Raw genomic sequence first — 57,671 nt, forward strand, 5'->3', positions numbered from 1 at the left:
CGAATCCTGCACGACCCACCAATGTGGAAAGGCGCCCTAAAGGCGCCTTTTTGCTGTTTCCGATTCGTGCCGGATGAGACAAAATTGTCTGGAACAATTTTGAACAACGTAACGCGTTGTCCCGAAGGGTGAGTCTCAGGATGAGACGAATAGCCTGCTGCAGGTTCGAGTCGAACGACGTGAGACAACGGAGCCGCTTGTGGCGACGGCCCGAAGGGCGAGCGAAGCGAGTAATCCTGCACGACCCACCAAATTCAGAAAAAAGCGCCTTTTGGCGCTTTTTGTTTTTCTGCGCTTCCCCAAAATTATCTCACGACTTTCTGATTGAATTTCGCTATCTTGTTTAGCATATAAAACACCACCAGCGGAAATGGCCCGATTGTTCACGTTTCTGCGATGGTTTGGTTAAGCCAGTAAAACGAGAAGCCATGATGAGCGTAATGTTTGATCCTGAAAGCGCAATTTATCCGTTCCCGCCAAAACCATCACCGCTTAGCGCTGATGAAAAGCAATTTTACCGTGAAAAGATAAAGCGGCTGCTGAAAGAAAAAGAGGCGGTAATGGTGGCGCACTACTACACCGATCCGGAAATCCAGCAGTTAGCGGAAGAGACAGGTGGCTGTATTTCCGACTCTCTGGAAATGGCACGTTTCGGGGCTCGTCATCCGGCGAAAACATTGCTGGTTGCGGGCGTGCGTTTTATGGGCGAAACCGCAAAAATACTCAGCCCGGAAAAAACCATTCTGATGCCGACGCTGAATGCGGAATGCTCGCTCGATTTAGGCTGTCCGATTGATGCTTTTAATGCCTTCTGTGACGCTCACCCGGATCGTACCGTCGTGGTGTACGCTAATACCTCTGCTGCCGTCAAAGCTCGCGCTGACTGGGTTGTCACTTCCAGTATCGCTGTCGAACTGATCGAGCATCTCGACAGCCTTGGCGAAAAAATTATCTGGGCTCCGGATCGTCATCTGGGGCGCTACGTGCAGAAGCAAACGGGCGCAGATGTGCTGTGCTGGCAGGGCGCCTGCATCGTACATGATGAGTTCAGGACGCAGGCGCTGGCACGCATGAAAGCGCTGTACCCGCAGGCGGCGATTCTGGTACATCCGGAATCACCGCAGTCGATTGTTGATATGGCGGATGCCGTAGGCTCAACCAGCCAGCTTATTGCCGCAGCGAAGACGCTCCCGAACCAGCAGCTTATCGTAGCCACCGATCGCGGTATTTTCTACAAGATGCAGCAGGCCGTGCCGGAGAAAGAGTTACTGGAGGCCCCAACGGCTGGAGAAGGGGCGACCTGTCGCAGCTGTGCCCATTGCCCGTGGATGGCGATGAACGGCCTGAAAGCCATTGCCGAAGGGCTGGAGCAGGGCGGGGCGGCGCATGAGATCCACGTTGATGCCGCATTGCGGGAAGGCGCGCTCTCGCCACTCAACCGCATGCTGGATTTTGCGGCTACACTACGTTCTTAACGCTGTCGTTACTTTGCTCAACGGAAGGAGAACAAATGGATTTTTTCAGCACACAAAATATTCTGGTGCATATCCCGATTGGCGCGGGCGGCTATGATCTGTCCTGGATTGAAGCCGTGGGGACGGTTGCAGGGTTGCTCTGTATCTGGCTGGCGAGCCTTGAGAAAATCAGCAACTACGCTTTCGGTCTGCTGAACGTCACGCTGTTTGCCATCATCTTCTTCCAGATCCAGCTGTACGCCAGCCTGCTGCTGCAGCTATTTTTCTTCGCGGCGAATATTTACGGCTGGTACGCCTGGTCGCGGCAAACCAGCCAGCATCAGGCCGAACTGCAAATTCGCTGGCTGCCGCTGCCTAAAGCGCTGGCCTGGCTTGCGGCATGCGTGGTGGCGGTTGGTCTGATGACGGTCTTTATCAATCCGGTATTCGCTTTCCTGACCCGCGTGGCGGTCAGCATCATGCAGTCCGTCGGGCTCAGCGTGACCGTGCCGGAGCTTCAGCCGGATGCCTTCCCCTTCTGGGATTCCTGCATGATGGTGTTGTCGATCGCGGCGATGATCCTGATGACGCGTAAATACGTTGAAAACTGGCTGCTATGGATCATCATCAACGTGATAAGCGTAGTGATTTTCGCGCTTCAGGGCGTGTATGCGATGTCGCTGGAGTATCTGCTGCTGACGTTTATTGCTTTGAACGGCAGCCGGATGTGGATGAACAGCGCCCGTGAGAGAGGTTCACGCGCGCTGTCGTCTTAGTGGTGATGATGGTGGGCGTGTCCGGACTGCGCCTCATTCAGGTGGCATTCCGGCCCGCTGCAGGGCTGGTATTCCATCTGGATGGTGGCATGTGCTATCCGATAGTGGTGTTCAAGATAGTGCTGAATGCGTTCCAGCAGGGCGTCATGATCGTGGGGGGGAATAACGTGAACATGCAGCGTCATCACCGGTTTTTCCCCTACCAGCCAGATATGAACATGGTGCACATCCCGGACTTCCGGGATTTCGCGGCGTAAACCTCGCTTCAGTGCGGCGACATCCAGCGAGCCGGGCGCACCTTCCAGCAGCTCATTCACGCTTTCTTTCAACAACTGCCAGGCGCTGCGTAACACCAGGCACGATACCAGCACGGACAATATTGGATCAATTGGCGTCCAGCCTGTCGTCAGAATCACAATTGCTGCAACAATTGCACCTACTGAGCCTAACAAATCCCCAAGCACGTGTAGCGCCGCGGCGCGCACGTTCAGGTTTTTCTCTTCACTGCCCCGATGCAGGATCCAGAAGGAGAGAATATTGGCGAGCAGTCCAGCGATGGCAATCACCATCATTGTCGCGCCGGCAATCGGCTGCGGGTGACGGAAACGAACAAACGCCTCCCAGACGATTAGCACCGTAATCAGCACCAGCGCAATGGCGTTCACGAAAGCCGCAAGCGTTGTCAGACGCAGCCAGCCAAACGTGTGCCGGGCACTGGGAGGGCGGCGTGCGAAATGAACGGCCAGCAGTGCGAAAAGTAACGCGGCGGCGTCGGTAAGCATATGTCCGGCATCGGCAAGGAGCGCCAGCGATCCGGAAATAAGACCACCCACCACCTCCAGCAGCATAAAGCCTGCCGTGATGATAAACGCCAGCAGCAGGCGATGACCATTGCCGTCATCCTTCGTCTGGCCTGAAGAGTCTAAGTGCGAATGTGCCATATGCAGGTCCCGCTTTTTAGTTAATGCATGACATCATTGCAGATCTTTATCCATCGCGCATAAAAATAAAGGAGAGCTATGCTCTCCTTTATTATGAAGACTAAACAGGTTTACTGGGTTGTACCATCGGTTTTGGTATCGACATCGCTGTTCGTGCCGCTACCGGTCTGAACTTTCTTGTTCATGTCCGGGCATTTACCGTCTTTGCACATCGTGTTTTTGTGAATGTCATCCTTGCTCATGTGTTGGGCATCGCTTGCCGACCCGTTTGGATGCAGCATCGTGCCGTTTGAATCAGTATTCACATTGCTGTTGTCGACTCCGTTAGGAGCCATGTTCTGATGGGCATCGGGCGCTACCTGTCCTGCATCGGCGGAAGAATTCGCCTGTCCATTATTGTCTGAGGCATTGTCGGCGGCCAGCGCCGCGCCGCTCATCATCGAAAGCGTGGCAGTCAGTACGAGTGTAGCCAGTGTCTTGTTTTTCATGAGGATGCTCCTGTTCTGGTCGTTACGTCGGATAACTTCTTCCAACAGTGCATGGCCGTATGCGCGTGGCGCATGATGGTGAAAGATTCCATTATGCTGATTTATGTCAGCCGGGAATCTTGTTAAATATCTTTTTTTTGGTATTTACATTTAAAAAGTGTAGCGACATTCTCACTTCTCGCTACATTCTGGCGTTTTTTTGGGGAATTCCAGGAATTGTCCGGCGCAAGTGTAAAACCCTGTTTACACTTCCTGGCTGACGAGATAGATTGGAAGGATTGCACTCAATCATATAAGTATGGCAACGCTGGAAAGATCATGAATTATCAGAACGACGATTTACGCATCAAAGAGATCAACGAGTTATTACCTCCTGTCGCGCTCCTTGAAAAATTCCCCGCCACTGAAAATGCCGCAAATACGGTTTCTCATGCCCGCAAAGCGATCCATCAGATCCTCAAAGGTCATGACGATCGCCTGCTGGTGGTGATTGGTCCTTGCTCAATTCACGATCCGGTCGCGGCGAAAGAGTATGCGAGCCGTCTGTTGATGCTTCGTGAAGCGCTGCAGGGTGAGCTGGAAATCGTTATGCGCGTCTATTTTGAAAAACCGCGGACCACGGTGGGCTGGAAAGGGCTGATCAACGATCCACACATGGATAACAGCTTCCAGATTAACGACGGCCTGCGTATCGCACGTAAGCTGCTGCTGGAAATCAACGACAGCGGCTTGCCGGCGGCGGGCGAATTCCTCGACATGATCACCCCGCAGTACATGGCGGATCTGATGAGCTGGGGCGCGATTGGTGCACGTACCACTGAATCTCAGGTTCACCGTGAGCTGGCCTCGGGCCTTTCCTGCCCGGTAGGTTTCAAAAATGGGACCGACGGCACCATCAAAGTGGCTATTGACGCCATCAACGCCGCAGGCGCGCCTCACTGCTTCCTGTCCGTCACCAAATGGGGTCATTCCGCTATCGTTAACACCAGCGGCAATGGTGACTGCCATATCATCCTGCGCGGCGGCAAAGAGCCGAATTACAGTGCGCATCACGTGGCGATGGTGAAAGAAGGGCTGCATAAAGCGGGCCTGCCATCTCAGGTGATGATCGACTTCAGCCATGCCAACTCCAGCAAGCAGTTCAAAAAGCAGATGGACGTTGCAACCGATGTTTGTGGCCAGATTGCCAACGGCGAAAAAGCGATTGTCGGCGTGATGATTGAGAGCCACCTGGTGGAAGGTAACCAGAATCTGGAAAGCGGTGAACCGCTGACCTACGGCAAGAGCATTACCGATGCCTGCATCGGCTGGGACGACACCGAAGCCGTTCTGCGCCAGCTGGCGAATGCGGTTAAGGCGCGTCGCGGGTAATTTTTCATAATTTACTGAAACCGGCCCCGTGCCGGTTTTTTTGTATCTGTGGGCGGGGTGCGTTTATTCATTAAGGATATAGGCGTAGAATCAATAAGTTAATTTAACCCTCATGCTGAACGTGATGCCCATGCTTAAACCTAATTTATATAAAGGCCAGCCGCTCCCTCTGTCCCAATTGACTCCTGACGAGTTCGAGGATTTTGTTTACGTCGCCATGGGAGAGTTGGGCAGTAAAAAAGGTTTTACTCTTGAGGCGGGAAGACAAAAATCGACTGACGGTGGTTTTGATTGCACGGCAAGAAATACTAAAACGCAGGGGGTTATTTGCATTCAGTGCAAACGCTATGCGACGGCGCTCGGCACGGACACGCTGGCCGATGAAGTGGTCAAAATTGCGCTAAACGGTGTTTTACAAGGGGATACTCCTGAGCAGCATCTTATCGTCACGACGGGCGATGTCGCAAAAACGACCAGAGTGCTGCTGCGACAGACCGATTTTATCGACCTGAAGAAAAAATGTCAGGAGGTGCTCGGCAAAGCGTATGCGACGCAGCGAAAAGGTCTGGAAGCACTGAATTTAGATCCGGTAAATGTGGTTCATCACTATATCGACACGGCAAAAATCATCGTCTGGTCCGCGCTTGATTTTGACAATGAGTTGACGCTGGTCTGGCCATCAATTACCCCAGTGCTGGATAAGTATTTTTCTGTTGATGTGGTGGTACGTGAATACCCACGTGCCAATTTTGATATCCACCGCTATCGTGCCGGTATTAGAAATACGCCATGTCGTTATACCGAGTTATTGTTAAGTCAAAGCCAGGCACCGGAGAATATTCTGGTGGAGAACCCCGCTTATCGCGATGACGCAAGCCTGAAGTTTTCTTACTCAGACTTTATTAACCCGTCCTCAAATGCCTTTGCCGCACCGGGTAAGACGCTGATAGTTTGCCCCGGCGGAGGCGGTAAAACGGCGTTACAGCATTATATTCGCTTCCATTTGATCGAAGAGGGAAGTGACGTTGTGCCGGTACTTATCCCACTGAATACCTACAGTCGTGGTGGGTTGAATAAGATGATCGAGTCCAGCCTGGGCATTAGCTGGGGAAGCTGGCAGTCGCTGCCTTCGCGTTTCATCTTTTTATTTGATGGACTGGATGAATTACAGGAGTCGGAAGTTAACGCCTTCATCAATGAATTACAGGCTATTTCTGTGGATTACCCTTGCCTGATAACGGTAAGAGATACCGGGCTGCGGATACCCGTCTATATTGACGGCATCAGCGCTATCTTGCGTATTGAACCCTTAACCTATCGACAGATAGTCAATATTGCTCGCTTGAACCTCCCGGTAAAGATGCAAAGCACATTTAATGATGAACTCAGAACCCTCATCCAGCTGCCTCAGGCCGCTTTCTTACGTTCCCCTTTTGGGTTAACCAAAGCGCTCGAATTCTTTCAAAAACATTCCGCTTTGCCCAAGGCATTCGCGGGGATGTTAAGCACCATTGTCGGGGATAAAATTACCCGGAGCCGGAGCAGAGTGACATCTGCCGATACTCTCCTGAATAAGTTGGATGATTTCACCATTGTGCGGGCGATGTCAGCGATCGTCTACGAGATACGGGTTGGGTTTGGCGCTTACGCGCTTGCGCAGGATAAACTGAATGAACTTGCGCAAAGGGTTAATCAGGCGCTAAGTGGTGAGAAGCTTCTCTTTTCATTTCAATCCATTGGTGTATTTAGCGACTTTATCACTAAGTTTGAACTGCTTAAAAAAGAAAAAGAGAGCTTTATCTTCACTGAGCACAACATTTTGCTGGATTATCTCCTGGCGATGGGGCTAACGAAAAGCTGGCGTGAAGTGGACAGCCATACCTTCAAAAGTATAGGTCGGGATGCGTGTTTTTTTGTGGGTGAGCAACTTTCCCCCGCTGACGTTCCGGAATTTCTGAACACCATACTGAAACAGGACGCAATCTGTGGTGCGGAGATTGCGAAAGCCCGTGGCGGGGACGGGATTGCAACGGCGGAAGACTGGTTGCTCGAACAAGAGCAAAGCGTGGAGATTCTGACGCGGAGCGCGGCAATTGTGGCTCTGGGCGTGTTGGGCACAGGCAGGGCTTACGCGCGCCTGCGGTCGAGTGAAGGGTTGTGCGATCACCATCATGGCGGACAGCGGCTGGCGGCACTGGCGTGCTCCGGTGATGTCGCTTTGCTTCAGCATTCGTACAACGACTCTTCCGCCATGTTGCAGGCGGTGACAAAAATATCTGGAGGCGAATATCAGAATTGGTGGCGTGGACCAGCTGCCGTTATTACTGATATTGCCAGGGAGAGGCTGGCAACGTGGAAAAAGGACGCACAAGTATTTACCTGCCTTGCATCGGACACCTTAGGGATTTATGGCGATGAATCCGACATACCTATACTCGAAGAGGTTGTCGCCGCAACGGAGTCTCTGAAAGATATGAGCTCCGCGCTGTATGCAATCCAAAAAATCGACCCCGTCAGGTTGAAGGGGGCGTTATATCAGGCGCTGAAACAGCAGAAAAAATATCAGTTCTATATCAAAAAGGCCCTGTTTGAAATGGGGGAAGAGGTTGATTTTGAAGATGAGCTAAATGACCTCATTGGCTTAGTGAATGATGACAGAGTCTTTGACCGTTTAAATTATAGCTATCTCGAAAGCACGGTAAACCTTTTGAAACTGTGGCCGGGCATGCTCGTTCATGAGCAGCGTCTGCTCGATGCATGGGAACAGGGCAAGCAGCCTGCTGATTTTATAATCTATAGCTATCTGTGGAGTATTGCCAGCGCCCATCAATTTGCCTTATTCGCTGAAGCAGCCCTTGATATTGTTAAACATGACGACATGGATGCGATGATGTATGCCCTTTCTTTTTTCCGGTCATCACCGCTCGACACGCTTAATCTCTATTTTGCTGAATTCGCGGCCTGCTATGAACGAAATATTGTTCCGGGACATAATTTATCTGGCGTTGAGGCCGAACTAATTCGTCTGATTGAGAAATGTGACGATCGCGAATTGATGCTCGAGTGGCTCAACCGTTTCCTTGCGACGTCTTTTCCAACTGAAAATCAAACTAAGTTCAGTGAAGACATTTTTAGCTATGCTATGTCATTAGGCATGATGATTGAGATGATTTCTCGTTATGCGAGCTCTCTGGATGAAGGGATTATCAATAAAATAATCTTGCTGAATTGCCAAACATTTACCGAAATCGACACTCATCAACGCAAGATGGTGGATGCGCTTTCAGATGACCGGGCAACGGCACTGCTGGAGCGGGCTATTGCCAGTCAGTCAGAGCAAATCATCAATAATTTTCTGGCGAAATTGCTGGACGCAAAAGCGCATTTGTTGACCAAAGATTTAACCATAGGTCTTATCCCCTCGCTGATCAGCCATCAAACATGGCATGACACCCTGTTATCGCTGCTGGCGTTGAAATGGGATGACGACGTGGCCGAGGCATTTCTTCATAACATTGTCACTGCACACTGGCATCCAACAGTGGCGCAACTCTTTGAAAGCAGAGCCGGAGAATACGCTCAACTGCTGCGTCCTGACCAACTGAATAATTATCTTGATGCAGGGGATAAGATTGCCAATCCGTGTATACAGCGGGTTTTCAGGCTGTGGATTGAACTCGCCAGAAATGAAAGGCCCTCTCCGTAGAGAGGGCGGTTTTCTTACTTCGCTTTACCCTGGTTCGCGACCGCAGCGGCTTTCGCGGCGATCTCATCCGCGTTGCCCAGATAGTAGTGCTTGATTGGCTTGAAGTTTTCGTCGAACTCATACACCAGCGGCACGCCGGTCGGGATGTTCAGCTCAAGAATCTCATCTTCACCCATGTTGTCCAGGAATTTGACCAGGGCACGCAGGGAGTTACCGTGCGCGGCGATAATCACGCGCTCGCCGCTTTTAATGCGCGGCAGAATGGTTTCGTTCCAGTATGGCACTACGCGATCGATGGTCAGCGCCAGGCTTTCGGTGACCGGCAGCTCTTTATCGGTCAGCTTCGCGTAGCGCGGATCGTGGCCCGGGTAACGTTCATCGTCTTTAGTCAGCTCAGGTGGCGTCACGGCAAAACCACGACGCCACTGCTTAACCTGCTCGTCGCCGTACTTTTCAGCAGTTTCTGCTTTGTTGAGACCCTGCAGCGCACCGTAGTGGCGCTCGTTCAGCTTCCAGGACTTCTCAACCGGCAGCCAGGCCTGATCCAGTTCATCCAGCACGTTCCACAAGGTGTGAATGGCGCGTTTCAGCACAGAGGTATAAGCAAAATCAAAGCTGAAGCCTTCATCCTTCAGCAGTTTCCCTGCCGCTTTCGCTTCGCCAACGCCTTTTTCAGACAGATCAACATCATACCAACCGGTGAAGCGGTTTTCATTATTCCACTGGCTCTCGCCGTGGCGAACAAGCACAAGCTTAGTAACAGCCATACTGTGACTCCTGAACTAGATTGAATGATAACAATTCTCATTATATTGCCGCCTCGTTACGGTCGGCAACGCTTATCCTTAACCATAGCGAAAATAGCGGCGCAGTGTAAGCAGCATGTGAACCGGCCGTTATGTTTTTGCAGGTAAGTGGCGCGACTTTCAGCAATCTGGCGAAAAAAAGCCCTCAGTGAAGAGGGCTGGAGATTACAACGAGGTGAACTGGTATTCGGTGACGCTGATGTACTCTTCACCGGGCCGCAGTACGCAGTCCGGCTGAGGCCACTCCGGATGGTTCGGGCTGTCGGGCAGATATTCGCTTTCCAGCGCCAGGCCTTGCCAGTCGGCATAAGGTTCGGTTTCTCGCGATGGCGTGCCGCCCAGATAGTTGCCGGAATAGAACTGTAGAGCCGGAGCCGTGGTGTACACCTGCAACTGAAGCTTCTCGTCGGATGACCACACCGCCGCAGCTACCCGGGAAGGATCTCCCTGAGCCGAAAGCAGGAAGCCGTGATCGTAACCCTTCACTTTGCGCTGATCGTCATCGCTCAGAAACTCGCGGGCGATCGTCTTCGGCTGACGGAAATCAAAACTGGTATTGTCAACGGCTTTCAGGCCTGAACGCGGGATACCCATCTCATCCACGGGCAGATACGCTTCTGCTGCAATCTGCAGCTTGTGTTGACGAACATCGCTCTGCCCGCCGTCGAGATTGAAATAGACGTGGTTAGTCATATTTACCGGGCAGGCTTTATCGACGGTCGCCCGATATTCAATGGCGATGCGGTTATCATCCGTCAGACGGTAGTGAGCGGTGGCGCTGAGATTTCCCGGGAAGCCCTGATCGCCATCGGCAGATTCCAGCCCGAAGAGCACCGAATTGTCATTCTGATTCACGACCTGCCAGCGACGTTTATCAAAGCCCTCTGGCCCGCCGTGGAGCTGATTAGGGCCCTGGCTCGGCTTGAGCGTATATGTCACACCCTCAAGCGTAAAGCGGCTGTCGGCGATCCGGTTTGCGTAACGCCCTACGGATGCGCCGAGAAATGCCGCCTGTTGCGGATAGTATTCCGGGCTGGCGCAGCCGAGGAGTGCCTCGCGCACACTGCCGTCTTTCATTGGAATACGGGCAGACAGCAGCGTTGCGCCCCAGTCCATCAGCGTCACTACCATCCCTGCGCCGTTGCGCAGGGTCAGCAGACGGAACGGCAGGCCGTCGGGGGCAAGAGTTGGCGTTTCAGTCAGCACTGGCCCGCTCCTTGAGATGCTTTACAGACGTAGAAGGTTTCTTTAATGCCGGTTTTCGCCTGATACTGCGCGGCAACGGCTTCTTTCACCGTTGGCACCAGCTCTTCCGGTACCAGAGCCACGATACAGCCGCCGAAGCCGCCGCCGGTCATGCGCACACCGCCTTTGTCACCGATAGTCGCTTTCACAATCTCAACCAGCGTATCGATTTGCGGTACGGTGATTTCGAAATCATCACGCATGGAAGCGTGAGATTCTGCCATCAGCTCACCCATGCGTTTCAGGTCGCCTTTTTCCAGCGCGGAAGCGGCCTCTACGGTACGGGCATTTTCAGTCAGCACATGGCGCACGCGTTTGGCTACAACCGGGTCAAGTTCATGGGCTACAGCATTGAATTTTTCCAGTGATACGTCGCGCAGGGCTGGCTGCTGGAAGAAACGCGCGCCTGTTTCACACTGTTCGCGGCGAGTGTTGTACTCGCTGCCGACCAGCGTGCGCTTAAAGTTGCTGTTAATGATGATCACCGCCGCGCCTTTCGGCATGGAAACGGCTTTGGTGCCGAGCGAGCGGCAGTCCAGCAGCAGCGCATGATCTTTCTTGCCCAGCGCGGAAATCAGCTGATCCATAATGCCGCAGTTACAGCCGACAAACTGGTTCTCCGCCTCCTGACCGTTCAGCGCAATCTGCGCGCCATCGAGCGGCAGATGATACAGCTGCTGGAACACGGTTCCGACAGCAACCTCCAGCGAGGCCGAGGAGCTCAGCCCTGCGCCCTGCGGCACATCGCCGCTGATCACCATATCCACGCCGCCAAAATTGCGGTCGCGTTTTTGCAGATGTTTTACCACGCCGCGCACATAGTTAGACCACTGCTGGGTATCGTGGCTGACGATAGGGGCATCCAGTGAGAATTCATCCGTCTGGTTTTCATAATCGGCGGCAATGACGCGTACCGTGCGATCGTTACGCGGTGAACAGCTGATGACCGTCTGGTAATCAATGGCGCAGGGCAGCACAAAACCGTCGTTATAGTCGGTGTGCTCGCCAATCAGGTTGACGCGGCCTGGTGCCTGAATAACGTGGGTGGCAGGGTAGCCAAATTTTTCAGCAAACAGGGACAGGGTTTTCTCTTTCAGACTCATTATTTTTAGACTCCTGATTCGCGATAGTGGACATCACTGACGGCGCGCAGGCGTTCGGCGGCCTGTTCGGCCGTCAAATCGCGCTGGGTTTCAGCCAGCATTTCGTAACCGACCATAAATTTGCGCACGGTGGCCGAGCGTAGCAGCGGCGGATAGAAATGGGCGTGCAGCTGCCAGTGCGTATTATCTTCGCCATTAAACGGCGCGCCGTGCCAGCCCATGGAGTAGGGGAAGGAGCACTGGAACAGGTTGTCGTAGCGGCTGGTCAGTTTTTTCAGCGCCAGCGCCAGATCGGAACGCTGGGCGTCGGTTAAATCGGTGAGGCGAAGAACGTGGACTTTCGGCAGCAGCAGCGTTTCGAAAGGCCATGCGGCCCAGTAAGGCACGACGGCCAGCCAGTGCTCGGTTTCCACCACGGTCCGGCTGCCGTCAGCCAGCTCGCGCTGCGCGTAATCCACCAGCATCGGTGAGCCCTGCTCAGCGTAATAGGCTTTTTGCAGGCGATCTTCCCGCTCAACTTCGTTTGGCAGGAAGCTGTTCGCCCAGACCTGGCCGTGCGGGTGCGGGTTGGAGCAGCCCATTGCCGCACCTTTATTCTCAAATACCTGCACCCATGGGTATAGTTTGCCCAACTCTGCGGTCTGCTGTTGCCAGGTTTGCACAACGTCTTCCAGAGCCTGAAGGTTCAGTTCCGGCAGCGTTTTGCTGTGATCCGGCGAGAAGCAGATAACCCGGCTGGTACCGCGCGCGCTTTCGCAACGCAGCAGAGGATCGTCACTCTGCGGTGCGTCCGGCGTGTCGGTCATCAGCGCAGCAAAGTCGTTGGTGAAGACAAACGTGCCGGTGTACTGCGGATTTTTATCTCCGGTGACGCGGGTATTACCCGGACACAGGAAGCAGTCCGGATCGTGTACCGGCAGCGTCTGCTGGGCGGGCGTTTCCTGCGCCCCCTGCCAGGGGCGCTTGGCGCGATGCGGTGACACCAGAATCCACTGCCCGGTAAGCGGATTAAAGCGGCGGTGTGGGTGATCGACAGGGTTAAAATGTGTCATGACAAATCCTTAGTCGGGATAGCCCTGCGGATGGCGTGACTGCCAGTGCCAGGTATCCTGCGCCATTTCGTCGAGCGTTCGGGTTACGCGCCAGCCGAGTTCACGGTCTGCTTTGCTGGCATCCGCCCAGTATGCTGGGAGGTCGCCGTCGCGACGTGGGGCAAAGTGATGATTCACCGGTTTGCCACAGGCTTTGCTGAAGGCATTGACTACGTCCAGCACGCTGCTGCCGACGCCCGCGCCGAGGTTGTAAATGTGCACGCCTGGCTTATCCGCCAGTTTTTCCATCGCGGTAACGTGGCCATCGGCCAGATCCATCACGTGGATATAATCGCGCACGCCGGTGCCGTCTTCGGTCGGATAGTCGTTGCCGAAGATTGCCAGCGATTCACGACGGCCTACTGCTACCTGCGCGATGTACGGCATCAGGTTGTTCGGAATGCCCTGCGGATCTTCGCCCATGTCACCTGACGGATGCGCGCCGACCGGGTTGAAGTAGCGCAGCAGCGCGATGCTCCACTCAGGCTGTGCTTTTTGCAGGTCAGCCAGAATCTGTTCAACCATTAGCTTGCTTTTGCCATATGGGCTTTGTGGCGTGCCGGTCGGGAAGCTTTCGACGTAAGGGATTTTTGGCTGGTCGCCGTAGACGGTGGCGGAGGAGCTAAAGATAAAGTTTTTTACGTTAGCGGCTCGCATGGCGGCAATCAGGCGCAGCGTGCCGTTAACGTTGTTGTCATAGTATTCGAGGGGTTTGACGACGGATTCGCCCACGGCCTTCAAGCCGGCAAAATGGATCACGGTGTCAATCGCGTGATCGTGCAGGATTTCAGTCATGAGCGCTTCGTTGCGAATATCGCCTTCAACGAAAACCGGCTGCTTGCCGCCGAGACGTTCAATCACCGGTAACACGCTGCGCTTACTGTTACAGAGATTGTCGAGGATGATGACGTCATGGCCTTGCTTCAGTAACTGCACGCAGGTGTGGCTGCCTATGTAACCGCTACCACCTGTAACCAGTACTCTCATTTTTCGCTCCGTTAAGCCTATAGTATGGAATAAGCCTAGCATAACAGAGATGTGAAAAGTGTGACACGGCCGAAATTAGTGGAATCGTTTACACGGCGTGATTTTAGCCAGTTATCTGCGCATTTTGCATTATAAATCAATGAGCATCAGAAGGGAGAATGCTCTTTATCCGAAAAGCAGGAGCACCGGGCTCCTGCAGTGAAATCAGCATTTCCCTGTTGCGTAACGATAGCCCTCTTCGCTGGCGATGAACTCCATGCGATGCGTGATGCACTCTGGCGCATCTTCGGCATGGTGTGAAACAAACAGCAATTGCGTTTTTCCTTCGCCAATCAGGACATCGACAAAACGGCGAACCAGCTGGCGATTCAGCGGATCCAGTCCCTGCAAGGGTTCATCCAGAATCAGCAGCGTCGGGTGCTTCACCAGCGCACGTACGATCAGCGCCAGGCGCTGCTGGCCCCAGGACAAACTGTGGAAGGGGGCATCGGCGGTGCGGTTGTCCATGCCCAGGATATCCAGCCAGCCCTGCACCAGCTTGTGCTGCTTGTCGGATACCGCCTGATAAATCCCTATCGAGTCAAAATAGCCGGAAAGGATCACATTGCGCACGTTGGTGCTGACGCGATAATCGAGATGCAGGCTGCTGCTGACGTAGCCGATGTGTTTTTTGATATCCCAGATGGTTTCCCCGCTGCCGCGACGGCGGCCAAACAAGGTGAGATCGTTGCTGTAGCCCTGAGGATGGTCGCCGGTCACCAGGCTGAGCAGCGTGGATTTGCCCGCGCCGTTTGGCCCGACGATCTGCCAGTGTTCCCCCGGGTTCACCGTCCAGCTAAGATCGTTGATGACCGGCTTGTCGTTATATGAGACGACACCGTGCTTCAGCACAATGCGCGGCTGATCTTCCGGAAGCGAAAGCCTGGCCGAAGGGGCATCCGGTTCCGGCAGCGCAATGCCGGAAAGCTTTTCGCTGTGCGCCAGCTGGGCGATCAGCGCCTGATCGAGCAGCGCTTGTTTGGCACCCGTTTTCAATAGCGTGCAATCCGCCAGCACGCCTGCAAATTCAATAAAGTCGGGGATTTCGTCAAAGCGGTTAAGCACCAGCACCAGCGTGATGCCGTCCTGATGCAGCGTGGCGAGCAGTTCTGCCAGCGCCTGACGTGATGCAACGTCCAGCCCGTCGAAGGGTTCATCAAGGATCAGCAAATCCGGATTGCCCATCAGCGCCTGACACAGCAGCGTTTTGCGCGTTTCCCCGGTCGAGAGATATTTGAAGCGCCTCTCCAGCAGGTGAGCAATACCGAAGCGGCGGGCTAACGCCTCGCAGCGGCCTGCGTCTTTGACCTCATCCTGAATGATTTCGGCGGCCGTGCGTCCGGTATCGTCCTCATCCGGGCTGAGCATATCGGTGTTATTGCGCTGCCACTCGTCGCTGACCAGCTTTTGCAACTGCTCAAAGGAGAGGCGAGTGGTGCGTAAAAATTGACTGTCGCGGCTGCCGGAAAGCAGCTTCAGCTCACCGGAAAGGGCGCGGGCCAGTGCGGATTTCCCGCTACCGTTGCTGCCCACGAAGGCCCATGACTCACCAGAACGCAGTGTCAGACTGTCAATGGAGAGCGTTTTGGTATCGCTAAGACGAAACGTGCCTTGCGAAATTTGCAATAATGACATGATGTATCCCGTTTTTTGCAGCGAATTACTTCAGGGATACGTCTTCTGTGGGGCAATGTCAAGCCATCAGCACAGCGTGGCGAGGATCACCCGATCGGCGTTAAAGCAGGCAATTGCGCTGTCGCCTTCCTGCAGCGCTTTGGTTTCATCAACCGGCATGGTCGCGCAAAGCACCTGGCCGTCTGGCAGGGTCATCAGCACTTCGCTCTGCTGCGTACCTCGCTCAATATGGCTGATGGTGCCGGAAAGCTGGTTATCTGCGACGGCGGCAACGGCTTTATCGCGCGTAATACTGACCCACGGCGCTTTCAGCAGCACCAGCACCTCTTTACCTTCTTCCAGCCCAAGTCGCTCGCCGCTCTGGGCGGTGATGGCTACCTTCAGCCGGGTTTCTCCGTCGGCAAGCAGTACGTCAACATGCTCCTGCACTTGCTGATGATCGCGGCGGGTGAGGGTGCCGAACCACTGGTTGCGGGCGCTGGTCTGCAGGGAAAAACGGGAGATTGCCGCCAGCAGGCTGTTCAGCGGCAGGGCGTCGTCGTCGCTCAGAACATCGAACGCTTTTTGCTGAATTTGCGCCAGCAGATCGTAAAGCTGAATCAGGCGCTGGCCGTAGCGGGTCAGTACCGCGCCGCCGCCGCCTTTTCCGCCCGTTGCGCGATCGACCAGCGGCTGCTCGCTCAGCTGGTTCATTTCATTGATGGCGTCCCAGGCGCTTTTATAGCTGATCCCGGCATTCTTCGCCCCCTGGCTGATGGAGCCGGTGACGTCGATTTGCTTCAGTAGCGCAATACGGCGCGGATCGGCAAAAAGACGCTGCTGAAGCTTGAGGGTAAGAAGAATTTCGGCCTGCATATCAATGTCCTGCTAAAAAGAGAAGAAGACTTACCTCACTATTATTGCACAGGGCACCGCACAAAAGGGGAGTGAATTTCCGCATTTACGGGTTACAATGATGAAATCACAATGTCAGGAGCTGACCATGTTAGAGTTGTTGAAAAGTCTGGTATTTGCCGTAGTCATGGTTCCCGTGGTGATGGCTATCATCCTTGGGCTGATCTACGGTCTGGGTGAAGTGTTTAACGTTCTGTCGAACGTCGGGCACAACGATAAAGCCCGCCAGCAAAATCACTGATTTCGAGACGCCCGGTACCACCGGGCGTTTTTTTATCCCGTCATAGTATTTAAGTTCCTCTTCTTCCTGCCGATATTAGCTTCTGTATACCCCTATTTAATTCTGGGAAAAGCCTGGGGTTGCCGCTATATTGTTGCGTACATAACGACACTCACAGGAGTTACAGATGGAACGTACATGGTTACGCCTTTTTGCGGGCGCTACATTATCCCTTGCTGTTGTTGGACACGCCGCTGCGGCAGACGCAGGCAAAATCACCGTTTTCGCCGCCGCTTCGCTGACTAACGCGATGCAGGACATCGCGAAAGAGTACAAGAAAGAGAAAAACGTCGACGTCGTCTCTTCCTTCGCTTCCTCTTCTACGCTGGCCCGTCAGATTGAAGCCGGCGCCCCGGCCGATCTTTTCATTTCCGCCGATCAGAAATGGATGGACTACGCGGTAGAGAAAAAAGCCATTGATACCGCCACTCGCGAAACGCTGCTCGGCAACAGCCTGGTGGTTGTTGCCCCTAAAGCAAGCGAACAGGGTAACGTGACCATTGACGCCAAAACCAACTGGACCAGCCTGCTGAAAGGCGGTCGTCTGGCCGTGGGCGACCCGGACCATGTTCCGGCGGGCATTTATGCCAAAGAAGCGCTGCAAAAACTGGGCGCATGGGACACCCTGTCACCAAAACTGGCTCCGGCGGAAGACGTCCGCGGTGCGCTGGCGCTGGTGGAACGTAACGAGGCGCCGCTCGGCATCGTTTACGGCTCTGATGCCGTTGCCAGCAAAGGCGTAAAAGTGGTGGGCACCTTCCCGGAAGACTCCCACCAAAAAGTGGAATACCCGATTGCCATCACCGACGGGCATAAAAATGCCACCGTGACGGCGTTCTACGATTACCTGAAAGGCCCGCAGGCCTCAGCCATCTTTAAACAGTACGGATTTACAACGCACTAATGATATTGACGGATCCCGAATGGCAGGCGGTACTGCTGAGCCTGAAAGTTTCATCCCTGGCGGTGGTGTTCAGTTTGCCCTTTGGGATCTTCTTTGCCTGGCTGCTGGTGCGGCGTAATTTCCCGGGCAAAGCGCTTCTCGATAGCCTTATTCATCTTCCTCTCGTGCTGCCTCCGGTGGTGGTCGGCTATTTGCTGCTGATTGCCATGGGGCGGCGCGGGTTTATCGGCTCCTGGCTGTACGACTGGTTCGGGCTGACCTTTGCCTTCAGCTGGCGCGGTGCGGTGCTGGCCGCGGCGGTCATGTCCTTCCCGTTGATGGTACGTGCCATCCGTCTGGCGCTCGAAGGCGTCGACATTAAACTTGAACAGGCGGCACGCACGCTCGGCGCCGGGCGCTGGCGAGTATTTTTGACCATCACCCTGCCGTTGATGCTGCCGGGCATTATTGTCGGTACCGTGCTGGCATTTGCCCGATCGCTTGGCGAATTTGGCGCGACTATCACTTTCGTCTCCAACATTCCCGGCGAAACGCGCACCATTCCCTCGGCGATGTACACCCTGATCCAGACGCCCGGTGGTGAAGGGGCTGCCGCGCGGCTGTGCCTGATTTCCATCGTGCTGGCGCTGGTTTCGCTGCTGGTTTCCGAATGGCTGGCGCGTCTCAGCCGCGAAAGGACGGGGAAATAATCATGCTGGAGCTCAATTTCACCCAGACGCTCGGTACCCATCGCCTGAGCATCAATGAATCCCTTCCGGCCTCCGGTATTACGGCGGTGTTTGGCGTGTCCGGCGCCGGGAAAACGTCGTTAATAAACGCCATCAGCGGGCTGACAAAACCGCAGCAGGGGCGGATCGTGCTGAACGATCGCGTGCTGAACGATACCGATAAGAACATTTGCCTGTCGCCAGAGAAACGGCGCGTGGGCTATGTATTCCAGGATGCACGCCTGTTCCCTCACTACAAAGTGCGCGGCAATCTGCGTTACGGCATGGCCAAAAGCATGGCCGGGCAGTTCGACAAACTGGTTTCGCTTCTCGGCATTGAAGCGCTGCTCGACAGGCTGCCGGGCAGTCTCTCCGGCGGCGAAAAACAGCGCGTGGCGATTGGCCGCGCCCTGCTGACGGCGCCAGAGCTGCTGCTGCTGGACGAGCCGCTGGCGTCGCTGGATATCCCGCGTAAGCGCGAACTCCTGCCGTACCTGCAACGGCTTGCCCGCGAAATCAATATTCCCATGCTCTACGTCAGCCACTCGCTGGACGAAATTCTGCACCTGGCCGATAAGGTGCTGGTGCTGGAAGAGGGGCGCGTGAAGGCGTTTGGCCCGCTGGAAGAGGTCTGGGGAAGTTCGGTGATGCACCCGTGGCTGCCGCAGGATCAGCAGAGCAGCATTCTGAAGGTGACGGTGCTCGAGCATCATCCGCATTACGCGATGACCGCCCTGGCGCTTGGCGATCAGCATCTCTGGGTCAGCAAACTTGAACGTCCGGTGCAGTCGGCGGTGCGTATCCGCATTCAGGCATCGGATGTGTCGCTGGTGCTCCAACCGCCGGTACAAACCAGTATCCGTAATATTCTGCGTACCAAAGTGATTCAGTGCTATGACAACGACGGCCAGGTGGAAGTCCAGCTTGAAATTGGCGGAAGAACGCTGTGGGCACGCATCAGCCCGTGGGCGCGGGATGACCTGGCGGTGAAGCCAGGCCAGTGGCTGTATGCACAGATTAAAAGCGTGTCGATTACCGCCTGATTACAGCAGCTGTTTATAGATAAAATCGGCGATGCTCTTATCCGTGTTGTCGCCGATGACCATGTTAGCGCGGGCTTTCACCGCATCATCGGCATTCCCCATCGCCACGCCGGTTCCGGCGGCTTCCAGCATGCTGATGTCGTTAAAGTTATCGCCAAACGCCACCACGTCTTTCATCGACAGACCCTGAGACTCAATCCAGCGGGCCAGGCGATTGCCTTTGCTGTTGCCCTTGCGGGCGACGTCTACCTGGTAAATCCAGGAGCGCTCGCAGGCTAAATCCAGCGTCTCCTCAACCTGCTGCACAAACGCATTCAGGCGGTCGCTGTTTTCATCGGTGAGCGCAAATTTCCAGATAGCGCCCGTCTGCTGGGCGGCGTGGGCGAAGGAATCCACCTGGCTGAAGACAGGGCGCTGGGCCGCAGGGAGCGTCATTGCCCATTCGATGCCGCGCGTGATGTGGCCCGCAGGCTTTTCATACAGCATGGCATCTTCAACGTACATCAGGCCGTGAACGTTATACTCGTTAAGCATGTCGATCATCTGCATGGCCTGGGAAAGGGTGAGCGGATCGGACTCCAGCACCTTTTTTGCCTGATAATCATACAAATAGGTGCCGTTGCAGCAAATTGCAGGTGTATCGAGCGCCAGTGCCTGATAAAAAGGATGGATGGCAACGTGATGTCGGCCAGTGACGATCAGAATCTGGTAGCCTGCCTCTTTGGCACGCGCCAGCGCCTCAAGGGATTGCGGAAGAATGGTTTTCGCCGGGGTCAGCAGGGTGCCGTCTAAGTCGAGGGCTATCACGCGTGATGTCATGTCGCAGTCCAGGTTAATGTTGAAAAATGTGCAGCTCACGATGGTACACCGCAGCGCGCGCAGGGCAAATTTTTCAGCACTCACTATTCTGTTAATTTGCTTCCACGTGCAGTAAGGAAAGGAGTTTTCATGAAACAAACCGTATATACCGCCAGCCCGGAAAGTCAGCAGATCCACGTCTGGAGCCTGAACCACGACGGCAAACTGACGCTGGTGCAGGTGGTGGATGTGCCAGGTCAGGTACAGCCGATGGTCATCAGCCCGGACAAGCGCTATCTGTACGTTGGCGTGCGCCCTGAATTTCGCGTGCTGGCCTACCGCATCGCGCCGGACGACGGTGCGCTGACGTTCGCCGCCGAATCCCCGCTGCCGGGCAGCCCAACCCACATCTCCACCGACCATCAGGGCCAGTTCCTCTTCAGCGGTTCCTATAACCAGGCCTGCGTGAGCGTGACGCGTCTGGAAGATGGCCTGCCTGTTGGCGTGGTGGACGTGGTTGAAGGGCTCGAAGGCTGCCACTCAGCCAATATTTCGCCGGACAACCGCACCCTTTGGGTGCCGGCGCTGAAGCAGGATCGTATCTGCCTGTTTACCCTGAGCGATGACGGCAAGCTGGTGGCGCAAACCCCGGCGGAAGTGACCACCGTGGAAGGCGCAGGCCCGCGCCATATGGTGTTCCACCCGAATCAGCAGTACGCCTACTGCGTGAATGAGCTGAATAGCTCCGTGGATGTCTGGGAGCTGAAAGATCCGCATGGCGAAATTGAGTGTGTACAGACGCTGGACATGATGCCGCCGCATTTCGACGGCACCCGCTGGGCGGCAGATATTCACATCACCCCGGACGGACGTCACCTCTACACCTGCGATCGCACCTCCAGCACGCTGACGGTCTTTACGGTATCGGAAGACGGTAGCGTGCTTGAAGTGCAGGGCTTCCAGCCGACGGAAACCCAGCCGCGCGGCTTCAACGTCGATCACAGCGGGAAATTCCTGCTGGCGGTCGGGCAGAAATCGCATCATCTGGCGGTTTACGAGATTCAGGGTGAGCAGGGCCTGCTGCATGAGAAAGGGCGTTATGCCGTTGGCCAGGGCCCAATGTGGGTGGTGGTCAACGCACACTAAGCCTGGCGCTGAAAAGAAAAAACCTCGCAGTGCGAGGTTTTTTTTATGTCAGAAGTCAGATTACTTCTTCGGCTCTGCCACAACATAGCTTCCCACGCCGCGGTTGTTGTATTCCCACATGCGGTTGAAGTTGCTGTCGTTCAGGTTACGCTCGATTTCGCCTTTGTCATTTTCAGCACCGGTGTTACCGCTGAACGGACGTTTGGAGATAGCGGCATCAGCCCATGGTTTGGCGGTGTTGAAACCTTCGTTGATCGCGCTGTCGCGGATCACAACCTGACCGTTGGTGTTGCCGTCTACGTCCAGCGAGCGACCAAGCTGTGCCACGCCGTCACCGGCAGCGTTAAAGCGGCTGTTGGTAGCGAGGAAACCGTAGAACAGGTTGGACTGCGTTGCCGGGGCAAACACGTAGCCTTCCTGCTGGGTGCGGGAGTTCACCACGCGGAAGTCGGTATTATCAAACACAACTGCGCCGCGGCCGGAGACGATATCCACATCTCCTTCGAGATAACTGTTGGTGACCAGCGTACGGGTAATGCGGTCGTTTTGCAGTTTATTCTGCACGCCGCTGTTGGTCACAAAGAAGGTGTTCTGACGGCCAAGAATGTTGACCTTATTCAGCTGCACCTGGTCACCGTCGTTGCGGAAGGCTACAGCCTGGTGGTTACCGGCATCAACGCTGTCACCGAGGTTGTTTTCGATGGTCAGGTTCTGCAGTTGCAGGCCGTTATTCTGTGACCAGAAGACCGCCGAGCACATCACGCCAACGGTGGCGGCACGCTTGCTCTGGCAGGTGTCAAACATGTACCACGCCGGTTTGCCTGGCATATATTTGCCCGCCGGATTCACCAGGCGACGCCAGTCGTTCGGGGCGATTTCAGAGTCGATGGCCAGGCCGATTTTCACATCAGCGGCTTTATCGCCCAGACCGTAAATCGTCACGCTGCCCGGTGCGGCAGGCACATAAACAGTGCCCTGGTATTCACCTGGCATTACCGCAATGTAAACGCGTGAAGTGCTGCGACGGTTGATCGCGGCGTCCACGGCGGCCTGGATTGTCGTATGGGTCACGCCCGCGGTGCCTGCCGGGCCAACCACGAAGTCAGCTTTTGCCGGAGTAGCAATGGCGGAAGGCGACCACGGTGCCGCATTCGGATCCATCGTGGTGAAATAACGCGCCTGCACGAAGTTTTTCGCCTCACCAGCCGTCAGAACTGGACGGGAAGCGGTGCCCGGGGCGGTCTGAGTAGACGGCTGCTGGTCGGGTGGCGTAGAGCTACAGGCGGTCAGCGTCGCGCCAAAGGCGAGCGCCAGCGCCAGACGGGAAACCGATAATGTGTTCATGGTGCTCCAGACTGATGAAAGTGGAAAGGTCACTAAAACCTGACTTTTTATACTAAGTTGAGCGAAACGGGAAGCGATGCGGTAAAAAAAGTCTGCTGCGGCGAGGCGGCAGCGCGCGTGGAATATCACAAAAAAGCAACATATTCGTTCGGACGGTTGACATCGTTCGCCTTGCCCTTAATAAATGTCTATACAACCCATGACAAGTGACCCGCTCATGTCTGAATACGCTGATACCGATATAATCTGGCACAACGCTCGTTTGGCCACCTTCGATCCTCAACTTTCACAGCCCTACGGTTTACTGGAGCATCATGCGCTTGTTGTCCGGGACGGGCGCATCGCAGAGATTGTGCCAGAGTCTTCGCTCGCCACCCGCCAGGGTAAGCGAATCGATCTGCAAGGTCGGCTGGTCACGCCGGGCCTTATTGATTGTCACACCCATCTGGTGTTTGGCGGCAGTCGGGCAACGGAGTGGGAGCAACGCCTGAACGGTGTCTCCTATCAGACCATCAGTGCCAACGGCGGCGGCATCAATTCAACCGTCCAGGCGACCCGTTTGGCTACGGAAGAAGCACTTACCCGCCTGGCCCAGGAGCGCCTGGAAAGGCTGATGCGCGAAGGCGTGACGACGGTTGAAATCAAATCCGGCTACGGACTCGACCTGAATAATGAAGGCAAAATGCTGCGTGTGGCCCAGCTGCTCGCCGCCAGCAATGCTGTTGAGATAAGCCCGACGCTGCTGGCCGCTCATGCCATCCCGGCAGAATATAAAGGGCGCGGTGATGACTACATCACGCTCGTCTGCGAGGAGATCCTGCCGACGCTCTGGCAGGAGGCGCTGTTTGAAACCGTCGACGCGTTCTGTGAAAACGTCGGCTTTTCGCCTGAGCAAACCGAGCGCGTGTTCTGCGCCGCGCAGGTGCTGAACATTCCGGTCAAAGGCCACGTGGAGCAACTTTCTTCGCTCGGCGGTGCGCAGCTGGTCAGCCACTACAAAGGGCTTTCGGCCGATCATATTGAATATTTGAATGAAGAAGGCGTCAGCGCGATGGCCGACAGCGGCACCGTGGCCGTTCTGCTGCCCGGCGCGTTCTATTTCCTTAATGAAACGCAAAAGCCGCCCGTCGAATCGCTGCGCCATCACGGCGTGCCGATGGCCGTGGCGACGGATTACAACCCCGGCACCAGCCCGTTTGCCAGCCTGCATCTGGCGATGAACATGGCCTGCGTGAAGTTCGGCTTAACGCCGGAGGAAGCCTGGACCGGCGTTACCCGCCACGCGGCACGTGCTCTGGGTCGACAGGATTCACATGGTCAGCTGGCGGCAGGTTTTGTCGCCGACTTCGCTATCTGGGATGCTGAACATCCGGTTGAGATGGTTTACGAACCGGGGCGCAACCCGCTCTGGCAGCGAGTTTTCCGCGGTGAGGTGACGAAATGACGCTCTGGCAACCAACCTCCGCCGACCTCTGGCAAGGGCGCGACGACAGTGCCGAATCGCCGGAGGCAAAACGTCTTTTTCAGACCATCACGGTGTCGCGCGACTTTGCCCCAGAACGGTATCGTGGGAAAATAGCCCTGCTGGGCTTTGCCTGCGATGAGGGCGTTAAGCGTAATAAGGGGCGACCCGGTGCGCAGCTTGGAGCAGAAACATTGCGCAAAACGCTGGCGAATATGGCGAGCCATGAAGGGCATGACAGGCTGGTCGATCTCGGTAGCGTTCATGCTGAACCCGAAAAGCTGGAAGAGGCACAGCAGGCATTGCACGATGCGGTGTTGGCCTGCCAGCGCTCGCAAATGAAAACGCTGGTATTGGGCGGTGGTCATGAAACGGCGTTCGGTCATGGCGCGGGCGTCCTGGATGCCTTTCCCGGTGAGAACGTGGCGATCGTCAATCTCGATGCTCATCTGGACCTACGCCGCGCCGCCGAGGCCAGCTCAGGTACGCCGTTTCGCCAGCTGGCGCTACACTGCGAAAGCCAGCAGCGGGGCTTCAGCTACACCTGCTATGGCGCAAGCCGTGCGGCGAATACCAAAGCGCTATGGCAGGAAGCACACGAGCGTAACGTCACCGTACTGGAAGATTTAACCCTGCTTGACCCGGCGTTTCGCGAGGTACAGCAGGATGTAGCGCGAGTCATTGCAGAGCATGACCGCATTTATCTGACAATCGATCTGGATGTCCTCCCGGCCGGGGAAATGCCCGCAGTGTCTGCTCCGGCGGCGCTGGGCGTGCCGCTGGCAATTCTGTTGCGCATCGTGATGCCGCTGTGTCAGAGTGGCAAACTGCAGGCGGTTGATTTAGTTGAATTCAACCCGCACTACGATCGCGACGGACAAGGTGCCCGCACGGCGGCGAGGCTGGCCTGGCAAATTATTCATTGCTGGCAGGCGTAACCGCACCCGCCACATCAAAGGAAGAGACATGTATTCACCGCAAAACGGCGCACCTGCGCCGTTCTATGAGAAGATCAAGCGCGTCATCAGCGACAATATTGCTGCCGGGATCTGGCGTCCTCACGATCGCATCCCCTCGGAAGCTGAGCTGGTGGCGCAGTTCGGCTTCAGCCGAATGACCATCAACCGCGCGCTGCGGGAGCTGACCGATGAAGGGCTGCTGGTGCGTTTGCAGGGCGTCGGCACCTTTGTCGCCGAGCCTAAAGGGCAGTCGGCGCTGTTTGAAGTACACAGCATCGCCGATGAAATCGCCGCGCGTCAGCATCAGCACCGCTGCGAAGTGCTGCTGCTGGAAGAGGTGAACGCGAATAAACAGCAGGCTCAGGCGCTGAACGTGGCGGAGGGCACCCGCATTTTCCATTCGCTGATGGTGCATTTTGAAAACGACGTGCCGGTGCAAATTGAGGACCGCTGCGTCAACGCTATCGCCGTGCCGGAATACCTGCAACAGGATTACACCGCCACCACCGCGCATGACTATTTATCGCTGATTGCGCCGCTTACTGAAGGGGAGCACATTGTAGAAGCGGTGAAAGCCAGCGCCGAAGAGTGCCGGTTGTTAGGCATCCACGAGCACGATCCCTGCCTGCTGATCCGCCGCCGCACCTGGTCGCGATCGACCATCGTTTCTCATGCTCGCCTGATTTTCCCCGGCAGCCGCTATCGTTTACAGGGCCATTTTGGTTCCTGACCCTCCTGCGTCAGCATTCTCTGCTACAGAAAAGCGTGATTGCTGACGCAAGATAACAAAAATGTATCAAAGTTGTTAATTTCTGGCTTGCGAACGATTGTATAGACAAGTATATGTTTCTTGTCTTCATCGTATCCGTCAGGAGTTTCCCGATGTCTCAGAATAAACACCGTCCTCAGGACATTCGCGCCCCGCGCGGCACCACGCTCACGGCAAAAAGCTGGCTCACCGAAGCGCCGCTGCGCATGTTAATGAACAACCTCGATCCGGACGTAGCGGAAAACCCGCACGAGCTGGTGGTGTACGGCGGTATAGGCCGCGCCGCGCGAAACTGGGATTGCTATGATGCCATCGTCAATGCCCTGACGAAGCTGGAACACGATGAAACGCTTCTGGTGCAGTCCGGCAAGCCGGTGGGCGTGTTCAAAACCCACGACAACGCTCCGCGTGTACTGATTGCCAACTCCAACCTCGTGCCGCACTGGGCTACGTGGGAACACTTCAACGAACTCGACGCGAAGGGGCTGGCGATGTACGGCCAGATGACCGCCGGAAGCTGGATTTACATCGGCAGCCAGGGCATCGTGCAGGGCACTTATGAAACCTTCGTCGAGGCCGGGCGTCAGCATTATGACGGCAACCTGCAGGGGCGCTGGGTGCTCACCGCCGGGCTGGGTGGGATGGGCGGCGCGCAGCCGTTAGCCGCCACGCTGGCGGGTGCCTGTTCGCTGGTGATTGAGTGCCAGCAAAGCCGTATCGATTTCCGTCTGCGTACCCGCTACATCGATGAGCAGGCTGATTCTCTCGACGACGCGCTGGACCGCATTAAAAAATATACCGCCGAAGGCCGCGCCGTTTCCGTGGCGCTGTGCGCCAACGCTGCCGACGTGCTGCCGGAACTGGTGAAGCGTGGCGTGCGCCCGGATATGGTCACCGATCAGACCAGCGCACATGACCCGCTGCACGGCTATCTGCCACAGGGCTGGTGCTGGGAAGAGTATCAACAAAAAGCCGGGAGCGACCCGCTGGGAACGGCGAAAGCGGCGAAGCAGTCGATGGCGGAGCATGTCAAAGCGATGCTGGCGTTTAACGCCCAGGGCATACCAACCTTTGATTACGGCAATAACATCCGTCAAATGGCAAAAGAGATGGGCGTAAGCAACGCCTTTGAATTCCCGGGGTTTGTACCTGCCTATATCCGCCCGCTGTTCTGCCGCGGCATTGGCCCGTTCCGCTGGGTGGCGCTTTCCGGCGATCCGCAGGACATCTACAAAACCGATGCCAAAGTGAAAGAGATTATCAGCGACGATAAGCATCTGCACCGCTGGCTGGATATGGCGCGCGAGCGCATCAGCTTCCAGGGCTTACCGGCGCGTATCTGCTGGGTCGGTCTTGAGTGGCGGCAAAAGCTCGGTCTGGCGTTTAACGAAATGGTACGCTCGGGCGAAGTCTCCGCGCCGATCGTGATTGGCCGCGACCACCTGGATTCCGGCTCCGTTGCCAGCCCGAATCGCGAAACCGAAGCCATGCGTGACGGTTCTGATGCGGTTTCTGACTGGCCGCTGCTGAATGCGCTGCTGAACACCGCCAGCGGTGCTACCTGGGTGTCTTTGCACCACGGCGGCGGGGTGGGAATGGGCTTTTCACAGCACGCCGGAATGGTTATCGTCTGCGACGGCACCGACGAAGCCGCGGTGCGTATCGCCCGCGTGCTGCATAACGATCCGGCTACCGGCGTGATGCGCCACGCCGACGCAGGCTATGAAATCGCGGTAGAATGCGCCGCAGAACAAGGACTGAATTTACCGATGGTTGCTGCAACCCAGGGGCAGAAAAAATGAGCACGCTTAACCTGATTCCGGGTCAGTTGACCCTGGCCCAACTGCAGGCCGTATACCACCAGCCACAAACGCTGACCCTCGATGAACGCGCGATCCCGGGCATCAACGCCAGCGTTGCCTGCGTCAATGCGATCATCGCTGAAGGACGTACCGCCTACGGTATCAATACCGGCTTTGGCCTGCTGGCCTCCACCCGTATTTCCACCGAAGATCTGGAAAATCTCCAGCGTTCGCTGGTGCTTTCCCACGCCGCAGGCGTAGGGGAAGCGCTGGACGACGCAATGGTACGCCTGATCATGGTGCTGAAAATCAACAGCCTTGCGCGCGGTTTTTCGGGCATTCGCCTGAGCGTGATCGAGGCGCTGATGGCGCTGGTGAATCACGAAGTTTATCCCTGCATTCCGGCGAAAGGCTCCGTTGGGGCGTCTGGCGATCTGGCTCCTCTGGCGCACATGTCGCTGACGCTGCTGGGTGAAGGCAAAGCGCGCTGGCGCGGCGAATGGCTTCCGGCGAAAGAAGCGCTGAAAAAAGCCGGGCTTGAACCGTTAACGCTGGCGGCGAAAGAGGGGCTGGCCCTGCTGAACGGTACTCAGGCGTCCACGGCGTTTGCCCTGCGTGGCCTGTTTGAAGCAGAAGAGTTGTTTACTTCGGCGGTCATTTGCGGCGCGCTGACCACTGAAGCGGCACTCGGTTCACGTCGTCCGTTTGATGCCCGCATCCACGAAGCTCGCGGCCAGCGAGGGCAAATTGACGCCGCCGCGCTGTATCGTCATGTACTGACGGACTCCAGCGCCGTGTCGCAGTCACACGCGAAGTGCAGCAAGGTGCAGGATCCGTATTCACTGCGCTGTCAGCCGCAGGTGATGGGCGCTTGTTTGACCCAGCTGCGCCAGGCCAAAGAGGTGTTATTGACCGAAGCCAATGCGGTGTCCGACAACCCGCTGGTATTTGCCGATGAGAACGAGGTGATTTCCGGCGGTAACTTCCATGCCGAACCGGTGGCAATGGCGGCAGATAATATTGCTCTCGCGATTGCCGAAATCGGCTCTCTCGCAGAGCGACGCATTGCGCTATTGATGGACAGCCACATGTCGCAGCTGCCGCCGTTCCTCGTGAAAAACGGTGGGGTGAATTCCGGGTTTATGATTGCTCAGGTTACGGCGGCGGCGCTGGCAAGTGAAAACAAGGCATTGTCGCATCCGCACAGCGTCGACAGCCTGCCGACCTCCGCCAACCAGGAAGATCATGTTTCAATGGCGCCGGCCGCCGGTCGTCGCCTGTGGGAAATGGCCGCTAACACCCGCGGCGTGATTGCCGTAGAGTGGCTGGCGGCGGTGCAGGGCATTGATATGCGCGAAGGGCTTACCACCAGCCCGCTGCTGGAGCAGGCGCGTCATTTGCTGCGTGAACAGGTGCCGCACTACGTGCAGGATCGCTATTTTGCGCCGGATATCGAAGCCGCGATTGCAATGCTTGCACAGGGGCAGCTACAGAAGCTTGCGCCGAAGGTGCTGTAAGCCATAAGGGAAGGTCGCGCGCCTTCCCTTAACCGTCTTCTGCGAGGAATGCGGAAAAGCAAAAAGCCTGCTCGAAAGCAGGCTTTTTAAATTTGGCTCCTCTGACTGGACTCGAACTTCATCTGTATCTCCTGTTATTAGCGGTATTGAAATAATGGCATGATTTTTTACCATCATATTTACCAACATTTTTAATCTTGTATCTTTAAAATGTCAATTATATTCAATTGGTTATGACAACACGCTTTACTGAATTTCACTGAACGATCTTCATGTCTGGACTGATTGTTCCGATGCTTTTCCCTGCTCCATTCAATAGATTACCGCCATCAAATCCGATATGTTTACTCATAACATATCAAAGCGATAAGTAAAGCCAGAAGGATAGATACCTCATGACCAAAGCGGAGATCGCCAGCGCTGTTAATGAGTGGTTCAACATTGAAAATTACAGCGTGCTTAAGGATTTGACAGTAGAACAACTTTTTCAAGAGATAGAGAACAGGATTGTCGCTTACCGCATGGGGCAAAACAGTGGGGAGTTGCCTCCTGAAAGCCGTCGCAGGCATCAGAACTATTACGAAGAACTGATTGAAGGTAAGGTCGTGTTTGGTGATGTTTTCGGGGGGCCAGAAAAAAGACTGTCTTCCAGCTATGCCATCAAGCCTGTCACACATCAGGGGCTATGGGAGGTGGCGGGTTATGTGGCTGCTTTCGATAAATACGTTAACCCGGAAGGAAAACCCCTACCTCATATGGAAGTCTCGCATTATCTGAAGGAAGCCGGGGTAAACAACGAAGGGTTGATGCTTGTTCAAATTAATCTGGCGGAAACGTCATCCGAAGAAATCATCAATCACCTGAAAGTGATGGTGCCTGAGTGGAAAGAACAACTACAGGCTCCTGAGCCTCAAGCCAGAGATTTTCGCTTTGGGGTCAGCAACCTCAAGAGAATACTCGATTACAACATCATTCCCATCATGGATTTGCTGTTCTGGGCGCAGGATGAAGAGGTCAGGATTGGTATGCCGCAGCTTACCAGTTTTATCTACCCGGACGAGTTTAAAGACGGTATTCGTGATGTTGAGAAAATGAAGTCTACAGACCATCCGTTGGCAGTCAAGTATCTGACAAAGCTGGCTCGCTATCAGTCTTTTGTCGATTTTACATACAGATACGACGACAGAAGACACTGGAAGGTTCAGGATCTCATCACTGACGAACTCGGTGAGGACTGACATTCCCGGAGGCGGTGTGTTGCGCAATGCGGATATCGCCTACATTCACTCAACCTGAACATACCCTATTTTTATCCTCCCATAGATCTGCGTAAAAAACTTCTTCTCGAACGTCCCTCTTAAATCACAAGAAAAACCCATACAATTATCTCATCGAACAACACAGGAGATAAATATGGTTCAAATCAAAACAGATAAACATCCCAAGCTCATTCGTTTACCTGAGGTAATGAACAGAACTGGATTCGGGAAGACATGGATATATGAGCTTATTAAAGCGGGTTGCTTTCCCGCACAGATAAAAACAGGTGTAAGAGCAATCGCCTTTATTGAAAGTGAGGTGGATGCGTGGATTGAACGAGCTATTCAGACATCACGAAAACAAGCAGTTTAACAAATATTATCTATATAATGATCTAAGGAGGTTTTATGTAAACATAAGAAAATAAAACTGTTGTAAATAATATTCCTTACCAAAATCATACAGATTTCTGTAGGGGGGCGTTCACTTAAAAATAAAGAAGGAAATAAAAATGAGTAAAGCAATAACAGAAGTCCACGAAATCAAAGTTTACAATGAATCTACCAGATTATTCCTTGTAAAGTCATTTTATTGCTATGAGCTTTATATCAGTAATATGCAGGAATACATGGGCGATAGATTTGTTAAAATGGTTGAAGACAGAATATATATGGATGATGTTTTTGACAAGGTAATAGAAAACAGTAAGGAAGGATTTAATAAGTTTCTTAAGGAGTGTAAAAGCTCAGGCTCTCTCAGAGATGTTTTATTCGATGAGGTCAAAGTAAATCTGAGACATATGCACAACGTTATTTTTAACTCAAACTAATGGTCATGTGATCAGTATATGGCCCCGCAAGGGGCTAATAATCAACTCAATAAAGGAACATTTAAATGAATGATAATATTGCAATATCAGTAAGTCTGCTATGTGAGCAAACACCTGAAATACTCTGCACCATCCAAGCAAGCGTCAGTACATTCATTGCGCTATGCGGGTATTCAGCAGAGGAAGTCATGGATGATGAAAACCTGACAGATGCGTTGAACAGTTATGTTAATAACGAACTGGTCAGTGAAATGGATTTAAGATACGGATCAGTGATCATTAATCTGGTTTATAAAAAGTAGTTATCTGTTTATTCCTATTCCGGGACTAAATAAATAAGTCAAACAAACATGTAAAAATGAGGGTTGATTATGTCTAAAGAAACTATATTAATAAATAAGTCTACACAGGTATTCCTTGATCTTGCTATAAGATCGTTAGAGGCAAGCTGGAAACTTTTTCAGGAAGTGAATGGAGATGGAGACGCTAATGACTATCTTGATGATCCTGATTTCATGAGTCCATTTATTATGAACATCATTGACCATATTCAGAATAACTTTGAGAGATTTACAACCCAAGAAGGTGATAGTGGGAGTATTAATGAAGTTAACTTCGAGCAGATTGCTGTTGTGTTGGTGTGCCATTCAGAACGATTCAGGAAATGAGTTCTAAAAGTTGCCCCGCAAGGGGCTAACTAAAAAACAGTAAATAAAAACAGGAGCCAAAAATGATTGATGAATTTCATGTGTTGTATATGTATAAAAAAATCCAAGCCGAAGCTGCGGCAACAGATATGAAAACACTGGAACAGCTTTTGAGGAAGTTTCGCAAAGTTGTTGCGAAGCGTCGGGAAGAATGCTATCAGGAGATTGGTGAGAAGAAGGCACAAAAGCTAAGGGCAGAAAGATTACAACGGTTGCTTAAAAAAATGGAGCGTGATCGTGTATCACCCCATGAGTTATAAAATAAAACCACCATATTGGTAATATACTGCCAGTATGGTAGTTTTATTTTAGATAGAAAATTTTCGGCGCTTTGTTGCTGATGCATTAACATCAGAAGATATATCTGAAAGTTGCTCAAGACTTTGCTCAACAGAACGCTGGAACTCAAGAGCCGCTTCTGTGCGCTGTTTTATGAGCAGAGCGACGAGTTCATCAGGGCTTTTCTCAAGTAATGACTTTCGGTAGATAATGGACTCCTGTACTTTTTCAAGCTTTCTTGATGCAAGGGCTGATGCGTGACTGACAGGGTTAAGTTCTTCAATAAATTTTTCGAGTAGTGATTTTTTCTTCCTGTCTAATATCAGAAGTTCGGTATGCGCCGATTTAAATTTCTTGGCTTCACTCAACGGTGAACCATCGGTTCTTAGCCTGCGATATTCCTCTCTGTATTCAGACATCGTTGGATATTTTTTTAATGTATTGATGGTGTTCAGATACTGAATTAAATCGTCGTTATTTAACTTTACTTTTCTCATATATACCTCGCAAATAAAATAGTGGATATATTTATATTACGAGATATAGTATAAGTGTCAAATCTAACCGGGAAATAAGAATGATAATATTCAGATGAAAACTATATTCTTTCTTCTTGATCAACATTTTCAGGATAATCAACAAAAATGTCATCTTCTGAAACAGAGTCCCAGTCAATATCTTCGTCAGGAGTAGAAAGTAAAGGTTTATCATCTTTTTTATCGATTGTTTTTTCTGCGTTGTTTGTAAGTACCGTATCTTTATAAACGGTAACGAATACGTTTTCTATGCCTTCACTGGTCGTTCTCAGCGACTTCTTAACATATTCTTTCCTTGTGGCATTTAATGTTCTGTACTGGCCTTTCAGAAAGAGATTTGCGTTTATCATGGTATGCTTCCCTTCTTTGACCAGAATTCCTTTATTTATTAGTTTATTCCAGCATTTACATACGTTAGATTTGCTCATATTAAGCTCTTCTGCGAGTGCCGACTGAGATATACTGGCAATGAGGTTTCCATGCTGCATGAGTTTACATAAGCGGATCATTATTGTGTATTCTGCTCCGGACATATTTTTTCCGAGCTTTTCCAGATTATCAAGAAAAGCATGAACATAGGCTATTCCCGGTTGAATATCAGAACTTCTCTCTTTTTTTACATTAACGGTTATTTTATCTTTTTTGTTTCTGTTATAAAAACTGTAAATCTCCAGTTTCTGTTTGTCTGTAAAATGATTTCTGTTGATATATTCTTCCACTTCTTCACTGCTGGAGGTCATTATTGTATTGTAATCAATGCTCATCGGTTATCCTTTTATTGTTATTATGTTTATTTTATATAATGCAGCATATACTTTTGTCAAAAATAAATGTGAAAAAAGGAAAAATAATACACTTTTGCGAAATGGCGTTCACTTCTTTCTGGTAATTTTAACTATAAGAAAGTTTCCACAGAAGAAATTTTGGTTTCCGTACAGGAAACTTCGGTTTCCACAGAAGAAACTTAAGTTTCCGTACAGGAAACTTTTTCCGTGAAATATCTTTTAAATATAATAGGTTACGCCTCCTTAATACTATAATATGTTTAATAACCTTAACGGGTAGTGTGCCGGTTAAATGGCACCGTCTATTTTTCTGCTTTGTTTTTACTTGATGTTATGGACAGCAAGTGATTGTTTTATACAATCACGAAGCGCTGCTGATTTATTAGTAAATATACAATTGTTTTTCCTCTTCGTTATAGCGGCTACGCCGCAATTCTTTATGGATAAATCCATCATTAACAGGGATGAACCCTGTTTCAGCAATGTGATTGTTTTGGACAATCACGAAGTGCTGCTGCGGATATTTTTTTCTGTAAACTTAAGAATAAATGCTATATATCGAAAAAGGATCTGACCTTCGGTAAAAGGATCCTTTCCATATGCAATTAAATAATGGAAAATGTGTTAGCCATTAAATCCCATTGGATATCAGCGTCAGGGCGTAGCCGTGCGGCAGCACATGAGCGTTAGCTCATAAGATAAATATCTTTTCAAAAGAGAGTAATAAACAGGCAGTAAACCTGTTCTGAAGGGTAAGTTAAATTGGATTTTCTTCAACAGGAAATGGTATTTTTTATATAAGATAAGGAGGAGCATACAATGAAAGCTATAAAAATAATAAACATCTTTAAAGCGAAAGAAAACATTCCCTTTATGACCTGTTTGATCACCAACATGGAGGAAAATGAAAAAGGAATAAACCTCACGCTGGAAAGTGGTGAAAGCATCTGCATTAAAGATTACGGTTATTACTTCCTGCCAGAAGCTGACGGTGATTTGGACAGAGAACAAATGATAAACAGCTAAAGAAGGTTATTTTCTGAACTCTACGGGATAAGTAAAGTGATCGTAAATTCATTAATGCCCTGATCTGAATACGTCATCATTGTTGGTTTTATCGTTGGTTTTTTATAACTTCATGACAAACATCGCTTTTAAGTCAAATTGCAAATCGGTTAGTATTACATCAACTTAACCACAAATATGACAGGGAAAATGGAATGGAGAGCCAATACGACAATGAACTGACCCCGGAACTGCTGGCAAGACTGAATCAATCCTCGTTTACAGCGGAAGAGCTGGCAGAGTTGGATGATGAAGTCCGTGTGTTGGTTGCAGAGCAGGAAGCATCCCGTCGCCAGCATCCGATTATTGCCATTTACCGACCGGCTGTAGCAGGATGTCTGACCCGGAACGGTGGAACGGGTGATGAGTTTAATCCTGATTCGGGGAAAGGACGCAAAATCCGTCTGAAAAATGGAGTCTGGGCGAGTGTTCTGACTGAAGGCTGTACGGTTTCTTATCCTGACGGTAGCCACGCCCGCATTGTCAGCAGTGCGGGAAATCGTAACAGACTGAATGGGCAAGGTGTGGCTCTGGTTGGCAGCATACTGGATAATGGTGATGAAATTATCAGCACTCCACAGGGAAGTAATATAATGATCGTCCGGGAAGGTGCGATGCTGCCGGACGATTTTTTGGTTACCCCCGGAGTGTAACCAATGGGATATCGCACAGAAAATTATGGACGCGGGCAGGCTTTTGAAAATGATAAAACGACGACCGGGGCAAGATGTATTGCCTCCATAAATGACAGCGAGTTTGATCGCCGGATAGTCCGGGTGGGAGATATGACCACGCCCTGTCCGAAATGTGGAGAACCGGGACGGATTATTAATGGCGAATCGCGGGTTGAATTCTTCGGAAAAGCTGTTGCAATGGACGGCTCTGAAGTCAGTTGTGGCTGTCCTCGTGGCACAAATCGTGTAATAGCCCCGGCGGGCCAATGGATGGGGAGGGGCAGAGATCCCGTTGATATCGCAAGGGAAGAACACGCAGCCAGAGTAGTTGCAGAGAGACAAGCAGAAGAAAAGCGACTGGCTGAAGAACGTGACCGCAATCGGGTATTCGCTAAATCCTGCCTTCGGGGTGAAGGTTGTAATGATGCCGGAGTAGATCAGGAGCCTCATACCAATTTCGCTGCGATGGCATTTTATCAGGCTGTACCACCTGCCGACCCTGCATCAGATAATGATGTTGTCCAGCACGCCCAGACTGCTAAGAAGAAGAAGCCTGCTGAAGATATTCCAGAGCCAAAGAAACGAAGCGCCCTGTATAAATGGTGGTTCGGTAATCATGAGGAAGTCGAATACCAGCGGGCAACAGCCGCAGCAACAAGTGCTGCTAACGCTCAGATGGCTGTTGAAGGTGCCAGTGTTCTTACCCTGCTTGGTGGAAATGCCATTACATCAGGAACGTGGGCTGTTCGGGGGGCAACTCTTGGAGAAATAGCTGCAGCAGGACCCGGAGCATGGGTAGCAGCAATCGTAGTGGGAATGATGCCCGGCAGGCTCAATGACGGCGAACAGGACTATATTGACCGCATGAGACTGGAGCAAATGCGTGAAGCACCAAGCCGTGTGCGTTATACATGGGAACAGGATGATAAAGGTAATCCTGTTCCTCATGGCTGGCACACTCCACCCGGTAAAGATATGGTGCGTGTGCGCAGAATGGAGTGGGACAGCAGCCGAAAAGCGTATACGTTCACCACAGAGGAAGATCCGCGTATCACCATTATCTGGACGCCCGACAGTTCAGGTGTAAATGTTCCTTCAAATACAGGCAACCAGAACCCAGTAAGGATACCAAATCCGGTAGTTGTCGATCCGCTGCCAGAAAATACCAGCATTGAGGCTACAACCACTCCTGCGCCGGAAGAGAAGAATTTTGCTGATTATATTCTTGTTCTGCCAATATCGGATATTCCACCGATATATATTTATCTGAATGCTGATCATAAATATCATGTGGCTCCAAAGGGAAATCCTCCATTACCTGCCTTCCCAGATGCTAAAACGGCTAAAAAAAGGACCCCGGTTAGGGGCGGGGGATCATTGCGTTCAAGATGGAAAGATTCTAAAGGGCGTATCTATGAATGGGATTCACAACACGGTACGGTCGAAATTTATGATCGTTCAGGGCGCAATCATTTGGGTGAATTTGACCCAATAACAGGTGAGCAAACTAAACCAGCAGATCCGACAAGAAAGGTAGAAAAATGACAATTGTTTATACTATTGATGCTTTCGAACGTGTAGATGAACTACTCGTCTTCGAAATCGATATACCAAAAGAAAAACTCCCGGAAATAGCTAAAGTCATGGTTTGGACGGATGAAGACTATAGTGACTTTACTGCAGGGGTCGGTGGATGGGATCTTACCAGCCAACAGGTCAAGGCAATTGAGAAAATCTTGGATAAAAACTTTTTCCAAGAAGATTTGGATTTTCAAATATCAGGTGGGGAACTCTGAAATAGAGTTATCCTCGCTTTAAAGCGCGTTTTCAATTATCTATCCAACATAAGCAGCACAACACACCTTGTGTGCTGCTTCGTCCTTTATCCCTTAGAACATCCAGCCAAAGCCCCCAACTGTGGCGTTCCATTGCTGACCACGACCATCAATCAATTGATATAAAAGATCAATAATAAATTATTGATAGCATTTACCGATTGAAAACGGTTGATTGATCGTTGTTTTAATTGTTTATATCGATCGATATTATTTATTTGATAGGTTGTGTCTATTATTTGTTTTGTATCGATCGATTTAAACGATATGACGAACAACAAAAATAATTCAATTCTATCAATTGGTTAAACAGACTGTTTGTGGATCTGGTGAGATCCGCTTCGAAGTAGGATCTCTTTTCCTTTCAATCCAGCCACGAACAGTCAGTTCATTAACGTTGATGGAATATGAAGATGAAAAAATCTTACTTATGGCAGGCGCTGCGCTGGTTCTGGCGGGGTGTGGTGAGAAAGGCGACTTTGAGAAAGCGATTAATGCGAAGATTGGTCAATCAAAAACCTGTTTCTCACTCCGAAACAACGACGTCACATTCCCTGTCCAGCTCTCCAAACCGCGATTTGATGAAACAGGGACTGGAACAGGATCTGTAATCCTCGACGGTCTCGTAGAACAGGGCTTAATGGCCTTTGTTAAAGGCTGGGATAACAATACGCTTGGGATAACAGATGAAGGTAAACAAGCCAAAATCTGGGATGCCAAGGAAGGCGTTTGTATTGGTCGCCGGGTTGTTGATGAGGTGAAGGAATGGACCGAACCGGGCAACGGTAATCAGAAAGTTATTCGCGTCACCTATACATGGAAGTTAACTGATGTTCCATCATGGCTAGACAAAAGCGCGTTCTCTGGTGTGAAAGGGATGAACGGACCTGCTGATGGTGCCATGAATCTTTTTAAAACCAGCAACGGCTGGAAAGCCAATTAAGGAGCAAATCATGGAAAACAATACCATCAAGTGTCCATTTTGCCTAAAAGAGAGTCAACGTGGTGTTCATGTCTGTACTGGCTGCATGGCAACTGTTTTATATGGAGCCTACCCCGGCTGGTATGCTTTCGTGGTTATATTATTGACCTTCGGCCTGTCTATACTGATCGGAATGTCTGCAGGAATGGCAGGGGCTACTATCAGCCTACCAATCATTGCGGCTGTTGGGTTTGTCGCAGGTAAGGCAATTTTCTCTGATAATGTTGTGTTCAGGCGAAGGATGTAATCGATAAAACTGATAAACCACCACCAAGATATTAATTGGTAGTGGTTTATTCATTTATATAAAAATCATTTACCAATAGGTTTGTAGCGCATTAACTGGGTGTGTCCATATTCCATTTCTTCAATAAAATCATTTCCAATAGTTGGGAATCCTGAAGCCAGATATTCCTCTTCCTTTACCTTGAATATTTCAAACAGATAACTTTCTTTCTTATGCGAAACATGAATGGCTGGAAAGGGTCTGCTATTTATAATCTTTTTATTAAGTTCCTTATCAGAAATAATGTTATATTGATCTCCTGTTATATCAATCACAATATCATCAATCTCAAGCCAGTAGTGAGTTATTTGACCATTCTTACCTGTAGCAGCACTCACACCTTTTATTAAGAGATCAGGCCATAATTTCAGAAGATGATACGAAAGAAGCATCGAAGAAAGTTTACAACTCATAACAGGAAAACAGTCTATAACAAGGCTGGTGTTCTTTTTGTCACAGATCTCGATCAATTTTCGAAACTCTGTCGCTTCTTTTTGGATTTCGGCAATCGTTAACAACGCCCGTCCTTAGTTGAGTGAGATTATTTATCTTGGTAATATACATAACTGACGGAGGATTTAAAAGAGTATTTTATTATTCTCTGTAGCCGGGTGGTTTTAGCTTTAATCTATTAGATTTTCTGGATGACATGAGAACCATGCAATGAATCTTGTGTATTTTTCGTGATCTGTAATGGTAGATCCTTGAAGAAGATAGGCCTATAATCAACATGGAAATTTATGTTTTTTTATAAGGAGTTTTTATGTTTGTGTTTGGTGTTATTAATGATCCTGATTATCCAAATAAACTCACTCAAAAAAATTATGATGAGATAACTAAACGGTCATATCCATACATTCAGGTTTTTAATCGAGAAAATGCTTCATATGCAATATGCCCTGCGTGTAAAAACCCGGTACGGCTGGTGAATAAAAATAGTAGCGAGAGGATTTCTGGAACGCTGTATGCTATGCATGTTAAGTATAACGTAAAGGATCTCGCAGATTACAATCAATCTGAATATGATGACTGTTATCTCAGGAATCCAGAAAGAATGGATGCTAAGGTTAGAAGAAGTTCTTCACAAAATGGATTATCCGAGAAAATAAGAAGTAAATTACGCGAGCATTTTGATTTGGTTGTCGCAATAATGAAGACAGTCACGGGAATAAAATTCAGCGATATTGTTATTGAAGAAATGCTAAATGACTTCGTTTTGAATAAAGGACATACATATAGAGCAATGACTTTATTCAATATTCCTTATGGATTCTTATATATGACCGAGGCACAGGATCTGTATAACTGTCAAGTCAGTAGTAAAATAGTTAATGAAATAAATAAAAACTCCAATCAATTTATATGTAATGGATTTGGTTATATCGGAAGAAAAAACAATATGAAAGGAAATAAAATTATTTTGTTTTTCTCTGACCATAAAATTGATGCGGAAGACAAAAAACAAACTATCAAGCTAAATATTGCAGAGATTGGGTATAAAGAAAATCCAGAGGATGGTGTTGTTTTATATCAACAGATCATTGTGGTTGATAACAATATTTTTGATAATTACATACGAGTCCAAAAAAGAATGTTAGATCTTGCACAATCAATAATACCATGATTTATTCTATTAAATGGCGTAATGGCTGGTTCAGAGCCAGCCTGATTTCATCATAGGTTATCGGTTCATATTCCATTTCATATTCAAAAACATCCTGAGGACAGACTGTAGAATAGATTGAAGGATTGTTAATCAAAAATAATATCATATCCATAAATTTATCATCATTTATAGATATATTGCATTCCCCAACAAAATGTAGAGTACAGGCATGTTTGCATTGAATAACGGCGAGAAATATTATCTCTTGCCTCTGTTTTTCTGTAAGCATAAAATTTCCTTTGTAAGTGGAATTGAAAAACAAATACTTGCATCCATTTGATTTGTCAAATTCATTAAGGAATGAAATTCGAAATATTTATTTGGAGGGGCAATGATTCAATATGAACTTAATGCTCTTTCATCGCTTTGTATTTTTAGGCGTGAATTTAGGATGCGGTGATTTATCAGCAATAGAGTGGAATGGCATAGGCTGCGTGAGATCCATACCATGATCGCGTTCAGGTAGTCCATTTTTAGGGCGACTTGGGAAACGGTTGATCTCATCCGGTGTTGGTTTGTAGTCATCTTGGTTAAACTTAGATCGTTTCTCATATTCAGCACGTGGAACAGGATGACCTAATACTTCGTCAAATGCATAATTTTCAGCAATGCGTTTATCATGTTCCTTACTGATAATATCAACTTTAGTTTTGCCTGTTTTAGCCCATAAAAATTTACCCCTGATAAAATCAACCAAAAGGGCTGTAAAGCGTTTAAAGATATTATCCTTACGCGGAATAGCTTGTTTCCTCTTAACACGTTCAGGGGCGCTTCTGGATGCCCTGTTTTGGTTTTGAGAGGGGGATGTTTTCAGGATTGTATTTGTTCCAGAATCAGAAATACTGACAGATGGTTTCTTACCAGCAACAACCTTACTTACTTTGGATTTATCACGATAGGATTTAACGCCACGCATACGAGTATGAGGTGCCGGGGCTACCAGCACAGGTCTTTGCGGTTCACTGGCAGAAGAACCGGAGCGTGTTTTAGGTAATACAATTTGTTCTGGTTCGGCAAGAACAGCTACAGTGAAGCTTCTGACATCAACGACGATTTCAAGGTCAAGTTCGCTGAAGGTCTTATAGACTTCAACCGCTTCTTGTTTAGCAGCATCACGAACAGCCTGTTCTGCGGCTCTTTGCTCCTGAGCAGCTTTACTACGCCATTTGGCACTGTGGATACGTTTCATTGCAGGGCGGTTTGTTTCAGCGGCCTTGGCAAGCCATAGCGCTTTTTCTTCATTATCCAGAGCAACCGCCGCTTTCTCTAATGCTTCATCATGCTGGGCTTGGAGAGAACGATGGTCAATACGTTCCGAAGAACCAGCGGCAGCAAGGTAGCTGTTAGCCATAGATGCCCATGATTCACGCCAATAAATAGACATTTTTCTGTCGTTCCAGCTTCTTTCCTTTTTACCAAAACCTTCCGGGCCTATGGTTTTTAAGGTCAACATAACGTGAGCATGAGGATTATCACTATCAAGATCATGGAAAGCGATATCGGCAATCATGCCTTTATCAACGAAATTTTTCTGGCAGTATTCAAGGACAAGTTTTTTCTTGTCATCATTGTTTAACGCGGCAGGAATGGCGACATCAAAATAACGGGATGTTTGACCATTACTTTGACGCTCAACTCGTTCTACTTCATTCCACAATGCTGTGGAGTCTTTTACAATATATTGAGGCGCATTAACGGGTGCTAATATGAAATGCCCGTATAAATCATTACGGTGGCTATAATCATACGTATCACCTGTTCTTTCATCTGTGATTCTGCAACGAGCGTGATAGGCAGCTTTCGCAACGGAAGACCTACCTTCAGAACGTTTCACAATTTTAAAATCCAGATGAAAAATAGCCATATAATAAAAACAACCTCAATATAAATTTAAATAACAAACCAAGATATAAATCTCCAATGCGACCCAGATGGTTTTAGTTTTTCGCAAGAAAAACTCTGGTGTTGACGTTGACCTTGTTTCCGAAGGAAACGGTGTTAGCCTGCGGCAGGCAACCGTCGGTAGACCCCACACGCTCACGAAGTGAGTGTATAGGTGGGCATTGCTTTATTTTTATATCTCCTAAAGGAGCTAAAAATAACGACAATGTAAAAAGTTTTTCTATACTTAAATAATAACGCTAGTTTTAATATCTGTGAAATTAACAGGGCAGGAATCGGATGAACGGTTGAGGTAGGATAATAATATTGAATATTTGTGTTTTAGATAGCGCCCGTAAGGGCAAAAGGAGTTTTTTCCCTCCCGCCGTAAGGCGGGGAAACGAGGTTTATGTGTTGCACAATTCATAAATTAAGGTCATAAAACAGAATATAAAAACGATAGGTGAAATTATTTTCATTGGTTTTGTAAAATAAGTAACGTGGAGAGTGTCAGATACTTAATGTTAGTAATCGCGAGTATATATGTTGCACAATTTTAATTTATTCAAAAAAATAAGAGGCTTAAATTGATGTAAATCAATCATTTTTAGTATCCGTAACCTATGCTTTACTTTTGCGCATCATTTACTTTCCAAAGTTGCAGGTGAGCGGAGCATAACAAAAACTGTTTGTCATGAAAGAGTGAAGAACTCATCATTGGGGCAATAGTCAATCGATGATTAGTGATGTAAAATGGGTAAACAGTATACATAACTAACTTTTACTTAAGTAAGGAAATTTAAATGAATAATGATGATGATTTGGCTTATAGGATAAAAATGAAGTTTGGTACCTCGCCCATGGAACCAACTTCTTACCAGTTAGCTAAAATAAAACAAGACATACAGGCTCTAGTGGCAATTGGTATTACTCCTTCGCAGAACGATTGGCGCACTATTATCAGAAGATATTGCCCTAGCACTGGAACTCATTGCTATGCTGGTGCTGATACCACAGATCTTATTACTTTGATGCAACTGGCTACAAAAAAATAGGCATATATGAATATTATTGCGTTTAAACAAGAAATAGAAAAGACTCTTTTGATTACTGATTGGTCTCCTTCCAATAGAGATTTGGTAAACATCGCTATTACGATTCAACAGACCAAAGGCTTTATATCAAAAACTGGTCTTGAGAAAATAGTGCTTGATGTTGTCGGTTCATATGATGCATCAATTATGGAGGGTGCTGATAATACAGATCTGACAACATTACTACAGATGGCCATGAGAATTGACAAAAATGATGACTAATGAACAGGCTGTTGTTCAGGCAGAGAGTGAAATCGCTCTATTAAAAAAAAATTATATGGAGCATCTAACACCTATTGTTATGAGAATTCATGACAAGAGTGAAGAGCCGACGCTTCAAGAGTTACTAACTTGTCAGAATCTGGGAGCGTCATATTTTAATTATGTTGAGAATTTTGTTGGAAATAGTGGCTTGTTAGGTGCTCATGCAAATGGAAAATGGGTTACAGGTTTTGCCGAGACGTGCCACAACATTTTAAAGGCTGTTATAGTCCATACTAATTTCCTGCGTAGTTATTCGACTACTTTTAAAGGAACGTTATCTCCTTTGGAAGATGGGACCTATGCTAATATGCAGAGAATGACAAAAGAGTATCTTCCTAAAGAAATATGGGAGGGTTTAAAAAAATCATTTCAAGAAGATAATCTTCCTACTACTGGGTTCGATTATTCAGGAGTTGGTGATATGAGAGCTACTCCAAAGTGGCAACTTATACTTGGATTAGGTGTCGGTATTTTCTTTTCTTTGGTTGTGCTGATTTTAGCTATGGTCATTCCAAACCCAACATCTACACAGTTTTTTATTTTTAGAGGTGTTTTTTCTGTTTCGCTCTCTGCCATTTCAGCAATTATTCCGGGTTTTTTGAACGTTGAATCTAGGTTTCAAAAGTTTTCGATAAGGGCAACAGGGGCAATAGCTATTTTTGTTATTGTATGGCTGTTAAATCCACCAGAGTTGGTAAGTTAGGCAATAGCTCTAATAATGAAATATAAATGTGGTCTTTATTTAAATGGCCACGTTTATATTTCTTGGCTATTACTTGACTTTATTATGTTAATGTTTATATTTTTTATTTGTACTAGTTATTAGCATGGGTAAATGTAGGATAACTGGCACTGTGATTTAATTTCTATGGAAATATCTGAATCTTGGTAAAATTAATCTATAATTTGGAATAATCTCGATGATTAGGGATGTTATCATGTGAGAATTGTTATTTATATGAAAATTACGTGGAGTTAGCAGATGATACAATAAGGGGATCAAAGATGAGTGAAAGTAATAAAAATAGAAAACCAAGGGAAGAAAAAACAATTAGCCAAAAAATAGCTTCAGCTCAGATGCGTTTGAATCGACTAAAAAATAAAGAAAAATCACTATCTAAGCAAGCGGAGACACGCCTGAAAATAATTTTAGGTGCAGAAGTAGCTAAAGCAGTGGGCTGTAAAGTAGAAGAAGTCGATAAAGAATTCATATTAGGGATGATATTACAGTCTTCGAATCTTAGTGCTGAAGATAAAGCAAGATTCAGGCTAAAAGGTAAAAGATTTCTTGAGGATATGGTGGGGAGGCAGGAATGATTTTCTAAAAAAGGAAAGGAAGCAACTTGACTCTTTATGCTGATATTAAAACTAATAATACAATGCGTTAATATTTAGTTCTTTTCCATTCAATGTATTTAATACCCCGTAATAAAACCTCTTTAAGATATCTTGATTATTTCTGTGTTTTTGTTAATTGATAGTGATGTGTAATACAAAAGGAAATGAAAATGGGTAAATCAAATAAAAAGGGGTTTTCTCTATTAGAACTTATTTTGGTTCTTGGTGTAGGCTCAATGATCACATTTGTAAAATTTCAGGATATGAAAAATGAGCAAGATGATTTTACTGCTAAAACAGCCGGGCAACAGATAAATCAGATAGGGCAGGCTGTTAATGGATATATCAGTTTGCGCTACGATAAGATATCAACACTGACCGCCAGTTCAAATCAGTCCAGCGATCCGGGACCAAGAACATGTAATGCGACAGGCTGTGAAATTACGTATGCTACCTTGGTAAATGAAAGTCTTTTGCCTGATACATTCAATGGGATGAATATCTATAAATCACCTTATAAGATATTATTAAAACGAAACGGGACTGCGCCTAACTATGTTATCAATGGACTTATTACAACGTCTTCTGCGTGGAGTGAAGGTGGAAAAATCCGTTATGACCTGTTAGGGAAAGCCATGCAAACAGCAGGTATCGACAGTGGTATGACGCGAACAGCAAGTTCTGTTGCGGGTTTTCAGGGGCAATGGAGTGAACCATCAACTGCATATAATAATATAACCAGTGAAGGGCTGCTGGCATTCAGGGTTGGATTTAACAGCTCACTTTATTCGGTTTATCTTCGCAGAGACGGAACACTCCCTATGACAGGTGATTTAAATATGGGCGGTCAGAGTGTTTATAATGCACAGAATATAACGGCGGCAGGCACCACAACGACAGGTGTATTAAAAACTAACGGGGCAGCCACAGTTGGCACTACCCTGAATGTCGGAGGGGCCACCACTCTCACTGGTCCGCTGGCAGCCAGCAATACTCTGGCAGTTGCAGGGACAAGTAATCTGAAGGGGGCGGCAACGTTAGGTTCTGCATTAAATGTCGCTGGTGCGACAACATTAACAGGGGCAGTAAACGCCAGTAATACATTAACAGTCGCTGGTATAAGTAGCCTCAAAGGTGCTGCTGCTTTGGGATCAACGTTGAACGTCGCCGGAGTGACAACGTTAACAGGTGCTGTCAATGCAAATAACGCTTTAACAGTAGCCGGAACCAGTACGCTTAAAGGTGCGGCCAGTTTTGCGTCTACATTATCTGTTGCCGGAGCCAGCACCTTAACTGGAGCCGTAACCGCCAAGAGCACTATTACCGCTTCTGGCAACATTATATCTTCTGGTCAGGTAAAGGGGGTGACTGTTGCCTCGACTGGAAGAATGACAGCCGGGGAGTTCTTACAAATAAGTGGAACCGCAACTGCCGGGGCTTCCTGTTCTCCTGCTGGCCTGCAGGGTAAAAATAGTGCTGGTGCTTTGCTTTCCTGTGTTAATGGAAAATGGACAGCGGCTAGTGGTGCATCTGTTGCAATGTGTTATGAGGCTTGCGGCGGAAGCTATCCAAAAGATCTTGGAAGTATCAGGCCCGGTGGAGGAACGGGAACCTCATCGGGTAATTTTACTGCACTGGGGTATCAGTGCAGCGGTGGCTTTACAAACTATGGTTCAAATAGCTCTCCTGTCCATTTTTGCTCTGCCAACTAAATAGTGGAATGGGTAGTTTCCTATAAAGGAAAGAATGAAGGGCCGAAAGCCCTTTTTCATATGCAATGTCATTTCAGCGAAGTTATTTAATAACTCTCTAAAAAATATAATGAATTTCAGAGATCGGTAAATATTTTCGTGCATTATGTTTTATTGAACCATGATCGTATTTTTTCAATTTTGAGATGGAGATCAAAAAAATTAACATCTGTAATGGTGTAGTTTGACTTAAGGATTGTGGTAGATGGATGTGTGATTTTAAGTGTTTTATCCGTTAATAACACCACAAGCTTTATTTTATTGGAGATTGGGTGTTTTTATGGATGCAATTAATGTTGCGCAATATTTGAGAATGTCTACAGACCATCAGCAGTATTCAATATTCAATCAATCTCAATTCATAAGTAAATTCGCGTCAGAACATAGGATGAATATCATTCATACATATGATGACTCTGGAAAAAGTGGGGTTACGGCAAACCGAAGACAGGCATTTCAACAGTTAATAGATGATGTGGTTGAAGGGAAAATAAATATTAAAGCAGTTTTAGTTTATGACATAAGCCGCTTTGGGCGATTTCAGAGTATAGATCAATTTGGATATTATACCCATCAACTTCAAATGCATGGTGTTGGCATCATATATTGTGCAAACCCTATTATTGAAGGTAATAGTGATTATGCTGATTTTCAATTATTCATAGATCGAAAAAAAGCTTCTTCTTTAAGTCGGGACTTATCACAAAAAGTCTTTCTTGGACAAGCTAATCTGGCTGGTCGTGGATATCACCAAGGCGGGCCTGCTGGATATGGTTTACGAAGAATGTTGATAGATGAAAACCATAAACATAAAGGGATACTTAAATATAGAGAGTGGAAAAGCATCCAGACTGATCGAATAATTTTAGTATTAGGGCCGGAAGATGAAGTCATAACGGTTGGATGGATATACGATCAATTCGTGAATAACTTTAAGCCAGAGAGGGTTATTGCCTCTGAGTTGAATAGAAGAGGGATTTCTGCAGAGCATGGCAGTAAATGGACCAGAGGAAAGATCCACGAGATTTTAACTAACGAAAAATATATTGGTCATAATGTCTATAACCGTACATCATGTCGATTAAGCCAACGCTCTACCCGGAACCCCAAGCATGAATGGATAAGGTGCGAAAATGCTTTTGAAGCTATTATTTCTCCTGAGTTATTTTTACAAGCGCAGACTATTATTAGTAATAGAAGTATTCATCTTAGTAATGATGATCTACTTGCTAAACTCTCCGAGCTTTTTAAAAACAAAGGGAAACTATCTGGCATAATTATAGATGAAGATGATGATACACCATCCTCATCTGTGTATAGGAAACGTTTTGGTGGTCTATTACAGGCTTATAAATTAATTGACTATAGACCAAAGCATGATTATGACTATTTGCGAATTAATTCCTTGCTTAGGGAAAAGTATCATAGCTTAGTTGAAAAACTCATTTTTGATATTACAGAACAAGGTTGTTATGTTGATTATGATGGGGAGTCTAAACTATTTACTATTAATGATGAAGTTAAAATGTCTGTAGTTATCTCTCGCTGTTTTATGAATAACACAAGAAAGCGCTGGAGAATTCGGTTTGAACGTAAGTTCAATTATGATATTTGTATCGTTGTTAGACTTGATAGTCAAAATGTGAACACAAAAGATTATTATATATTTCCATCAATAGAGTTGTTGGATACTCAGTTTGTTTTTGAAGGGTTTAATCCCTATCAGTTAGAGTTTTATCGATATGATGACTTGATACCTTTTTTGCAGATCCTTAAACGTGATATTTTTTAAGAGGAATCTACCGATGAGAGAACATGAAGAAATAAAGCTTATAGATATCTCTGCAATTAGGATTGTGAATCCACGTTCCAGAAGTAAATCTATCCATAATGAACTTGTTGAAAGCATAAAAAACATAGGTTTAAAAAAACCAATTACAATAAGGTTATCTGACTCCCCCAGTGAGAGATACCTGTACGATTTGATTTGTGGGCAAGGGCGGATTGAAGCTTATGAAATATTAGGTGAAAAACAAATACCAGCAATTATAAAATCTGTTGATCATGAAGATGGTCATATCATGAGCCTCGCTGAGAACATTGCACGAAGAAAACCACGTTCTACTGAACTTCTCAATAGTATCATAGAGCTGAAAAATAAAGGCTTTACTGAGCTAGAGGTCGCTAATAAAATTGGTCGTTCTAGAACTTGGGTAAGTTCTATTGTGTCATTGAAAGAAAATGGTGAAGATAAATTGCTTGCTGCTGTTGAGTCTGGAAGAATACCTATATATCTGGCTGTGGAAATATCAAGAGCTAAAGGGATTGACATACAAAATCTTCTTTTAGAAGGTTTCAATTCTGGTGAACTTAACTCCAAGCAAATAGCTGCGATTAAAAGAATCTTAGCACAAAGGGAAACATCAGGTAAGGGAAGTAATAATAATGCTTTCGTACAGGGCGCAAAAAGGAAACGGATTACGTCTGAAGAATTAAAGGAACTTTATCAAGAAAATCTTAAAAGACATAAAGTTATCCATACAAGATCCGAGTTTACAATATCTAGTTTAATGGTCGTTAAGGAGATAATGATTAATTTACTGCAAAATAGAGAGTTTTCCGGTCTTTTGTCTGTTGAGAGTTTAAATTCTGTCCCAGCATTTATTCTGGATAACGTTGATCCTGAACGAGGACTTGAAAATGAATAAGCCTAACTTCGGAAATAAATTTTTCAATATGAATGTTTCCGATTTGATATATGGAAAAGATTTACCAATTAATGTTAAATCGAGCGTTAAATATCTTCAGATACTTTCAACGGTGAAAACAGTAGGTATCATAGAACCCATAGTTATCTATATTAATAAACTGTCAGAAAAGATCATACTTGATGGTCATTTAAGAGTTGAAGCATCAAAGGACATTGGGCTATCTACTATACCTTGTTTAATTTCAGAGGATGAAGAATCTTACAGCTATAACAAGTATGTAAATCGACTACCTGTTATTCAGGAGTATCGTATGATATTGCAGGCTGTGGATGCTGGTGTTTCAGAAGAAAAAATTAGTCAATCCCTTAATATATCAGTAGATACACTCAGGGCAAAGTTCAGATTACTTGATGGGATTAGCCCGGAAACTACCGCTTTATTAACAAATCAGCATGTTCCTCAAGCAATATTCTCTATTTTACGTAAAATGAAACCAGAAAGACAGTTGGAAGCGGTATCCACGATGATGAGTATAAATAATTTCAGCCGTAAATTTGCTCTATCATTATTACATTATACTACCGATGATATGTTAATAAACCCGAAAGATTCTAAGCTCAAGCAACAAGACATAGCAAAAAACTTTGCCAGAATGGAACGCGAAATGGCCGCAATGGAAATGGAGACTAAGCAACTCGAAAATATATATGGTACGAATAATTTAAAGTTGGCAGTGATTATTGGTCACATCAAGAAATTACTATCAAATTATGCCGTATTAAATTGGTTGGTTGATAATAATCCTGATTACTTGGCTCAACTAAAGAAAATTTCCGCCATTGACTCATTGCCAATGTGCGAAGACGAAGAGTTGCGTTGAATATTATACGGGCCACTATGAACAATGCATTTTATGTTGTAGTGTGTTGTTCATAGTTGTGCTATATAATTATTTATTGTTTTTAAATCTGAAAGTTTTAGAGAAATAAATTTGACAGTTGATATTTAATATTATATTTAATAAGTGTTCCTTGCGAATATTCACTTCATTTGAAGTGTCTGATTGCCCCATATATGGGGAGTTGTTTACAGCCCAATGGGCTGATTGCGTTGCCCAAGTGTGGGGATATGTATTCTCTCCAATGGAGAGTTCCCTTAGCGGGAAAAAGAAAGGGCCTAAAGGCTCTTTCTTTTATATTACATATTGTCCATTTTTTATTCAGTTCATTTTCCTTTTTTCTTAGCTTTTTAGCAAGTTTGGGGCTATATATTTTATAGTTCATGATCTGTAGGCTAACAAACTGCTACCGCGTAGAACATCATCCCATGAGCTTTTTTTTGGGCGTTTTTTTATTTAAATTGAAAAATCAGAGCGTTAAAGGTAAAATTCTCTTCCCAATTTCGTGAAGGAAGACAATCATGTTTGATAGTTTATTTTCTTTAGGTTCTATTATTGCTATCACCGTCAGCTTAACACTAACTATTAAGTCCCTTAGGGTTAACAGCATTAAAAACACAAGAGTTAACAGTCCTGATATAATTGGTAATAATAATCAAGTTGTTATTAATTCTTTAGCTATAAAAGAAGCCTCTGATTTCAAACAATTGTCCAATATTATAGTTATTGCATTATTAGTCGCATTTCCTTTGTTTCCCCGTTTCTTCGTGACATTTCTACCTACGTTCTCTTTTTGCGCCATAATAATTTGTAGCGTTGGTGTATTTAAAAACATACAACAAAAAGGTCATAATGCTGTTTATGGACTTGTATATATACCGATTACTGCTTTAATGGTTGTATTCGTAATCAGTGCCATTTATTCTGCTATTTATGGGAAATATATGTTTGCTGACTTTTATTCAAGGATTATTGATAATGTTCAATTATTTAATATCAGTTACGAATACCTAACCGGTTTAAATACTTTGCTTTTTGAAGCTACGGCGTATGTTGGCATGTCACTTTTATTTGCCAGTTTAATCCACTTCTGCTTTGGTTTTACTAAAAATAGGAACTTTGATGAGACAGTTAGGTTTGTTAAACTTTGGATTCCTTTTTCTGTTGCGGGACATTTTCTGGCATCAGGGGGAGGGATTGCTCTTCTCAATAATAATTTCCAATATATTTTATATGTTTATAAAAATATCATCCCCAATTTTATTTCCTATTTATTTTAGAATAACAAATAAAAACATGCCACGTATATATTTATAATATATGTAGCATGTTTTCTATAAGCGTTAGTGGTCTTATAAATAAAATAACAGACTCACCATTGTTGACTATGGGGTCTATCGTTTCTGAGCAAACTCAAACGGTCTGACCATATCATTGCTGTTCGCATCCAGATAATCAGCCCACCACTGGAGCATCAGGCGGCGCTGGTCAAGATGCTTGGCCTTGTGGGTATAAGCAGCACGGACGCTGTTACTTTCCTTATGGCTCATCTGAAGCTCTACAGCGTCTTCTGACCACAAACCTGACTCAATTAAGGCACTACAGGCCAGCGTGCGGAAACCATGTCCACAGATGTCCTGCTTCGTGTCATAGCCCATATTGCGAAGGGCTTTGTTGATGGTGTTTTCGCTCATGGGTTTAAACGAGTCATAACAGCCAGTAAAGATTAATCCATCATCATGACCTTCTTCATAAGTCAGTTGTCGGATCTCTTTCAGTATCCTCATGGCTTGTTTACAAAGGGGAACAAAGTGCTTACGCTTCATTTTGGCCCCACGAGTGGAATGTTTGACGTTTTCAATCGCTTCCCGCTGTTCAGGTATCACCCATAACTTACTTTTGAAATCAATTTCAGACCAGCGAGCGAAACGAAGCTCACTGGAACGAATGAAAATCATCAGATTGAGCTGAATAGCCAGTATGGTTAACCTGCGGCCTTTGTATTCGCTAATTTTTTTCAGTAGTTGAGGGATTTCTTCCAGCTCCAGTGCCGGGCGGTGTTCAGTCTGTGGTTTCTGAACAGCACCTTCCATATCATAGGCGGGATTATGGCGTATCAGTTTTTGCTGAACAGCATGACGCAGGATCGCCGTAATGTATTGTTGAATGCGCATGGCAACTTCAAGATAACCAAGTGCCTCAACCTTTTTCACCGGAGCCAGCAGGTCACCCGTATCCAGTTCGGCAACATCTTTATCTCCAATCGCCGGAAAGACATAGGTTTCAAGGCGCTTCCATACGGAATCACCATAATCTTTTGACCATTTTGTTTTCGTGGCAAACCAAGCTTTTGCCACCACAGTGAAGGTGCGTGTCTTATCACGCTTGGCCTTTAGTTCTTTAACTTCGGCCTGTTTCTTGGCGTTAGGATCAGTGCCTTGAGCAAGAAGTCTTTTAGCTTCATCACGGCGTTGTCTTGCATCAGCAAGTGAAACAGCAGGGTAAACACCGATAGAGAAAAGTTTTTGCTTCCCTTCGAAGCGGTAAGCCATTTGCCAGTATTTCGAACCTTTAGGGGTAATGCGAAGGAACATACCGAAGCCATCAGTCAGCTTGTATTCCTTATCGAGGGGCTTGGCGTTTTTTACTTTAGTATCAGTAAGTGGCATGACGACATCCCCCGTTTGTTGGTAAAAGCGCAATCGAACTACCATTACCAACATTTTTACCAGCAAATGGGTATGGCTTCGAGTGGTTTTTAGTGAACGAGGGTGAACGTGAAAGAAGAGATAACTAACTGATAGAAACGCAGAAAGCAGACATCAGTGAACGTCTGCTTCCCTTAAATTGGCTCCTCTGACTGGACTCGAACCAGTGACATACGGATTAACAGTCCGCCGTTCTACCGACTGAACTACAGAGGAATCGTGTAGGAGGCTTATCTTAGCGGCGAAAAAACTTTTGTCAAACGGCAAAGCGCCTCTTTCGGCACGACTGTCGTTTCCGTCAACAATTTGTTGTATTTACCCACAATTTTACGTCAAAACGACATTGCAGGATCGGCGTTTCTCCCTCATCATTTAAAACGAGGTTTCAACTTTCTCTCTAAGGCACCCTTTGAACGTCTCTGCCGCAGTTCGCCAGGCCGTCACCCGCACCACCTGGTACAAAAACCGTAAAACTTACCGTGTTCTGTTCTGGCGTGAAATCACCCCACTTGCCGTGCCTATCTTTCTGGAAAATACCTGCGTTCTGCTGATGGGCGTGCTCAGCACCTTCCTCGTCAGCTGGCTGGGTGCGGATGCCATGGCGGGCGTGGGCCTTGCCGACAGTTTCAACATGGTGATTATGGCGTTTTTTGCCGCCATCGATCTCGGGACCACGGTCGTTGTGGCCTTCAGTCTCGGGCGGCGAAACCGAAAACAGGCGAGGGCGGCAGCGCGCCAGTCGCTGGTCATCATGACCCTGTTCTCGATTATTCTCGCGGCGGTTATTCATCTGTTCGGACGAGAAATCATCGAGGTAGTCGCAGGTGCTGCTACGGAGCACGTCAAAGAGCTTGCGCTGACCTACCTCGAACTGACGGTATTGAGCTACCCGGCGGCGGCTATTGCGCTCATCGGCAGCGGCGCGCTGCGCGGTGCCGGGAACACCAAAATTCCGCTGCTGATTAACGGCGGAATGAACATCCTCAATATTATTATCAGCAGCATCCTGATTTACGGCGTTTTTTCCTGGGACGGACTCGGTTTCGTTGGCGCGGGTCTGGGCTTGACCATTTCCCGCTATATCGGCGCGGTGGCGATTGTTGCCGTGCTCGCTGTGGGCTTTAACCCCGCGCTGCGCATTCCGTTGAAGAGCTACATCAAGCCGCTTAACTTCGCCATCATCTGGGAAGTGATGGGGATTGGGATCCCGGCGAGCATTGAATCCGTGCTGTTTAACAGCGGCAAGCTGCTGACGCAGATGTTTGTTGCCGGGATGGGAACGGACGTCATCGCCGGGAACTTCATCGCCTTCTCGGTAGCGTCTCTGATTAACCTGCCGGGGAACGCGCTGGGATCGGCATCCACCATTATCACCGGCAAGCGCCTCGGCAAAGGGCAAATCGGCCAGGCCGAGAAGCAGCTCCGCCACGTGTTCTGGATGTCGACTATCGTGCTGACGGCGATTGCCTGGGGTACAGCACCCTTTGCCGGACTGTTCGCTTCGTTCTATACCCACGAGGCAGACGTAAAAGCCGTGGTGAAAGAACTGCTGTGGCTCAACGCGGCGTTTATGCCCATCTGGTCGGCTTCCTGGGTTCTCCCGGCCGGTTTGAAGGGCGCGCGTGACGCACGCTTTGCGATGTGGGTTTCCATGTTCAGCATGTGGGGCGCACGTGTGGTGGTCGGCTATCTGCTGGGTATTGTGCTTGGCATGGGCGTAGTCGGCGTCTGGCTCGGCATGTTCCTCGACTGGGCCGTGCGCGGCGCAGCATTCTACTGGCGAATGGTCAGCGGGCGCTGGTTATGGAAGTATCCGCGAATCAGGCAGGAATAAAAATGCCTGGTGGCGGCTGCGCCTTACACAGGTCTACGAAGCCCAATGGATTCCAGGCCTGGCAAGCTGAGCGCCGCCGGGCATGAAAAAAAACGCACAAGGGGGGATCTCCCTTGTGCGTCGGGCAAAACACCAGAGCTCATTACACCCCAAGGCGATCGCGAAGGCTGTAGTACGCGGCTCCCATAGCCGTGAAAGGAATACGGAACGTGCGGCCGCCCGGGAACGGATAGTGCGGCAGATTAGCAAAGGCATTGAAGCGTTCGGCATCCCCGCGCAGCAGCTCGGCAATCAGACGACCCGCCAGATGGGTATAAGTGACGCCGTGCCCGCTGCAACCCTGGCTGTAGTAAATATTGTTTTCCAGACGGCCAACCTGCGGCAGGCGAGAGAGCGTCAGCAGGAAGTTGCCGGTCCAGCTGTAGTCAATTTTCACGCCTTTCAACTGCGGGAAGGTCTTCAGCAGGTTTGGCATCACCAGACGCTCAATATCCGCCGGGTCACGTGCGCCATACACCACGCCGCCGCCGTACAGCAGGCGGTTGTCGGCGGTCAGACGGTAGTAATCCAGCAGATAGTTACAGTCTTCCACGCAGTAGTTGTTCGGAATAAGCGAACGGGCAACGTCTTCACCCAGCGGCTCGGTGGTTAACACCTGCGTTCCGCACGGCATGCTGCGCTTCGCCAGATCCGGCTCGAGCTTATTACCGAGATAGGCATTTCCCGCCACAATCACATACTTCGCCGTGACTTGGCCTTTGGCGGTGCTCACCACCGCCGGGCTGGTGTGCTGAATGTTGGTAACCGGCGATTGCTCAAACACGCGGCCGCCGTTCAGACGAATTGCGTTCGCTTCACCAATTGCCAGATTCAGCGGATGAATATGGCCGCCGCTGTGGTCGAGCAGGGCGCCGACGTAGCGATCGCTGTTCACTTCACGCTTCAGCGCGTTGGCATCCAGCAGCTCAAGCTGAGTGTTACCGTAACGCTCCCAGTTGGCTTTCTGCTCTTCCAGTTTTTCCAGCTGTTTGTGGTTCATTGCCACGAACAGGCCGCCCGGACGATAGTCGCAGTCAATCTGATAACGCTTGATCCGCTCGCGGATAATCTCCGCGCCTTCAAACATCATGCCGCCGAGCTGTTTTGCCGCTTCGGGGCCGTAGCTGCGTTCGATAACGTCGATGTCGCGGCTGTAGGAGTTAACCAGCTGCCCGCCGTTGCGGCCGCTGGCGCCAAAACCGATGCGCGCCGATTCCAGCAGCACTACGTCATAGCCCATTTCAGACAGATGCAGCGCGGAGGAAAGCCCGGTGTAGCCGCCGCCGACCACGCACACGTCGCAGGTCAACGATTCGTTCAGCTCCGGGAAGGGTTCATACTGGTTCGCGCTCGCGGCGTAATAGCTGGTGGTATGTTCAGTCATGATTAAGGCTCCAGGGCAATCCAGATAGTTTTCAGTTCGCTAAATTTTTCCAGTGCGTGCAGGGACTTGTCGCGTCCGTTGCCGCTCTGCTTGTAGCCGCCAAACGGCACGGTCATGTCGCCGTCGTTGTAGTTATTGACGAAGACGGAACCTGCTTTCAGGCGGCGGCTCATGCGGTGAGCGCGGGAGAGATCGCGCGTCCACACGGCGGCGCCCAGGCCGTATTCGCTGTCGTTCGCCAGCTCCAGCGCCTGGGCTTCCGAACTGAAACGGGTAACGACCAGCACCGGTCCGAAGATCTCTTCGCGGCCCACGCGGGCATTGGGCGTGGTATCAACAAAAATGGTCGGGCCGATGGCCGCCGGGTGCTTGCCGTCGCGGCCGTCGAGGGCCAGCTTGCCCTGGGTTTCGCCGTCACGGATAAAGCTGTGCACGCTGTCGGCATGAGCGCTGTCAATCAGCGTGCCCATGGTGGTCTCCGGATCGAGCGGATTGCCCGGCTGCCAGTTTTTGGCCTGCTCTTTCAGCAGCGCGATAAACTCATCGGCGATGCTCTCTTCCAGCAGCAGACGCGTGCCGGCGATGCACACCTGGCCCTGGTTGTAGAAAATGCCTGCGGCGGTGGTTGCGGCAGCTTGTTGCAGATTCGGACAGTCGGCGAAAACGATGTTGGCGCTCTTGCCGCCCGCTTCCAGCCAGACGCGCTTCATGTTGCTGTCGCCCGCATCTTTCAGCAGCTGCTTCCCGGTACGCGTGGAGCCGGTGAAGGCGATCGCGTCAACGTCCGGATGCTGCGAAAGCGCCTGACCCGCTTCATGGCCAAAGCCTGGAATGACGCTGAACACGCCGTCCGGCAGGCCCGCTTCTTTCGCCAGCCCCGCCAGGCGAATGGCGGTTAACGGTGATTTTTCAGAAGGTTTGAGGATCACGCTGTTGCCCGCCGCCAGCGCCGGGCCAAGCTTCCAGCAGGCCAGCAGCAGTGGGAAGTTCCACGGCACGACGGCAGCCACCACGCCAATCGGCTCACGGACGATCATCGCCAGGTCGTTCACGCCGGTGGTGGCGACTTCGCCATACACTTTGTCAATCGCTTCGGCGTACCAGCGGATAGCGCGGGTCGCGCCGGGAATATCATCACGCAGGCTATGGCGAATGGGTTTGCCGGTATCAAGCGTTTCCAGCAATGCCAGCTCCTCGTGATGCTGCTCCATCAAATCCGCCAGCCTGTTCAGTACGGCTTTACGTTTGGCAGGGGAGGCCTGTGACCAGTCGCCGCTTTCAAATACGTCGCGGGCGCCGCGTACGGCATGATCCACATCGGCTTTTTTACCGCGAGCCACCTGCGCCAGCGCGCGCTGTGCCGCCGGATCGACAATCTCAAAGGTGCTGCCGTCCTGCGCCTGACAGTATTCGCCGTTAATAAACAGACGCGTCTCTGGCTGCGCCTGATTTGCCTTATCCTGCCAGTAACTCAGATGCTGAAAGTTCATGATGATTCCTTCTTAATCACTCAGTTAAACGCTGCCGCCGATGAATTCAGGCTGCAAAATGCCCCAGGAAATGAATCCTGTTAAAAAAGCATCGTCTTTAAGGTGGCC

The 57,671-nt window shown here is 49.0% G+C and carries 55 protein-coding genes, 1 tRNA gene, 1 other RNA gene and 2 pseudogenes; 39 read left to right on the forward strand and 20 right to left on the reverse strand.

What is annotated here, in order from left to right:
- Positions 1-116 precede the first annotated feature (116 nt).
- The 3 genes from RTU33_RS10350 to pnuC all read left to right on the forward strand — a co-directional run bounded on the left by RTU33_RS10350 (position 117) and on the right by pnuC (position 2,230).
- Positions 117-251: non-coding RNA, RtT sRNA (locus RTU33_RS10350), on the forward strand.
- Between the two features lie 180 nt (positions 252-431).
- On the forward strand, positions 432-1,475 hold the full coding sequence (gene nadA, locus RTU33_RS10355) for a quinolinate synthase NadA (protein ID WP_312627307.1): 1,044 nt from the start codon (positions 432-434) through the stop codon (positions 1,473-1,475).
- A 35-nt stretch (positions 1,476-1,510) separates the two neighbouring features.
- Positions 1,511-2,230, forward strand: coding sequence for a nicotinamide riboside transporter PnuC (gene pnuC, locus RTU33_RS10360; protein ID WP_312627143.1), 720 nt, complete (start codon positions 1,511-1,513; stop codon positions 2,228-2,230).
- On the opposite strand, the gene zitB is transcribed toward pnuC, so the two are convergent.
- A complete protein-coding gene (zitB, locus tag RTU33_RS10365) occupies positions 2,227-3,171 on the reverse strand; it encodes a CDF family zinc transporter ZitB (RefSeq protein WP_312627145.1) in 945 nt (314 codons plus the stop codon). The genes pnuC and zitB overlap by 4 nt on opposite strands.
- Before the next feature lie 110 nt (positions 3,172-3,281).
- Positions 3,282-3,659 (reverse strand): YbgS-like family protein, encoded by a 378-nt coding sequence (locus RTU33_RS10370; protein WP_312627147.1) that lies wholly within the window; start codon positions 3,657-3,659, stop codon positions 3,282-3,284.
- Positions 3,660-3,977: 318 nt separating this feature from the next.
- Here RTU33_RS10370 and aroG point away from each other — a divergent pair, with 318 nt between their 5' ends.
- Positions 3,978-5,030, forward strand: a complete 1,053-nt coding sequence (gene aroG / locus RTU33_RS10375) for a 3-deoxy-7-phosphoheptulonate synthase AroG (RefSeq protein ID WP_312627149.1) — start codon at positions 3,978-3,980, stop codon at positions 5,028-5,030.
- 130 nt (positions 5,031-5,160) lie between these two features.
- Complete coding sequence (locus RTU33_RS10380) at positions 5,161-8,736, forward strand: restriction endonuclease (protein WP_312627150.1); 3,576 nt, start codon at positions 5,161-5,163, stop codon at positions 8,734-8,736.
- Positions 8,737-8,750: 14 nt separating this feature from the next.
- Here the strand turns inward: RTU33_RS10380 and gpmA are convergent, their stop codons facing one another.
- From gpmA to modE, 7 genes are all read right to left on the reverse strand, one after another.
- On the reverse strand, positions 8,751-9,503 hold the full coding sequence (gpmA, locus tag RTU33_RS10385; RefSeq protein WP_312627151.1) for a 2,3-diphosphoglycerate-dependent phosphoglycerate mutase: 753 nt from the start codon (positions 9,501-9,503) through the stop codon (positions 8,751-8,753).
- 204 nt (positions 9,504-9,707) lie between these two features.
- On the reverse strand, positions 9,708-10,748 hold the full coding sequence (galM, locus tag RTU33_RS10390) for a galactose-1-epimerase (protein ID WP_312627152.1): 1,041 nt from the start codon (positions 10,746-10,748) through the stop codon (positions 9,708-9,710).
- On the reverse strand, positions 10,742-11,890 hold the full coding sequence (gene galK / locus RTU33_RS10395; protein WP_312627153.1) for a galactokinase: 1,149 nt from the start codon (positions 11,888-11,890) through the stop codon (positions 10,742-10,744). Before galK ends, galM begins: the two co-directional genes overlap by 7 nt.
- Positions 11,891-11,895: 5 nt before the next feature.
- The gene (gene galT / locus RTU33_RS10400) at positions 11,896-12,942 is read right to left on the reverse strand and encodes a galactose-1-phosphate uridylyltransferase (protein ID WP_312627154.1); all 1,047 of its coding nucleotides are present in this window, start codon (positions 12,940-12,942) and stop codon (positions 11,896-11,898) included.
- Between the two features lie 9 nt (positions 12,943-12,951).
- Positions 12,952-13,968, reverse strand: coding sequence for a UDP-glucose 4-epimerase GalE (galE, locus tag RTU33_RS10405; protein WP_312627155.1), 1,017 nt, complete (start codon positions 13,966-13,968; stop codon positions 12,952-12,954).
- Positions 13,969-14,172: 204 nt separating this feature from the next.
- Positions 14,173-15,642 carry a molybdate ABC transporter ATP-binding protein ModF gene (modF, locus tag RTU33_RS10410; protein WP_312627156.1) on the reverse strand — a complete coding sequence of 490 codons (1,470 nt, stop codon included), beginning with the start codon at positions 15,640-15,642 and terminating at the stop codon, positions 14,173-14,175.
- Between the two features lie 66 nt (positions 15,643-15,708).
- Positions 15,709-16,497: a molybdenum-dependent transcriptional regulator gene (gene modE, locus RTU33_RS10415; RefSeq protein WP_312627157.1), complete on the reverse strand. Its 789-nt coding sequence runs from the start codon at positions 16,495-16,497 to the stop codon at positions 15,709-15,711.
- Positions 16,498-16,624: 127 nt separating this feature from the next.
- On the opposite strand from modE, the gene RTU33_RS10420 reads away from it, so the two are divergent.
- The 4 genes from RTU33_RS10420 (at position 16,625) to modC (ending at position 19,470) form a co-directional block, all read left to right on the forward strand.
- Positions 16,625-16,777 (forward strand): AcrZ family multidrug efflux pump-associated protein, encoded by a 153-nt coding sequence (locus RTU33_RS10420; RefSeq protein WP_312627158.1) that lies wholly within the window; start codon positions 16,625-16,627, stop codon positions 16,775-16,777.
- A gap of 166 nt (positions 16,778-16,943) precedes the next feature.
- Positions 16,944-17,720, forward strand: a complete 777-nt coding sequence (modA, locus tag RTU33_RS10425) for a molybdate ABC transporter substrate-binding protein (RefSeq protein WP_312627159.1) — start codon at positions 16,944-16,946, stop codon at positions 17,718-17,720.
- Positions 17,720-18,409 carry a molybdate ABC transporter permease subunit gene (gene modB / locus RTU33_RS10430; RefSeq protein ID WP_312627160.1) on the forward strand — a complete coding sequence of 230 codons (690 nt, stop codon included), beginning with the start codon at positions 17,720-17,722 and terminating at the stop codon, positions 18,407-18,409. Before modA ends, modB begins: the two co-directional genes overlap by 1 nt.
- 2 nt (positions 18,410-18,411) lie before the next feature.
- Positions 18,412-19,470, forward strand: a complete 1,059-nt coding sequence (gene modC, locus RTU33_RS10435; protein ID WP_312627161.1) for a molybdenum ABC transporter ATP-binding protein ModC — start codon at positions 18,412-18,414, stop codon at positions 19,468-19,470.
- Here the strand turns inward: modC and RTU33_RS10440 are convergent, their stop codons facing one another.
- Positions 19,471-20,289 (reverse strand): pyridoxal phosphatase, encoded by an 819-nt coding sequence (locus tag RTU33_RS10440; protein WP_312627163.1) that lies wholly within the window; start codon positions 20,287-20,289, stop codon positions 19,471-19,473.
- 129 nt (positions 20,290-20,418) lie between these two features.
- On the opposite strand from RTU33_RS10440, the gene pgl reads away from it, so the two are divergent.
- The gene (gene pgl / locus RTU33_RS10445) at positions 20,419-21,414 is read left to right on the forward strand and encodes a 6-phosphogluconolactonase (RefSeq protein ID WP_312627164.1); all 996 of its coding nucleotides are present in this window, start codon (positions 20,419-20,421) and stop codon (positions 21,412-21,414) included.
- A gap of 60 nt (positions 21,415-21,474) precedes the next feature.
- Here pgl and RTU33_RS10450 read toward each other — a convergent pair whose 3' ends face one another.
- Positions 21,475-22,758: a putative acyl-CoA thioester hydrolase gene (locus tag RTU33_RS10450; protein ID WP_312627166.1), complete on the reverse strand. Its 1,284-nt coding sequence runs from the start codon at positions 22,756-22,758 to the stop codon at positions 21,475-21,477.
- Positions 22,759-22,815: 57 nt separating this feature from the next.
- On the opposite strand from RTU33_RS10450, the pseudogene hutI reads away from it, so the two are divergent.
- From hutI to RTU33_RS10505, 11 genes and pseudogenes are all read left to right on the forward strand, one after another.
- Positions 22,816-24,202 (forward strand): annotated as a pseudogene (gene hutI / locus RTU33_RS10455) (imidazolonepropionase).
- Positions 24,199-25,158, forward strand: a complete 960-nt coding sequence (hutG, locus tag RTU33_RS10460) for a formimidoylglutamase (protein ID WP_312627168.1) — start codon at positions 24,199-24,201, stop codon at positions 25,156-25,158. The pseudogene hutI and the gene hutG overlap by 4 nt, the downstream one beginning before the upstream one ends.
- A 28-nt stretch (positions 25,159-25,186) precedes the next feature.
- Positions 25,187-25,909: a histidine utilization repressor gene (locus tag RTU33_RS10465; protein WP_312627170.1), complete on the forward strand. Its 723-nt coding sequence runs from the start codon at positions 25,187-25,189 to the stop codon at positions 25,907-25,909.
- A gap of 152 nt (positions 25,910-26,061) precedes the next feature.
- Positions 26,062-27,750: a urocanate hydratase gene (gene hutU, locus RTU33_RS10470; protein WP_312627172.1), complete on the forward strand. Its 1,689-nt coding sequence runs from the start codon at positions 26,062-26,064 to the stop codon at positions 27,748-27,750.
- A complete protein-coding gene (gene hutH / locus RTU33_RS10475) occupies positions 27,747-29,267 on the forward strand; it encodes a histidine ammonia-lyase (RefSeq protein ID WP_312627174.1) in 1,521 nt (506 codons plus the stop codon). Before hutU ends, hutH begins: the two co-directional genes overlap by 4 nt.
- Before the next feature lie 395 nt (positions 29,268-29,662).
- Complete coding sequence (locus RTU33_RS10480; protein ID WP_312627175.1) at positions 29,663-30,505, forward strand: DUF6387 family protein; 843 nt, start codon at positions 29,663-29,665, stop codon at positions 30,503-30,505.
- A 175-nt stretch (positions 30,506-30,680) separates the two neighbouring features.
- Positions 30,681-30,899 carry a helix-turn-helix transcriptional regulator gene (locus tag RTU33_RS10485; protein ID WP_112548291.1) on the forward strand — a complete coding sequence of 73 codons (219 nt, stop codon included), beginning with the start codon at positions 30,681-30,683 and terminating at the stop codon, positions 30,897-30,899.
- Between the two features lie 139 nt (positions 30,900-31,038).
- Positions 31,039-31,356 carry a hypothetical protein gene (locus RTU33_RS10490; protein WP_000030115.1) on the forward strand — a complete coding sequence of 106 codons (318 nt, stop codon included), beginning with the start codon at positions 31,039-31,041 and terminating at the stop codon, positions 31,354-31,356.
- Between the two features lie 65 nt (positions 31,357-31,421).
- Positions 31,422-31,658, forward strand: a complete 237-nt coding sequence (locus tag RTU33_RS10495) for a hypothetical protein (RefSeq protein ID WP_000999357.1) — start codon at positions 31,422-31,424, stop codon at positions 31,656-31,658.
- A 69-nt stretch (positions 31,659-31,727) separates the two neighbouring features.
- Positions 31,728-32,024 carry a hypothetical protein gene (locus tag RTU33_RS10500; protein ID WP_312627182.1) on the forward strand — a complete coding sequence of 99 codons (297 nt, stop codon included), beginning with the start codon at positions 31,728-31,730 and terminating at the stop codon, positions 32,022-32,024.
- 62 nt (positions 32,025-32,086) lie between these two features.
- Positions 32,087-32,323: a DNA-binding protein gene (locus tag RTU33_RS10505; RefSeq protein ID WP_312627184.1), complete on the forward strand. Its 237-nt coding sequence runs from the start codon at positions 32,087-32,089 to the stop codon at positions 32,321-32,323.
- Positions 32,324-32,371: 48 nt separating this feature from the next.
- On the opposite strand, the gene RTU33_RS10510 is transcribed toward RTU33_RS10505, so the two are convergent.
- Complete coding sequence (locus RTU33_RS10510; RefSeq protein ID WP_312627186.1) at positions 32,372-32,839, reverse strand: DUF4756 family protein; 468 nt, start codon at positions 32,837-32,839, stop codon at positions 32,372-32,374.
- 101 nt (positions 32,840-32,940) lie between these two features.
- Positions 32,941-33,642 (reverse strand): hypothetical protein, encoded by a 702-nt coding sequence (locus RTU33_RS10515; RefSeq protein WP_312627187.1) that lies wholly within the window; start codon positions 33,640-33,642, stop codon positions 32,941-32,943.
- 840 nt (positions 33,643-34,482) lie between these two features.
- On the opposite strand from RTU33_RS10515, the gene RTU33_RS10520 reads away from it, so the two are divergent.
- From RTU33_RS10520 to RTU33_RS10545, 6 genes are all read left to right on the forward strand, one after another.
- The gene (locus RTU33_RS10520; RefSeq protein ID WP_312627188.1) at positions 34,483-34,689 is read left to right on the forward strand and encodes a hypothetical protein; all 207 of its coding nucleotides are present in this window, start codon (positions 34,483-34,485) and stop codon (positions 34,687-34,689) included.
- Between the two features lie 194 nt (positions 34,690-34,883).
- Positions 34,884-35,381: a hypothetical protein gene (locus RTU33_RS10525; protein WP_312627189.1), complete on the forward strand. Its 498-nt coding sequence runs from the start codon at positions 34,884-34,886 to the stop codon at positions 35,379-35,381.
- A 3-nt stretch (positions 35,382-35,384) separates the two neighbouring features.
- Positions 35,385-36,947, forward strand: a complete 1,563-nt coding sequence (locus RTU33_RS10530; protein WP_312627191.1) for a colicin E3/pyocin S6 family cytotoxin — start codon at positions 35,385-35,387, stop codon at positions 36,945-36,947.
- The gene (locus RTU33_RS10535; RefSeq protein WP_194515116.1) at positions 36,944-37,198 is read left to right on the forward strand and encodes a pyocin S6 family toxin immunity protein; all 255 of its coding nucleotides are present in this window, start codon (positions 36,944-36,946) and stop codon (positions 37,196-37,198) included. Before RTU33_RS10530 ends, RTU33_RS10535 begins: the two co-directional genes overlap by 4 nt.
- A gap of 469 nt (positions 37,199-37,667) precedes the next feature.
- Positions 37,668-38,180 (forward strand): hypothetical protein, encoded by a 513-nt coding sequence (locus tag RTU33_RS10540; RefSeq protein ID WP_312627308.1) that lies wholly within the window; start codon positions 37,668-37,670, stop codon positions 38,178-38,180.
- A 10-nt stretch (positions 38,181-38,190) separates the two neighbouring features.
- Positions 38,191-38,466 carry a hypothetical protein gene (locus RTU33_RS10545; RefSeq protein ID WP_312627196.1) on the forward strand — a complete coding sequence of 92 codons (276 nt, stop codon included), beginning with the start codon at positions 38,191-38,193 and terminating at the stop codon, positions 38,464-38,466.
- 65 nt (positions 38,467-38,531) lie between these two features.
- On the opposite strand, the gene RTU33_RS10550 is transcribed toward RTU33_RS10545, so the two are convergent.
- Entirely contained in the window at positions 38,532-39,023 is a 492-nt protein-coding gene (locus RTU33_RS10550; protein ID WP_312627198.1) for a hypothetical protein, read from the reverse strand.
- A gap of 245 nt (positions 39,024-39,268) precedes the next feature.
- Here RTU33_RS10550 and RTU33_RS10555 point away from each other — a divergent pair, with 245 nt between their 5' ends.
- Positions 39,269-40,129 (forward strand): hypothetical protein, encoded by an 861-nt coding sequence (locus tag RTU33_RS10555; RefSeq protein ID WP_312627200.1) that lies wholly within the window; start codon positions 39,269-39,271, stop codon positions 40,127-40,129.
- Between the two features lies 1 nt (position 40,130).
- Here RTU33_RS10555 and RTU33_RS10560 read toward each other — a convergent pair whose 3' ends face one another.
- Positions 40,131-40,400 carry a hypothetical protein gene (locus RTU33_RS10560; RefSeq protein ID WP_312627202.1) on the reverse strand — a complete coding sequence of 90 codons (270 nt, stop codon included), beginning with the start codon at positions 40,398-40,400 and terminating at the stop codon, positions 40,131-40,133.
- 129 nt (positions 40,401-40,529) lie between these two features.
- Positions 40,530-42,035: a MobQ family relaxase gene (gene mobQ, locus RTU33_RS10565; protein WP_312627203.1), complete on the reverse strand. Its 1,506-nt coding sequence runs from the start codon at positions 42,033-42,035 to the stop codon at positions 40,530-40,532.
- Positions 42,036-42,855: 820 nt separating this feature from the next.
- On the opposite strand from mobQ, the gene RTU33_RS10570 reads away from it, so the two are divergent.
- From RTU33_RS10570 to RTU33_RS10610, 9 genes are all read left to right on the forward strand, one after another.
- Positions 42,856-43,107: a hypothetical protein gene (locus RTU33_RS10570; protein ID WP_312627205.1), complete on the forward strand. Its 252-nt coding sequence runs from the start codon at positions 42,856-42,858 to the stop codon at positions 43,105-43,107.
- A gap of 6 nt (positions 43,108-43,113) precedes the next feature.
- A complete protein-coding gene (locus RTU33_RS10575; protein WP_312627207.1) occupies positions 43,114-43,368 on the forward strand; it encodes a hypothetical protein in 255 nt (84 codons plus the stop codon).
- The gene (locus RTU33_RS10580) at positions 43,358-44,113 is read left to right on the forward strand and encodes a hypothetical protein (protein ID WP_312627208.1); all 756 of its coding nucleotides are present in this window, start codon (positions 43,358-43,360) and stop codon (positions 44,111-44,113) included. Before RTU33_RS10575 ends, RTU33_RS10580 begins: the two co-directional genes overlap by 11 nt.
- A 302-nt stretch (positions 44,114-44,415) precedes the next feature.
- The gene (locus RTU33_RS10585) at positions 44,416-44,727 is read left to right on the forward strand and encodes a conjugal transfer protein TraD (RefSeq protein ID WP_312627209.1); all 312 of its coding nucleotides are present in this window, start codon (positions 44,416-44,418) and stop codon (positions 44,725-44,727) included.
- A 191-nt stretch (positions 44,728-44,918) separates the two neighbouring features.
- Positions 44,919-46,460, forward strand: coding sequence for a shufflon system plasmid conjugative transfer pilus tip adhesin PilV (gene pilV, locus RTU33_RS10590; protein ID WP_312627210.1), 1,542 nt, complete (start codon positions 44,919-44,921; stop codon positions 46,458-46,460).
- Between the two features lie 319 nt (positions 46,461-46,779).
- Positions 46,780-48,291, forward strand: a complete 1,512-nt coding sequence (locus RTU33_RS10595) for a recombinase family protein (RefSeq protein ID WP_312627309.1) — start codon at positions 46,780-46,782, stop codon at positions 48,289-48,291.
- Between the two features lie 13 nt (positions 48,292-48,304).
- Positions 48,305-49,207, forward strand: coding sequence for a ParB/RepB/Spo0J family partition protein (locus RTU33_RS10600; protein WP_312627212.1), 903 nt, complete (start codon positions 48,305-48,307; stop codon positions 49,205-49,207).
- Positions 49,200-50,090: a plasmid partitioning protein RepB C-terminal domain-containing protein gene (locus RTU33_RS10605; RefSeq protein ID WP_312627213.1), complete on the forward strand. Its 891-nt coding sequence runs from the start codon at positions 49,200-49,202 to the stop codon at positions 50,088-50,090. The genes RTU33_RS10600 and RTU33_RS10605 overlap by 8 nt, the downstream gene beginning before the upstream one ends.
- 539 nt (positions 50,091-50,629) lie before the next feature.
- Positions 50,630-51,388 (forward strand): hypothetical protein, encoded by a 759-nt coding sequence (locus tag RTU33_RS10610; RefSeq protein ID WP_312627214.1) that lies wholly within the window; start codon positions 50,630-50,632, stop codon positions 51,386-51,388.
- Positions 51,389-51,502: 114 nt separating this feature from the next.
- Here RTU33_RS10610 and RTU33_RS10615 read toward each other — a convergent pair whose 3' ends face one another.
- Together RTU33_RS10615 and RTU33_RS10620 are read right to left on the reverse strand one after the other, a co-directional pair.
- Positions 51,503-52,777 (reverse strand): integrase arm-type DNA-binding domain-containing protein, encoded by a 1,275-nt coding sequence (locus RTU33_RS10615; RefSeq protein WP_312627216.1) that lies wholly within the window; start codon positions 52,775-52,777, stop codon positions 51,503-51,505.
- 179 nt (positions 52,778-52,956) lie between these two features.
- Positions 52,957-53,032, reverse strand: a tRNA-Asn gene (locus RTU33_RS10620).
- Positions 53,033-53,053: 21 nt separating this feature from the next.
- Here RTU33_RS10620 and RTU33_RS21875 point away from each other — a divergent pair.
- A pseudogene (locus tag RTU33_RS21875) lies at positions 53,054-53,287 on the forward strand (DUF5951 family protein); the annotation flags it as partial.
- Complete coding sequence (locus RTU33_RS10625) at positions 53,226-54,650, forward strand: EmmdR/YeeO family multidrug/toxin efflux MATE transporter (RefSeq protein WP_312627217.1); 1,425 nt, start codon at positions 53,226-53,228, stop codon at positions 54,648-54,650. The pseudogene RTU33_RS21875 and the gene RTU33_RS10625, both read left to right, overlap by 62 nt.
- 142 nt (positions 54,651-54,792) lie before the next feature.
- On the opposite strand, the gene RTU33_RS10630 is transcribed toward RTU33_RS10625, so the two are convergent.
- Both RTU33_RS10630 and puuC read right to left on the reverse strand, forming a co-directional pair.
- Complete coding sequence (locus RTU33_RS10630; RefSeq protein ID WP_312627218.1) at positions 54,793-56,073, reverse strand: FAD-binding oxidoreductase; 1,281 nt, start codon at positions 56,071-56,073, stop codon at positions 54,793-54,795.
- 2 nt (positions 56,074-56,075) lie between these two features.
- Positions 56,076-57,563: an aldehyde dehydrogenase PuuC gene (puuC, locus tag RTU33_RS10635; RefSeq protein WP_312627220.1), complete on the reverse strand. Its 1,488-nt coding sequence runs from the start codon at positions 57,561-57,563 to the stop codon at positions 56,076-56,078.
- Between the last annotated feature and the right edge of the window lie 108 nt (positions 57,564-57,671).

It is taken from the genome of Scandinavium sp. (assembly GCF_032012665.1).
Classification (GTDB): domain Bacteria; phylum Pseudomonadota; class Gammaproteobacteria; order Enterobacterales; family Enterobacteriaceae; genus Scandinavium.

Coding starts and splice junctions, on each gene's coding strand:
- nadA (WP_312627307.1), top strand. CDS start 432: ATGAGCGTAATGTTTGATCCTGAAAGCGCAATTTATCCGTTCCCGCCA.
- pnuC (WP_312627143.1), top strand. CDS start 1,511: ATGGATTTTTTCAGCACACAAAATATTCTGGTGCATATCCCGATTGGC.
- zitB (WP_312627145.1), bottom strand. CDS start 3,171: ATGGCACATTCGCACTTAGACTCTTCAGGCCAGACGAAGGATGACGGC.
- RTU33_RS10370 (WP_312627147.1), bottom strand. CDS start 3,659: ATGAAAAACAAGACACTGGCTACACTCGTACTGACTGCCACGCTTTCG.
- aroG (WP_312627149.1), top strand. CDS start 3,978: ATGAATTATCAGAACGACGATTTACGCATCAAAGAGATCAACGAGTTA.
- RTU33_RS10380 (WP_312627150.1), top strand. CDS start 5,161: ATGCTTAAACCTAATTTATATAAAGGCCAGCCGCTCCCTCTGTCCCAA.
- gpmA (WP_312627151.1), bottom strand. CDS start 9,503: ATGGCTGTTACTAAGCTTGTGCTTGTTCGCCACGGCGAGAGCCAGTGG.
- galK (WP_312627153.1), bottom strand. CDS start 11,890: ATGAGTCTGAAAGAGAAAACCCTGTCCCTGTTTGCTGAAAAATTTGGC.
- galT (WP_312627154.1), bottom strand. CDS start 12,942: ATGACACATTTTAACCCTGTCGATCACCCACACCGCCGCTTTAATCCG.
- galE (WP_312627155.1), bottom strand. CDS start 13,968: ATGAGAGTACTGGTTACAGGTGGTAGCGGTTACATAGGCAGCCACACC.
- modF (WP_312627156.1), bottom strand. CDS start 15,642: ATGTCATTATTGCAAATTTCGCAAGGCACGTTTCGTCTTAGCGATACC.
- modE (WP_312627157.1), bottom strand. CDS start 16,497: ATGCAGGCCGAAATTCTTCTTACCCTCAAGCTTCAGCAGCGTCTTTTT.
- RTU33_RS10420 (WP_312627158.1), top strand. CDS start 16,625: ATGTTAGAGTTGTTGAAAAGTCTGGTATTTGCCGTAGTCATGGTTCCC.
- modA (WP_312627159.1), top strand. CDS start 16,944: ATGGAACGTACATGGTTACGCCTTTTTGCGGGCGCTACATTATCCCTT.
- modB (WP_312627160.1), top strand. CDS start 17,720: ATGATATTGACGGATCCCGAATGGCAGGCGGTACTGCTGAGCCTGAAA.
- modC (WP_312627161.1), top strand. CDS start 18,412: ATGCTGGAGCTCAATTTCACCCAGACGCTCGGTACCCATCGCCTGAGC.
- RTU33_RS10440 (WP_312627163.1), bottom strand. CDS start 20,289: ATGACATCACGCGTGATAGCCCTCGACTTAGACGGCACCCTGCTGACC.
- pgl (WP_312627164.1), top strand. CDS start 20,419: ATGAAACAAACCGTATATACCGCCAGCCCGGAAAGTCAGCAGATCCAC.
- RTU33_RS10450 (WP_312627166.1), bottom strand. CDS start 22,758: ATGAACACATTATCGGTTTCCCGTCTGGCGCTGGCGCTCGCCTTTGGC.
- hutG (WP_312627168.1), top strand. CDS start 24,199: ATGACGCTCTGGCAACCAACCTCCGCCGACCTCTGGCAAGGGCGCGAC.
- RTU33_RS10465 (WP_312627170.1), top strand. CDS start 25,187: ATGTATTCACCGCAAAACGGCGCACCTGCGCCGTTCTATGAGAAGATC.
- hutU (WP_312627172.1), top strand. CDS start 26,062: ATGTCTCAGAATAAACACCGTCCTCAGGACATTCGCGCCCCGCGCGGC.
- hutH (WP_312627174.1), top strand. CDS start 27,747: ATGAGCACGCTTAACCTGATTCCGGGTCAGTTGACCCTGGCCCAACTG.
- RTU33_RS10480 (WP_312627175.1), top strand. CDS start 29,663: ATGACCAAAGCGGAGATCGCCAGCGCTGTTAATGAGTGGTTCAACATT.
- RTU33_RS10485 (WP_112548291.1), top strand. CDS start 30,681: ATGGTTCAAATCAAAACAGATAAACATCCCAAGCTCATTCGTTTACCT.
- RTU33_RS10490 (WP_000030115.1), top strand. CDS start 31,039: ATGAGTAAAGCAATAACAGAAGTCCACGAAATCAAAGTTTACAATGAA.
- RTU33_RS10495 (WP_000999357.1), top strand. CDS start 31,422: ATGAATGATAATATTGCAATATCAGTAAGTCTGCTATGTGAGCAAACA.
- RTU33_RS10500 (WP_312627182.1), top strand. CDS start 31,728: ATGTCTAAAGAAACTATATTAATAAATAAGTCTACACAGGTATTCCTT.
- RTU33_RS10505 (WP_312627184.1), top strand. CDS start 32,087: ATGATTGATGAATTTCATGTGTTGTATATGTATAAAAAAATCCAAGCC.
- RTU33_RS10510 (WP_312627186.1), bottom strand. CDS start 32,839: ATGAGAAAAGTAAAGTTAAATAACGACGATTTAATTCAGTATCTGAAC.
- RTU33_RS10515 (WP_312627187.1), bottom strand. CDS start 33,642: ATGAGCATTGATTACAATACAATAATGACCTCCAGCAGTGAAGAAGTG.
- RTU33_RS10520 (WP_312627188.1), top strand. CDS start 34,483: ATGAAAGCTATAAAAATAATAAACATCTTTAAAGCGAAAGAAAACATT.
- RTU33_RS10525 (WP_312627189.1), top strand. CDS start 34,884: ATGGAGAGCCAATACGACAATGAACTGACCCCGGAACTGCTGGCAAGA.
- RTU33_RS10530 (WP_312627191.1), top strand. CDS start 35,385: ATGGGATATCGCACAGAAAATTATGGACGCGGGCAGGCTTTTGAAAAT.
- RTU33_RS10535 (WP_194515116.1), top strand. CDS start 36,944: ATGACAATTGTTTATACTATTGATGCTTTCGAACGTGTAGATGAACTA.
- RTU33_RS10540 (WP_312627308.1), top strand. CDS start 37,668: ATGGCAGGCGCTGCGCTGGTTCTGGCGGGGTGTGGTGAGAAAGGCGAC.
- RTU33_RS10545 (WP_312627196.1), top strand. CDS start 38,191: ATGGAAAACAATACCATCAAGTGTCCATTTTGCCTAAAAGAGAGTCAA.
- RTU33_RS10555 (WP_312627200.1), top strand. CDS start 39,269: ATGTTTGTGTTTGGTGTTATTAATGATCCTGATTATCCAAATAAACTC.
- RTU33_RS10560 (WP_312627202.1), bottom strand. CDS start 40,400: ATGCTTACAGAAAAACAGAGGCAAGAGATAATATTTCTCGCCGTTATT.
- mobQ (WP_312627203.1), bottom strand. CDS start 42,035: ATGGCTATTTTTCATCTGGATTTTAAAATTGTGAAACGTTCTGAAGGT.
- RTU33_RS10570 (WP_312627205.1), top strand. CDS start 42,856: ATGAATAATGATGATGATTTGGCTTATAGGATAAAAATGAAGTTTGGT.
- RTU33_RS10575 (WP_312627207.1), top strand. CDS start 43,114: ATGAATATTATTGCGTTTAAACAAGAAATAGAAAAGACTCTTTTGATT.
- RTU33_RS10580 (WP_312627208.1), top strand. CDS start 43,358: ATGATGACTAATGAACAGGCTGTTGTTCAGGCAGAGAGTGAAATCGCT.
- RTU33_RS10585 (WP_312627209.1), top strand. CDS start 44,416: ATGAGTGAAAGTAATAAAAATAGAAAACCAAGGGAAGAAAAAACAATT.
- pilV (WP_312627210.1), top strand. CDS start 44,919: ATGGGTAAATCAAATAAAAAGGGGTTTTCTCTATTAGAACTTATTTTG.
- RTU33_RS10595 (WP_312627309.1), top strand. CDS start 46,780: ATGGATGCAATTAATGTTGCGCAATATTTGAGAATGTCTACAGACCAT.
- RTU33_RS10600 (WP_312627212.1), top strand. CDS start 48,305: ATGAGAGAACATGAAGAAATAAAGCTTATAGATATCTCTGCAATTAGG.
- RTU33_RS10605 (WP_312627213.1), top strand. CDS start 49,200: ATGAATAAGCCTAACTTCGGAAATAAATTTTTCAATATGAATGTTTCC.
- RTU33_RS10610 (WP_312627214.1), top strand. CDS start 50,630: ATGTTTGATAGTTTATTTTCTTTAGGTTCTATTATTGCTATCACCGTC.
- RTU33_RS10615 (WP_312627216.1), bottom strand. CDS start 52,777: ATGCCACTTACTGATACTAAAGTAAAAAACGCCAAGCCCCTCGATAAG.
- RTU33_RS10630 (WP_312627218.1), bottom strand. CDS start 56,073: ATGACTGAACATACCACCAGCTATTACGCCGCGAGCGCGAACCAGTAT.
- puuC (WP_312627220.1), bottom strand. CDS start 57,563: ATGAACTTTCAGCATCTGAGTTACTGGCAGGATAAGGCAAATCAGGCG.